This window comes from Mammaliicoccus sciuri (assembly GCF_025561425.1).
Taxonomy (GTDB): domain Bacteria; phylum Bacillota; class Bacilli; order Staphylococcales; family Staphylococcaceae; genus Mammaliicoccus; species Mammaliicoccus sciuri_A.
Window position 1 is genome coordinate 2,131,055 of sequence record NZ_CP094824.1, and the last position, 57,671, is coordinate 2,188,725.

Here is a 57,671-nt window from a genome sequence, read left to right on the forward strand (position 1 = left end):
ACAACGGCTCTATTTATCTTGTTTAGTCAGTCTTGATAAATACAACGCCTCTATTTATCTTGTTTAGTCAATCTTGATATATACAAGTTCTTTTTACCAAATATTTATTGAGTTTTTTATTTACTACATCAATTAGAATAATCATAATGTATAATAAATTGAATCAAAACTATGGAGGTATCACAATGATTAAAATAGCAGAAAGCCAAAAAGATATTCAAGATGGATTAAATATTAGAAAGACTGTCTTCGTTGAGCAACAAGGTGTTTCTATAGATGCAGAGATAGATGAATTTGAAAATGTTTCTAAGCATGTTGTTCTATATCACGATGATAAACCAGCTGCGGTAGGTCGTTTTAGAAATTATAAAGATGGATATGCGAAAGTAGAAAGAGTTGCTGTTTTAAAACCTTATAGAAAATTTGGTTATGGCAAAGATATAATGAATTTTATTAATCAAAAAGCTAGTGAAGATGGATATAAAGGCACTGTACTTAATGTACAATCTCACGCTAAAGGATTCTATGAAAAATTAGGCTATAAAACTGAAGGTGAAGAATTCTTAGAAGAAAACATTCCTCACTATTTTATGAAATTAACTTTTTAATTAAATTATTACTATCTCAAATATTAAAGTTACATTACATTTCATAAAAAGTTCATCTTTTAATATTAAAAAGCCTTATACTGTGTATAAATAAATACCTATACAAAAGGAGATTGTTTATGGATAAAAAATTCTATTACAAAACCCCCGCACTTGTAGCAATGACTTTAGCAGGTACTACGCTCGTATCACATCAAGTTAATGCAGAAGAACAAACAACAAACAAAGAAAATAAAAACATCATTGAACAACACGATAATGCTAGTCAAATTCAAGATGAACAAAAAGAATTAAAAAGCCAATCTTTAAACGTTTCAGGTACGAAAGAATATAAAGATCCTTCTATAATTGATGAACCAAAACAAGAAGTGGAAAATACAGCTGATGAAACACCTCAAATTACTTCTAACGAAGAAGAACAAAACTCTGATGTAGCTACTACTGAAGATAATTCTGAAGTTACAAACAACAAAGAAGTTTCGGATGACTCAGTTCAACCTACTTCTAACAATGAAGAACAAAACTATGAAGTAGCTTCTTCTGAAGATAACTCTGAAGTTACGAATAACGAAGAGGTTTCTGAAGATTCAACTCAACCTACTTCTTATGAAGAAGAACAAAATTCTGATGTAGCTTCTATTGAAGATAATACTGAAGTTACGAACAACCAAGAAATTTCTGTAGACTCAGCTCAACCTACTTCTAACGAAGAAGAGCAAAATTCTGAAGTAGCATCTACTGAAGATAATACTGAAGTTACGAATAACGAAGAGGTTTCTGACGACACTGCTCAACCTACTTCTACTAATGATGCTCAAAATACTGAAGCGGCTACTAGTACTCAAAACGACAAAGTTCAATTAGAAACTGCTAGTGTTCAACCACGAGTTAGCACTTTTGCATTTAGATCTGTAAGTAGTGCGCCTGTTGTTAAAAAAGCAGTAGCTACTACTAGTTCTTATAGTCCTACAGTAAGTTCATCAATAAATAGTCAAATTAGAAATAATAATTATACAGTGCCGACATATGTTGAAGATTTTTCAAGTCATATTCCTAAAATTCCATATCGTAATGGTGTTGGTAAACCTGAAGGAATTGTTGCACATGAAACTGCAAATCCTAATTCAACAATTCAAGGTGAAATTGCATATATGAAAAACAACTATGAAAGTGCTTTTGTACATGCCTTTGTAGATGATAATAATATTATCGAAGTTGCGCCAACTGATTACTTAGCTTGGGGTGCTGGTGGCGTCGCAAATGAACGATTTATACATGTTGAATTAGTTCGTGTTTATGGCGGAGATCGTTTCGCTCGCTCTATTAACAATTATGCAGATTATATCGCAACTAACCTATCATATTATGGCTTACCATTTGATAGTGCTGAAAATGATGGTACTGGTACTTTATGGTCTCATGATGCCGTTTCAAGATATTTAGGTGGCACAGATCATAGTGATCCATATGGTTGGTTTGCTGAAAATAATTATACTTTTAATGAGCTTGTAGATTTAGCGCGTGAAAAATATTTATATAAAACAGGTAGCGCAACTCAACCTACTACACCTGTAACATCTAAACCTAAAACGACTACACCTGTAGTTTCTAAACCAAAGACAACTACACCTGTAACATCTAAACCTAAAACGACTACGCCTGTAGTGTCTAAACCAAAGACAACTACACCTGTAACATCTAAACCTAAAACGACTACGCCTGTAGTGTCTAAACCAAAGACAACTACACCTGTAACATCTAAACCTAAAACAACTACTCCTGTAGTGTCTAAACCTAAAACGACTACGCCTGTAGTTTCTAAGCCTAAAATGACTACTCCTGTAGCGAGTCCTGCTAAAACAGTAGTTGTTAACTATAAAGGTAAAGTTAATACAAATGCATCAGGTGTCTATAGTTCAGTTTATGATACTAAAACTAAATCAGCTGCTAACAAAGTTGGTAAAACATTTAATATCGGTAAACAATCTAACTATAACAACCAAGTATATTATTTATTACAAGATAATAACGGTACACCTTTAGGTTGGGTGAAATCTAGTGACATTCAACTGCAAAATAATACTAAAGCAACTCCTAAACCTGTTGCTTCTAATACAGCGAAACCTAAAGCAACTTCTAAACCTGTTGCTTCTAACACTGTAAAACCTAAAGCAACTCCTAAACCTGTTACTTCTAATACAACAAAGGCAAACGCAGTTGCAAAAACGGTTCGTGTTAACTATTTAGGTAAAGTTAATAAAAATATTTCAGGTGTATATACTTCTGTATATGATCAAAAAACTGTACCTGCAATCAACAAAGCAGGAAAAACATTCAAGATTGGTAAACAATCAACTTATAACAATCAAACATATTATCTACTTCAAGATAATAATGCTATTCCATTAGGATGGGTAAACGCTAAAGACGTTCAATTGCAAAAAGTAACAACACAACCAAAAGTTGTTAATAAACCAACTGTCGCTCAACCTAAAAAGACTAATGCTATAAAATCAAGTACTGTTAACAATCAACCTGTTGTCTTAAAAGAGAACTATCAAAATTACTTAATTTTTGATAACAGTGGATATTTCTATAGTGAACCTACAGTATCTAAAAAAACATTACTCGGTTCATTACAAAACTACCAATATTCATACTTTAAAGTGATTTCTTCTCAAAAAGTTGGTAATGAATTATGGTATAAAGGTTTATTAAATGGTAAAACTGTATGGATTAATGCTAAGTATTTACAACTCGCTACAGAATCAACAAATATTTCAACTAGCCCATACACGTTAGATCAAGCTGTCGATATTCAAATGGCATTAAGAAATGGTTCTGAACCTAAAAAAGTATTAGCAAGTGGTATTAGAAATGCTACGAGAGCTGAAGTTAAAGATGCAATGGATACAAGTAAGTATGTAAACGATCCAGTTCAAAAATATCAATTTTTAGACTTAAACAAATCTCAAAATATTTCAGTAACTAAATTAAATAACTTGTTACGTGGAAAAGGGATTCTTGAAAATCAAGGTAGTGCCTTTAGCCAAGCTGCAAAAGCAGTAGGTATTAATGAAATTTATTTAATTTCACATGCATTATTAGAAACTGGTAACGGTACAAGTGATTTAGCTAACGGTGGAGCAATTGACCAAAATGGTAATGTTGATTTAAATGCACAAACAAAATATTATAATATGTTTGGTGTTGGCGCTATTGACAAAAATGCATTATACGGCGGTATTAAATATGCTCAACAAGCAGGATGGAACACACCTGAAAAAGCAATCCTAGGTGGTGCTCAATTTATAGCTAATAATTACATTAAATCAAGACAAAACACACTTTATAAAATGAGGTTTAATCCACAAAATCCTGGGGTTCATCAATATGCAACAGGCATAGACTTCGCTAAGTCTAATGCAAAACGAATTAGCGACTTCTATCAACTGATTCAAATAGACGGTCAATATTACGATGTCGACCAATATAAAGCATAATATTAAAGTAAAAGCCAATGCCTTTAATAAGGCATTGGTTTGATTTTATAGTGTTAACGAAATAAAATTATTTGTACTTTTGAAAAATTTAATTTATAATCTACATTTCAAGCAAATTGTAGATTATCGTTTTAGGGGAGCACTTTTCATGACAAACGAAAAAGAAAGAGACCATTATTTTGATAACGCACGATTTTTCTTAATTGTGCTAGTTGTATTCGGTCATTTAACAAGATCTTATGTTAATGAAAGTCATATTTTCAAAGCACTATATATGTTTATTTATAGTTTCCATATGCCAGCATTCGTACTGATATCAGGATTCTTTGCTAAAGGTGTAGGAAAACCAGGTTACATAAAAAAAATTACTATCAAACTCTTACTACCTTATTTAATATTCCAATTATTTTATGGTTTATATTACTACTATATTGATAGAGACGATACATTAAATATTAGTCCCTTCGATCCACAATGGGCAATGTGGTTCTTAGTAAGTTTATTCTCATGGCACATTATTTTGCATTTTGTGAGAAACTTCAATCCATATATCACATTTACAGTAGCAATATTATTAGGTTTAATTGTTGGTTATTTTGACTTTATTAATGCAAAACTTAGTCTATCAAGAACATTTGTATTCTTCCCTATTTTCTTACTAGGCTATTACATCAATAAAGAACAGTCATTAATTTTAAGAAATAAAAAGCATATTTGGTTATCTTCCATTAGTTTAATTGTTATTTTCATCGCTTATTTACTTACTGATTATAACTTTGAATGGTTATTTGGTAGCAAACCTTACTCTGCACTTGAAGGCGATGTAGACGTTTATAGTGCATTAAAAAGATTATTCATATATGTGGTCATTTTCGTTTCAACATTTAGTTTCTTAAACTTAATACCAGAACGTAAATTACCATTAACTTATATTGGTTCAAGAACAATGTTTATTTATTTACTACACGGACTTTTCGTAGGTCTATTCCGTTCAAAAAAATGGGATCAAATGTTATTAGACCAACCTTATGTTTGGGTTGCAATCATACTTATAACAATTGCTATTGTCTACTTCTTCAGTAGCGATCTTGTAAGACATTACACAAATCCCGTTGTTAACATTAAAAAGCCACCAAAAAAGAAAAAATAAATATAGAAAAGCCAATCCTTTGAGTACATAACTTAAGGATTGGCTTTTTGTTTATCTAATTAATGTTGCATACGATATCGTTCCGATAAATTTATCTTCACTATTTAATAAATAGGCAGGTATTTGTACATGTTTATGAGTAATAGGCGCTAACTCATGATTGTTATTATAAAGATTTTCTAATACTTCATAGCTCGCACTTAATAAGTATGTTAAATAATCTACCCACTCTTGCGTATACGGTGTATCTGACTGAATAAATAATATTGGATTCTCTTTTTTAGACGTTGGTTGCATAAAATCAGAAACAAATTTTCTTTCGTCTAACGATAGTTCTTCTTTCACTTTAAATTTGATATGGAATTGCGCATTCTTAATAAGTCGATTATCTTGCCCGAAATAATATCGATGAAAATGTGATAATTGAGCTTCCGCTCTACAAATATGTATTGAATCTTCTTCAAATGAAACCATCCATTGTTCATCATTATTTTGTATCAATACAAACGTTGGATGTGGTAACCAATCAAAAATATTTAAAGATAGTAGTAACTTTAATCGCTGATTCATATTAGCTAAATTCACCATATAAACATCCCCTATTATTGTAATGTTTCCCTTATTGTAATACGTTTTCTAAATTTTTGCTATATTCATTTATTTGTATGCTTTTTAAAGTTATAATGAAACTATCGTTTTGAAGAGGTGATAAAAATGCAATTACCATTAAATAAATTTGCATCTCAACTTCAAGTGTCTGGTATTAGAGCGATATCTAACCGCATACCTGAAATTGATGATGTGATTAACTTAACAGTTGGTCAACCTGACTTTCCTGTACCAACAAGTGTTAAAGATGCAATGAAAGATGCAATTGATCATAACTTTACATCTTATTCTCATAATGCTGGGTTACCAGAATTGCGAAAAGTCGTTGCACAATATTATAAAGATCGCTTCAATGCTTCATTTGAAACAGGTGAAATCCTCATCACTAATGGTGCAAGCGAAGCATTAGACACAACTTTAAGAGGAATTCTTGAACATGGCGATGAAGTATTAATTCCTTCACCAGTATATGCTGGGTATGTCCCCCTTATCGAGCTGTTAGGTGCTAAGCCTATATACATAGATACTACACAAACTGGTCTTAAAATAACGCCTGAATTAGTTAAATCTCATATTACTGATAAGACAAAAGCTATCTTGCTGAATTATCCTAATAACCCTACAGGAATTACGTTGAATCAACAAGAAGTAGAAGCTCTTGTTGATGTATTTAAAGATTACCCTATTTATGTAGTCAGCGATGAGATTTATGCTGAGAATACATTTAATCAAACGCATACATCTTTCGCTTCATATGACGCAATCAAAGATCAATGTATTTTATTAGGCGGCTTGAGTAAGTCTCATTCAATGACTGGCCTTAGAATTGGCTTTTTATTAGGACCACAATATGTTATGAAACAATTAACATTTGTACATGCCTATAATTGTATTTGTGCGAATGTACCGAGCCAATATGCTGCAATTGAAGCATTAACAAATGCAATTGATTCACCTAAAGAAATGAATAAAGCATATATAGAACGTAGAGATTATGTCTATAAGCGATTAATTGAAATCGGCTTTAAATTAAATGAAAAACCTCAAGGTGCATTTTATATTTTTCCGCAAATTTCACATTTCGGAATGGATGATTATGAATTCTGTATGAAAGCACTTGAAGATTACCACGTCGCGATTGTACCTGGTTCAGCTTTCACCCATATTGGCAAAGGCTATATTAGAATTTCATATGCTTACAATTTAGAAGCACTTGAAGAAGGACTGAATAGATTAGAAAGAATGATTCAAGAACTATTTTAAAGGGGCTGAAACACAATGGATTTATTATGGCAAACGTTTGAAGATAGAAGCGATTTACTTAAAAGCTTGGTCAGACATCAATCTATAACGCATTCAGAAGGAGAAAAGACTTTTCCTTACTTTTTAAGGGAACAGTACTTAAAGTTAGATTATTTTAAGCGTAATGCTCATCAAGTTATGCTGCAACCGACTGGGGATGGTCGTCATGCAGTTCTTGCATATTACAAAGCACCACAATCTAAAAAAACACTCGTTTGTATAAGTCATTTTGATACGGTCGGTATCGATGATTATAGCGAATATAAAGATGATGCTTTTGATATGGATAAAATCACAGAGAAATTTCGTCAAGATATGAAATACTTAACGCCTGATGCTAAAAAAGATATCCAAACGCACAATTATTTATTCGGACGTGGTTCAATGGATATGAAACCAGGTCTAATGATACATATGTCTCTGATAGAAAAAGCCATCCAAGAATCATGGGATATTAACATAATCGTAGTTTCAGTACCTGATGAAGAAGTTGAGTCTAAAGGTATGCATGCCGCCGTTCAAAGGCTCAATCAAATTCGTAAGGAAGATCATTTAGATATAGCTTTACATTTAAACAGTGAACCTACTTTTTCACAAGCAGAAAATGACCCAAATCATTATGTATATTCAGGAACAATAGGCAAAATTATGCCTTCAGTATTGTGCTATGGTAAAGAAACTCATGTTGGACAACCATTGAATGGTATTAGTTCGAACTACATACAAAGCTTTATTAATAGCAAAATGGAATACTGTACTTTGTTTAAAGAAACATATAAAGATGAAACGACGCCGCTTCCAGTCTCTCTTATGAGTAGAGATATTAAAGATCATTATGACGTTCAAACACCATTTAGAACTGTTTCATTATATAATGTATTCTTATTTAACAGAAATGCAGAACAAGCTTTTAATATATTTAATGATGTTGTTAAAGATGCTATTCACAATTGTGAACAAGCATACCAAGAAACATTAAAATCCGAGGGCTTTGATAAAAAGTTATCCATTAATATCTTAACTTTCAAAGAATTAAAAGCACTTGCAATAAAAGAGTATGGTGAAAGTAAAATTAATCAGATGATTGAACAAATTGTTCATGAAATTCCTGATGAAAGAGCGCAATCTATAGAAATTACGGATCGATTTATGCATATGTTGAAAGGTTTGGGACCAAGTGTTGTGACATTTTTTGCACCACCTTATTACCCTGCTGCGCACTCTTCTGAAGATCCATTTATTGATGAAATCGTCCAAACTGTTAGTGAGACATCTTTAAAACAGTTTGATAGAGTGTCAAAAAGACAATATTTCTTTAATGGTATTAGCGATCTGAGTTATGCCAAATATAGACAAGACGATTTAGGATTTGAAAGCTATATTGAGCAAACACCTGTGTTTAATCAATCATACTTTATACCATTTAAAGATATACAAGAAATAAGTGCACCTGTCATAAATATTGGACCTATCGGTAAAGATGCTCATCAAGTAACAGAACGCATCAACATGAAAAGTGCTTTTGAAGAAATACCTACTATTATTGAGCAAGTTATAAGAAAACATTTATTATAAAAATAAGAGTTTGGGACAGAAATGTTCTAGACTCTTTTTCATATTTTCAGAAATATAGTGCTGAACATTGCAAGTGGAGTGCGACAAGCAATGTTGGAGTTCTGAACATTGCTATTCAAGCGTGACAAGCAATGTTGGAGGGCCTTGTATTTATCTAGACTGACCAAACAAGATAAATAGACGCTCTGTATTTATCAAGACTGGCCAAACAAGATAAAAAAGGCTGAGACATTATAAAATGTCTCAACCTCTTGTTTTTTTCTATCAATATTAAGGAAACTTAGGAAATTGATCGAAGTCTGGTTGACGTTTTTCTTTGAAAGCCTCTCTTCCTTCTTTTGCTTCGTCTGATGTGTAATATAATAATGTAGCATCACCAGCGAATTGTTGTAAACCAGCTAATCCATCAGTGTCAGCGTTCATAGCAGCTTTTAAGAAACGTAATGCAGTTGGTGAATGTTGCATCATTTCTTTACACCATTGAACTGTTTCATCTTCAATTTTATCTAATGGTACAACTGTATTTACAAGACCCATATCAATCGCTTCTTGTGCATCATATTGACGACATAAGAACCAAATTTCACGTGCTTTTTTATGTCCAACAATTCTTGCTAAATAGCCTGAACCATAACCAGCATCGAATGAACCTACTTTAGGTCCAGTTTGACCGAATCTTGCATTTTCAGCGGCAATTGTTAAGTCACATACGATATGAAGCACGTGTCCACCACCAATAGCATATCCTCTAACCATAGCTACTACTGGTTTAGGAATTACACGGATAAGACGTTGTAAATCTAACACATTTAATCTTGGAATTTGATCATCGCCAACGTAACCACCATGTCCACGAACAGACTGGTCTCCACCTGAACAGAATGCTAAGTCGCCTTCACCAGTTAAGATGATAGAACCTACTCTTTCATCATCTCTAGCTCTAGAGAAAGCGTCGATCATTTCTTGAACTGTTAAAGGTGTGAATGCATTACGTACTTCTGGACGGTTGATAGTAATCTTAGCAATACCTTCGAAAAATTCATATTTAATTTCTTTATATTCTTTTATAGTTTCCCATTGTCTTGACATAATTTGCCTCCTAAAATAAATTCTATTATTATTGTATCAAATTTTGAGGGTTGTTCCACATGAATTGTGTGCCCAGCATCTTTAACAATATAAAATTTACTATTTTTTATACTTTCGTTCATTTGTTTACCTATTTGTATAAACTTTTCATCTTTTTGACCGACGATAATACAAGTTGGCACATTCATTGTATTCAAATGATGCCAATTGGATGGTTGTGAACCTGTACCATAATCTTTAAGTGCTTTACTTAAGCTGTTTGGATTTTGAGAAAGTCTCATTTGTTTAATACGTTCTCTTTCTTCAGTAGAAAGTATAGACTGACTATTAAATAATGGAAGTTTAGACCATTCCTCTACAAACTTAGGTAATCCAATTTCATGAATGCGCGCTGCTCTATTATGATCGACTTCAATTCTATTCTGTTTATCTGATGGATCTTTAAGTCCTGGACTAGCACTTTCTAAAATCAAGCCGCTTAATAGCTCTGGGTATTGTACAGCAAAGCTTAACGCAACACGCCCACCCATTGAATATCCATGCAAATAGACCTTTTTTAGCTCTAAATAATCAATGACTTCTTTAATCTTAGAGACAATAAAATCCATTGACCATATATCATCATAACTTGATTCATCATGTCCATGTCCAGGTAAATCAATGGTTATGACATTTAACCCATGCTTACTTAACGTACGCTCAACTAAATGAAATGATGTATGATCACTGATGAAGCCGTGTAATAAAATAATAGACGGTTTATGTTCATCATACGACTTAACGTGGTGATTTAACATATTGGATACCTTTCATTTGTTCAAAAAGTTGTCTATGTGTTGCGGTATTTTCTTCTCTATTCGTTAGAATTTCGTATAAATAAGAACCGAATTGCGGTAAAGTTTGTTTCTTATAATCAGAAACACTTTCGAATTTTTCGTAACCTAACTCATACAGATGCGCAACATGTTGAAAATCTAAATCTAGTGGCGTACCGAATAATTTCTCAAAATGTTCAGGTGCTTCTTCTTTAGGTGCTAAGTAATTGAAGATGCCCCCACCATTATTGTTTAAGCACACAATTGTAATATCTAAATCATGTAGTTTACTCATAATCAAGCCATTCATATCATGGAAGAACGAAACATCACCAATAATAAGTGTGACTTTTTTATATACAGACATACCAAGTGCAGTCGACACGACACCATCTATACCATTTGCACCTCTATTAGCTGCTATTTCAGCTTTTGAGTTTAAATTAAATGTATCGACATCTCTTATTGGCATACTATTACCAACAAATACAGTATCTTTAGAAGTCATTTTTTTCAATAAACTACCAACTGCAGCACCTTCATCTGTTTCTTCTTCGATATATTTTTCAATCAATGTACTTGCTTCTTTGTCCATTGTTATCCATTTTTCTAACCAATTCTTGTTTTGAGTTGGTGATACATCTTGAGCTTGTCTGAAGAAATCATTTGGACTTAATTCCACTGAAATCGTTGGTACTTTAGGATAAGCATCAGGTGTATCATTATTTTGCACAAGAATTTGTGGACATTTAACTTCTTTTAACCAATTGTTTAAATGTTTCGAAACGACTGGTTGCCCCACTCTAATTATAAATTGTGGTTCAATACTTAAACCACCTTTGAATAATGCATCATAAGTAGAAATCACATTTGGATGATTTAATTTTCTCAAATTACTTAATGGATCAGCTAATATAGGAATATTATGAATCGCTGAATAAGTTAATATTTGAGATAAATCTTGACCTTGTGTATCTCCTACTATAACGACTCCTCTTGGTTTTTCGATATATGTTTGTATACTCGTAAAATCAATCGATTTTTGGTATTTTGTTTCTAATTTTCTTTTAGATGACAAATATCTTCTTAATTTCACATTAGGAATTAATGGCTCTCTAAATGGAAAATTAAAATGTACAGGACCTCTTTGTGGACCAACAAAATGTTTCTCAGCTTTAATCATATTCATATTAATTACATTTAATGTACCCTCTGAGTCATCAGCTATAGGCATATCAAATTGAAACTTCGTAAAGTTTTGGAACATATTTACTTGATTGATTGCTTGAGGTGCACCAACATTACGTAGTTCATGTGGTCTATCACTCGTAACAACAACAAGTGGTAATCGACTAATAAACGCTTCAGATACTGCTGGCATATAATTAGATGCAGCTGTTCCTGAAGTACAAATGATTGCAACAGGCTTTTGACTTGCTTTAATTATGCCAAGTGCAAAAAATGCTGCGCTTCTTTCATCTGGATGAACCCATGTTTTTAAATGTGGATGTCGTTCACAAGCTATCGCTAATGGTGTAGATCTTGATCCAGGACTAATAACAACATCATCGACACCATATTCATATAATTTAGAAACAAATGTAAATACTTGTTTAGTAAGACTTTCAGTATGTGTACTCAATTCTACATCACTCCTAGTGCTTTCAACATTGGTTTAAATTTTAAGTCTGTTTCTTCAAACTCAGATATTGCTTCAGAATCTTTTACAATACCACAACCTGAATACAATGTTGCAGTATGATTGTTCACTAACATAGATCGAATAGATACAACAAATTCACCATTATTTTCTAGATCGATATAACCTAATGGTGCACCGTAAAATCCCCTTGTACCAAACTCTTCATGTTCTATAAATTTTATCGCTTCAACTTTAGGAAATCCTCCTAATGCTGGCGTTGGATGCAATTGATTAACAATTTCTAATACATTTTCAGATAGTAAATCTGCTTGTATTTTCGTATATAAATGATATAAATGTTTATTTGTGAGTATGGTTGGCTTTTTATCGTATTCAATGTGTTTCGTAAATGATTGAATATCATGAATAATACTATCCACTACATAACGATGTTCAAATTGATTTTTAAAATCATTTAGAAGCTCAGCCTTTAATTCATCATTCTTTGTTTCATCTTCTGTTCTTAAAATCGTACCAGCAATTGCATTTGTATATAGTTTACCATCTTCTATTTGGCATAATTGTTCAGGTGTTTGTGAAATAAATTGAGATTTACCTGACTCAAATAGTAATAAATAGCTTGATTCATTTGAATCTAATGACCTTTGTAATGCATCTTCAACATTAACATGATCTTCAAATTCAATTTGTCTTCTTCTGGATAGTACGACTTTTTGTAGTGCTACAGATTGATTCATTTGTGAAACAACTTTAGTAACTAACGCTTTCCATTCTTCACTTTGAATATCTTTATTTTCCACTACTACAGGATCAATCGATTCGATTTTTTCATTTTCTGTTTCTAAAATATTAATAACTTCTTGAATGTTGTCGAGATCGAATTTGTTACTATGATCCGTATAAGTAAGATAATAATGACCATTTTCTTTTGTCACCAAATATTTAGGCAATACAAAATGACTCATCCCGTAATCTTTCCATTCATTCGTTAATGAATGCTCTGAAAATTGAAAGCCACCAAAGAATTTTAGATGGTGTTTTTCATCATGTAACTTAATCGTATTTAATTGTTCTTTAATATTTTGCCAGTATTCATATATATCATCATGTTCTAGATGCGAATACCTAGCTTCTAATAAATATCCAATTCCACACATTTCTAATTTAGAATCTTTAGATTTGTAATAAAAATGTTGTCCTGTATAATTGATTTCTTTCCTTAATAAATGGATTAAATCTGGTTGATATTGAAGCTCAATTTCAACTGAAATATAATTTTTATTTCCATCGATTTCAGAAATTATCTGTTGCTTCAAATCCGTCCTCAAGGCCATTTCACTTCCACTTCTTTCCGAAAAATATCTATCTACTTATTTTATCATTTTTTAAGTGAACATGCGTTAATATTGTTCTTTAAATACAGAATATAAATTAAAATTTTACACAATTACAGTGATTGACCAATTGATAGCGAAAGCATATACTAATACTGTCAAAAATATAAATTTAAGAGGTAAATACATGTCACAAAATTTATCACAGCATTCAGGCTTGAAAAAATATTATCATTTGATGAGACCACATACCCTTACAGCATCATTTGTTCCTGTATTATTAGGTACTGCTTCATCAAAGATTTTTTTAACAGGTGCTGAAGCATCCATTAAAATTTCAGTCGTATTAGCAATGTTACTCGCAAGTATTTTAATACAAGCAGCAACTAATATGTTTAATGAATACTTTGATTATAAGCGTGGATTAGATGACCATACTTCTGTTGGTATCGGAGGCGCAATCGTAAGAAATGGTATGTCTCCTAAATCCGTTTATAATTTAGCAATAGCATTCTATGTTATAGCTGTCATATTAGGTATTTACATATGCATGCAAAGTACATGGCTATTAATACCAATAGGATTAGTTTGTATGGCAATCGGTTATTTTTATACAGGTGGTCCAATCCCTATTTCATGGACGCCATTCGGTGAAATATTCGCTGGATTCTTCATGGGATTTGTAATTGTCATGATTTCATTCTATATACAAACAGGTACTTTAAGCTTTTATCCAGCATTATTAAGTATTCCAGTTTCTATTACAATTGGACTTATCAACTTAGCAAATAACATTAGAGACCGCGAAAAAGACAAACAAAGTGGTAGAAAGACTTACGCAATCTTAGTCGGTAAAAGACTTTCCATCATGACTATGGCAATTCTATATATTTTCGCATATGTCTTTGTTATTTACTTAGCATTATTTAAACCATACGGCTCTCTTTTATGGTTGCTCGTCTTAATATCTGCACCATTCCCAATCAAAGCCGTACGTCGATTTAACAAAAATGACACACCACAAACAATGATGCCTGCAATGGCAGCAACAGGTAAAGCAAACACGATCTTCGGATTGTTATTAGCACTTGGTGTATATATTAGTGGTTTATTAGGTGGATTATAATCAATAAGACCACGCCAACAAATGTTGGCGTGGTCTTATTTTTTTAAGAACTCAAGTATATCTTGTTCAATTTGTTCTTTATCGTCACTTCTTGTCATTAAATGTGTTGCATTTTTATAGGCTGTTAATTCTTTATGTTCTGATGCTATATCATGATATATTCTTTCAGCGCTATCTTGATAGAATGTTTGATCTAATTCACCATACTTTATAGAGATAGGTATATTTACTGCGTTTAAATGATTCATAATATCCTCTATAAATGATGTAAAAAGACGTGCACCTTCTTCATAATCATCAATGAGTGCAAATTGGCGTTTACTTTCATCTTCATCTAAACCTTGGATCTGATTAATTCTTTCTCCATAATGATAGAGCCTTCTTTTAATATCTTTATTCGTTCTATTATGAGGTGTAGACATTGCTATACATTTCTTCAAATCAAATGTTTCGACAAGTTTTAAAGACATAAGCGCACCTAATGAAACACCGAGCACATGAATGGTTTCATATCCACTATCCTTTAAATAGTGATAGCTATCTTGTACCTGTTCCCACCAATCATTTGTCGTATAGGCTAATAATCCTTCTAAACTTAATCCATGTCCTTTATAAGCTGGAATATAGCAAGTATATCCCGCTTCGTTTAGAAACTCTGCTAAAGCTTTTACATCTCTTACTGTACCTGTAAATGAATGCAATAATATAACCGCTTCATCTCCACCTTCTAAAAATACATTTTGAGATTCTTTCAATTTCAACAATCAAATCACTCCGATTTCAATTTCGATATCACTATTATAACGCTTTTTCCATATAATAGTTTGTCGTTTCAAATCCCATTTTTTTATATAACTCATATGCAATTTGATTATGACCGAAAACATGGAGTCGAATACTTTTAATGTCCTGTTCCTTGCAATACTCATCTAGAGCTTGCATCGTCATCTTACCTAAACCTTTACCTCTTTCAGATTCGTCAATCTTAATATCATAAATAAAACTCTTTAATACATGGTCTTTCTCGAATACATGTAGCCATAAAATACCAACCTTCTCCCCTTCATTAAAGACATTAAAAATTTTATGACCTTCCGTATGTAAACCATCAGGTAGAAGTTTCTTAAAATATGCTCTACCTCTCTCATCCGCTTCTTCAACAGACCAAGAACCACTTTTCACTTGTTCATCAGCAAATTCTTTCAAAGAAACCTCATAAAAATCATTAAAGTACTGCATTTCCATTAATTTTAATTCAACAGTCATATAATCCCCACCAATCTCTATATTTAGGTTCATTATACACTTCTAAAAATTAGAAACAAAAATACAATTATTTGTTTAACCACTTAATAAACATAATCCCCAAAATTAAAATACTCACAGCAACAAGCGATTCAATCTTCTCCTTCTTCGTCGTTTTACGAATACTTATACTTGCTTTCATATCAAACACACTCCGTCCATAATAAACTCAATAATCATTTCACTAGCATTATTTTGAACGTTTAATCATTCCTGCTATTATCAATACCGTTCCTACAATATTTGTAATAATATTAATAATTGTTAATACTCTTGACCCTTTTTTATATCAAATACACCTCTTAATCATTAATTTTTCACAATAGACAAATACTTCCAAATTGTGTTATAATTTCTTTGAAAAACGACAACGTGCTGTAACACGTTGTCCAATGAGCCCGTTAAAAAGACGGTGACTAATTTTTAATAATTTAATAAATTATCTCAAACTGGTAAAAAGTTGTAAGAGATGGTTTATTTTTTTGGTTCATTTTTACAATTGCGATTACTAAACCTAATAATAGTACGATAAAACTACCGAAACTAAACATTAAGTTTAGCGCATCGCTAATCGGAACCACTATTGCCTTCTCCTTTCTAAAGATTTAGTTGATACTTTCATAAGCATCACCTCACTTTATACTAAGATTGGCCAACATCTATCCAACTTGCTCTGTTATATTATAACAAATTCCCAGTATTTTTTATATACATTTGCGACCATAATAGACAAAATATTCCAAATTATGATATTATAAAAACGAGAAAACAATATACAGCAACACGCTTTCCAATGTGCCCGTTTTAAAGACGGTGACTTTGTTAATTACTAAAAATAGCCATTTAACATGCCAAAGTTAAAAATGGCTATTTTTTATGATTATATCATTACAAGGAGTGAAACTATGAAGCATCCAAAGTACATATTATTATCTTCATTACCTATCTACTTATTATTCTTTATACTAGGATTCTACGCTGTTATTTATAAAGAAAATCCTATCTCTAGAGTAATAGCTGTAATTAGCATGATAATCTTTACAATTATGCTCATACTTCTTGTTTCAAAGGTATTAGATGCTAGCAAACAAAATAAAAATAGAAAAATAACATAGTAAGATTTTTAGAAATAAAAACAAGCTATCACAACACTGTGATAGCTAAAAATTTGTCTAAAAATAGTACCATAACCATTAATTCTTTGTTAGGTGCTTAATTTAAGATTTCAATAGATTTTATTTCACTTTCATCAAAGTCGTATATTTGTATTCCAGTATCTAAATTTATAGAATCTTCTCCACTTTCATTATCCATTTCATCATCATAACTTATAACTTTACCTGTAAATTACTGACCATCATCAGCTTCAATTAATACCATTTTTCCCACATAAGTCCATAATTTCATGTTTTACCCCCATGCTACAAGATCAGTTTCAGGGAACTCATTATTTTATATATATTTCTCGATTCTATAAATCGCATGACCTAAATAGTTACTTGTATCTTGATCATATTCCGATTTTTTTGCATAGAGTATTTCACAATCATCAATTCTTATAGTAACTCTCCCCGACACTTTTTGGTCGTTAGGATAATAATCATAAGTCACACTTTTTTCGTCTTTGCTGACTAACTTCAAATCTAACATTAATCACTACCTCCTTTTTCTAATTAACCCTTCTATTGTTTTAATTCTTTTTCTCTTTTTGTATGTCGTCGTTTTAGTTGTTCTTTTTCTCTTTCAGCTATTCTTTGGAATGCTTTAGCCGCATCTTTAGGTGGCATATAAGCGTCTAGAATCATTTCGTATTTCTTTAACCTTATATCTCACTTATTTTTGATTTTTACTATATTATACAATTTATTCAAAATTCTTACAATAAAGCGAAAAATAATCAAATTTTACGTTAAACATTGAGATCGACATCAATCACGATCTCAAACTAAAAAAGCCCACCTATTTCAATTAGTTGAGCTTTTGAGTATACATATGTAGTGTTGGCTATTTCATTCTTCATAAATTAATTCCGAGTCTATTTTTATTTGGTTAACATATAATAAATTAAGGAAATGCAACAAATAATGATTATTATATTGATAGTAATCATACAAATATCTTTAGCTTTATTTGTCATTGTAATCACCTCATATTATTATAACGCTACACAGAACTTATCCCCATGCAACTAATTGTGTTTTAGGTAACTCTTCTAAATCAACAATGTTTCTCATTCTACTAGCAGCATGTATGAAATATAATGACTTATATTTTTCCATTTCAGTTTTAGTAAAATCTATTATTTCTTTGTCGTGTCTACGCATTGTAATTTGACCAGGCGTTAGTTCTTTATTATCTTCAGGATAATAATTATAAGTCACAATTTCATCATTGAATTCAATTAACTCCATTGTTAACATCTTAATCACTCCATTTAAGACTTAAATGACTATAGTATTTTTGCTATTACGCTTTTATATCAAATATTATAATTATTCATTTAATCATGTTCAAGAGCTTTTTTTAACTAGAATAAATGATCAATTTGGTCACATGATTAAAAATATGATGCTAGTGTGACCATGTTGTGCCCCAAAATAATAAATCCGCCTAAATAAAAAAGAAAAAACCTTGAGTTATCAAGGTTTTTCTTTTCACTATACGTGACTAATTAATCTGAGCGGAGATGGAGGGATTCGAACCCTCGCGCCGCAGAACGACCTACACCCTTAGCAGGGGCGCCTCTTCAGCCAACTTGAGTACATCTCCATGGCTCCACAGGTAGGACTCGAACCTACGACCGATCGGTTAACAGCCGATAGCTCTACCACTGAGCTACTGTGGAATAATTAAATTTTTATCAAGCACAAATACTATTATATCAAGCATCTTAATATTTTCAAGAGGAAACCTAAAAAAAATAACGGAACATTTACACTTTATTTGCACTTGTTCCGTTAATATTTATTTTCGTATGCTAATGTTGATTTTTCAAATACATCTTAATAACATCAAGTACACTATACCCATCTTGAGTTAAATCGATATTTGGTGTATTTAGTTGCTTAATAAAGATATTATTTCGGTGATTTCTATAGTACAAACATAAACAGTTTAAGTATTGGTGATTAATAACGTGGTAGGAAATTGGAAAAACGAGGCTTTGATCTTGCTCTAAAAATATCTTGGTCTTATTGCCATTGTATTCTTTGAAATCTTTAACATAGAGTATATTTATCCATGTGTTGTCTATTGACCTTTCGGAACCTGTGCAGAAAAAATAAGTGGATGTAACTGCGGTACTAAAATCGGGGATTTGCTAGTAATTCTGGTAAGCCTTTTTGTAAAAAGCTTTCTTTCATTGAAGTGCTCGCCATAAAAGCGACATGACTGATTCATAATTTCTTGAGGCTTCTGTTTAACGATGAATGGTTCTCTTCCCGCTTCAGACACCTCAGTATGAATGGTGTGATCGTCTACTTTAACTCCTCTAATGTACATCGTATTTTGTTTAATTACATATTTAGTCATAATATGCTCCTTTCAAATTTTATGTAATTACAACGAATGGATTTACATTTATTGTAATTACACAAAATATAATCTATATTTAAATATAAGTCAATACTTTTTGAAATAAATTCTATTGTTTTTTTATAAATTCTAATCGATTTCCAAAAGGATCTAATAAATGTATTCTATTTGCGCCTGGAAAACGATTATCTGTTTTAAACTCTATTTTTTCATTCGTTAAATGTTCTTTTAAATCTTCTAGATTTTCAACATTAATAGCTAGATGTGCTTTTTTTAATGGTTCAAATCCTTCTTCAATACCAATATGCAAATCAATTTGATTGATATTAAACCAAATGCCTCCATTGCCTCCCAATGACTCAGGCTTTTCTACTTCTTTAAACCCTAATTGTTTACAATAGAAATATCGTGCTTTATCCTCTGACCCTTTAGGTGCTGATAATTGTACATGATCCCACTTTTTTAATTGATACATTATGATTCTCCTTAAGTATTTTTGATATATATGGTTCGACTACTTAAAATTTTCACAACCGTATTCTGAATTGTGAGCAAAATAATTTGAAATTAGATTATAGTAACATATAATGAATTTATAGAGTAAGTTTATCACTGATTTCGGATTATAAATTTACTTTTTAAAATTTCTGAATATTCATTGCATTTAGAAAATAAATACGCTATAATTTTAACAAATAAAGTCAAGGGGTTGTTTAAAATGAAACAATATTCTCAAGTTAAGCACCAGAGTTTAGAAACTTTTGTTAATAACTTAAATGATTTATCAGTTGAGCTTGTGATTGACTCTGCTTTACGCGAAAATCGTAAAAGAGAATTAATGGTTTTAATTGATGAAGCACTTGCGAATCGTAATAATACTTTATTTGAACAATACAGTGAAGAATTAATTCAGTTGGAGGATTTACAATCGTGAGTTGTCATTTAAAATTTAACACATAATAAGAGACTACTTTTGAAAACATTCAAAAATAGTCTCTTTTATTTGTTTATAGCATTAAATTAATAATTTCTTCTTTAGCGATATCTCCAAAATAGTGATAAACATCAATATCTTTTAATGCTTCTTGAATAGATGATTTTTGATGTTGAACACCTATTAATGCTTCTTCAATATCTTTTACATCACCGACACCAAAGAAATCACCGAATATTGCTGCGTGTTCTATTTTACCTTTTTTAACATCTAATTTAATTTGGACAAGTCCTCTATCAAATTTATGACTTCTTTCAAAGTTGTATTTAGGATTCTTGCCATAATTCCATTCCCATTTTTGGTATTTATTTTTACTTAGTTCATTAATGTTATCCCAATCTTCATCTGTTAAATGGTATTCTTCAACATCTTCACTACCTTGTTGTTTAAAGATCGATGTAAGTATACGTTGTTTAAATGTTTCAATATCCATTGGCTCTTCTAAGAACTCTTGTATGTTTGCGACACGTGATCTTATAGATTTAATACCTTTAGATTTTATTTTTGCTTCGTTAACGCGAAGTGCATTTACAACCTCTTCGATTTCACTATTTAACATTAATGTTCCATGTGAGAACATGCGATCTTTTTGTTTAACCATTGCATTACCTGATATTTTTCTTTCCCCGACTTGAATATCATTTCTACCAGATAATTCTGCTTTAACACCCATTTCATTTAAAGCATCAACGATTGGTTGTGTAAATTTCGCAAAGTTATGGAAACTGTCTTCGTCATCTTTTGTAACAAAGCTAAAGTTAAGATTACCTAAATCGTGATATACAGCTCCACCACCAGAAATTCTTCTTACAACTTTGATGTTGTGTTTCTCAACATACTCTTGGTTAACTTCTTCAATCGTATTTTGATTTTTCCCTACAATAATGGATGGTTGATTAATATAGAATAGGAAATAACTATCATCTTTAGGAAGAGAAGTTAAGACATATTCCTCCATAGCTAAATTAATCATTGGATCGTTAATACCATTATTACTTACAAATTTCATTATATTTCCTCCTTCTTTTCTCCCCAAATAGCCTCAAGTATATAGTACCATATGTTTGATTAATCATATGTATGATATGTTTATGTTAAAATAGAGTATATTTGTTAATACTTTATAAACTGAGCATTATTTAGTATAATGTTTCATAGTATTATTTAGGAGGAATAAGATGACAATCGCAGAAGTTGGAAATATCATAGAGTTTCAAGATGGATTAAGAGGTAGAGTTGAAAAAATTAATGAAAACTCAGTTATCGTAGATATCACAATTATGGATAACTTTGAAAGTTTAGAGTTACCTGAAAAAACTGTAGTAAATCATAAGCGTTATACAATAATTTCTGAAGAGGGATAATAGTGAAAAGACAAATTAATCCTCAATTAATATGGTTCATATCTAGTTTCATTATTTTTCACATTATTTTATTCATTATGCAAGGTGAAAAAGAAGTATTCTGGTACTTATATACTGGTATTATGCTGATTGCGGGCATTAGCTATGTCTTTTATCAACGTGACATCAAATCTAAACGATTACTTCAATCAATTGGATATGGTCTCATTGGTGCCATTATATTAGTTCTACTTCAGCTATTATTATCACAAATTTATAATGGCTTGTCATATGCATCCTTATTTAAAGAATTAATGCATGCTGGCGTATTTTATAAGTGGCAAATGCTTGTAACAATTGTAATTGCTATACCTTGTCATGAGTTATATATTAGAACAATTTTACAAAATCAGTTGCAACTGAAATTTTCACAACCTATTATTGCAATCGTTGTGAGTGCCCTTGCATCTAGTTCACTATTTTTATATTTAGATAATTTAGCTATATTTATGTTTATATTTTTAGCACAACTCATATTATCTACATTGTATTTCTATACGAAAAGAATCGTAACATCTTATGTAGCTCAAATTGCAGCAATCATCATACTCGTTATAATTTTCAGCTAATACATTTAATAAAAACACCCCCCAAAATTTTAGCAATTATGCTAACTTTTTAGGGGTTTTTTATATTACAATACTTCAAAATGATGTTCTAAATCATATTTGCCCTTTGATTCTGTCAGTTCTTCAATCATATATTCTATGACGGTCTTCTTCGCTCTCTCATACGTTGATTCAGAAATAATCTTATTAACATGTCTAAATAAATAATCCGTCATAATAACTGAATAGGAAGCTTCTAAATCAATATTCTCTAAGTTAACTCTACTACCAACAGGTTTACTCAAATCAATCGTATATTCGAAACCTTTCCATACAGTCATAAGTGTCGGTTCTAAAATATGGTCATTATATTGAACCGTATCCCCTTCTTTATACAGTGCTGTAGCAGTTCTTTCTATAATTCGCTTTATTTCAGCACCAGATAAATTAATTTTGACTGGTTTATCAGTATGTACATATGATTGATAGACATCTTTAACTTGTAACTCGCCACGTAAACCGTTACCAGTCAGGTTCCCAATTTGTGCACAAACAAAATCAGTTTCTTTAAATGCTCTCGTCATACTTTGTTGAATACATTCCATGAACTTATGCGGTTTTATAAATAAGTCTGTTAATTGTTTATAATCTAACACGACAGGTACGTCAACAACGCTCTGTTCAGACCAATGTTGGACAGCTTTTTGGTCGAAATACGTTAGTTCCAATAAATCTCTATCTTCAGGATAACTTGAAATTTCTACGTGCTTAATAGACGTATCAATAATTTCTACTGAGTTTGCTCTTTTCTTGAATTGAATAGACATATCTACAATATTCGTAGCATCTTTACCTGGTTGTATAAACTGTGTTTCTTCGACTTTTAGATCAACGATATGTTCTTGATGACCTGTAATAATGACATTAACGCCTTCCGTACTATTCGTCATACTTTCAGCGTTGTTACTGTAATATGATCTATAATTATTTTTATCTGTGTAAGTGTTTAAGCCACCATGGTATAACATAATCAAAAAGTCAGGGCTTTCTTTTTCATGTAAATATCTCACCCATTTTTTTGCTGTAGTCATAGACTCACCAACAAGCACCTCGTCTTCAAACTCAACGTTTTTATTTTCCATAAGACCACTAGATGTGAAACCTATGATGCCTATTTTTATACCTTCTACATATTTAATCGTATAAGGTGTTGTAAAATATGGTTCACGAGTCTTACTATGTTCAATATTTGCTGCTAACCAAGGAAATCTGCTTAATGCAATAGATTTATTTAAAAAGTCTAAGCCAAAGTTGAATTCGTCAGGGCTCACACCACTTGCATCAAATTGCATTTCATTCATCACTTTAATCATTGGATTTCTCTTATATGGGGCAATTTGAGCGTAATAAAAAGCAAACATTGAACCTGACAACATGCCACCATTATCTAACAATAAGACGTGGTTATTGGTTTTGCGTTTATGTTTAACGTAAGTGGCCATCTTTAGAATGTTACCACTAATACCACTTTTTCCTATTTGTCCATGTAAGTCAGAAGTAGCTAATAAATCAATTGTTATGGTTTCATTCGTATTCAATGCTATCCCCACCTTTTTTATTTATTTTACCATTTTTAAATACTGTTAGGGCAGTTTACGACCATTTGGATAGAAAATTTATTTAATATGTATTGGCAATAATTGTTAATCATAATATACTCTATTAGTAAACAATAAACTTGGAGGCAATAATGAAATCATTTAATAAATTAATCATCATTAATTTTGCTATCGCTTTAGTTATTTCATTAACTATCGGTTTTATTATAAATAAAAATTATACTAATAGAGTGAATCAAAGATTAGAAACGACAAAAGAAATTGTAAACTTAAAAATTAATACATTTATAAACGAATCAAATAGCATCTCTGAATCTTTAACGACTATTTTATCTAACAGCCGCAATGAAAAATTTATTAATCAATTTTTAAAAGATAATCACATTAGATATACTTGGATTGATCATATTTATATTTTGAATGATCAAAAACAAATTGTCTATGACTCTAAAGGCACTGATTATACCTCTCTTAAAGATTTTAACAAATATAAGTTTCATTTTCCTTTTACAGCCAATTCAAGTTTAAGTAGTGAAAATATTTCATTAAAAAATGCGAATACATTATTATTAACGAATCATTTAAAAGTTCAAAACAAAGACTACACTGTTGCTTCAGAAATCAATATGTCTTCATTCAAAAATGAAATTAATTTAATCTCTAAAAGATATCATATTCAAGTCAATGGTATCGATGGTACAAAAATTTATCAAGTTGGAAAAGAATATAAACACTCTAAATCCTTAACTTATTTATATGATCAATTACCTATCTCATTAACAATTAGCGGACAGTATAATTTTATAACGCGTATTATTTTACCGATTCTCTTAATATTTTTAGTGGTATTTTTATTATTATCTATTGTGACACTTATATTTAAAAATAGATCCGAACGATTAGAACATGAAAAAGTAATCGAACAAGCTAATAATGAAAAGCTTAGATTAATTGGTACACTCGCTGCTAATACAGCACACGAAATTAAAAATCCACTTACAAGCATTAATGGATTTATTGAACTAACGAGAATGAAATATGATAAAGATAAACAAGATCATCACTTTAATATCATTTCAGAAGAACTAGATAGAATTAACAATATCGTTACTCAATTTTTATTTTTAGGAAAGCCAACTAACCTTGCCTATTCAAATGTCGACATTAATCAATCTATCAAAGAAGTTTCTCAGTTTTTGAAATATGAACTTGAACAACATAACATAAATATTGCTTTAACATTACCTGATAGCCCTATCTATGCATTTATATCAGAAGATCAATTAAAACAAATTCTCATCAATCTTATTCAAAAGGCTAAAGATGCCTTATTAGACGTTGAACAACCAGAAATTGAAATTCAATTACAGCATACACATGCAAACCAAGCGACGATTATATTTAAAGATAACGGTGCCGGTATGTCTAAAGAGACACAACAAAAGATATTTGATCCTTTCTTTACAACGAAAGAATCTGGAAGTGGACTCGGTTTATATTTAAGTAAGAAACTCATAGAAGATTGGGAAGGTGAAATTAGCGTATTTACAAATATGACTAAAGGTACTACGTTTATGATCACCATACCTACTATAAAGCCATAATAAAAAGCAAGCGGCCCAGTCGCTTGCTTTTTATTTAACCAATTTGTATACGTTCTTTAGGATAATGGAATTTATCAGGTGTTGATTTTCCACCTAACATGACAACGAAACATAATAGTCCTACTCGACCTATAAACATCAACATCATGATGACGATTTTAGATCCTAATTGTAAGCCATCTGTAATACCCATTGATAATCCACATGTCCCAAATGCTGACATCGTTTCAAAGAATATTGATAACAAATCATGTTTCCCATCTTCAAATCGAACGACAGATAACACACCTACAAACGTAATCGCTAATGCCAGTGAAATAACTGCAAATGATCTTTGTATATCAATTGGATGTATTTCTCTATTGAAAGCTTTTATAGTTGTTCGACCATTACTAAAGTTCACTAAGTATAAGACAAGTATCGTAAATGTTGTTGTTCTTATACCACCGCCGACTGAACTAGGTGAAGATCCTATAAACATTAATCCACCTAAGAAAAAGTTGGTCGCTTCAGTAAAATGGCTAAAATCTATAGTTGATAGTCCAGCACTTCTTGTAGATGATGATTGGAACATTGCATAGAATAAAGCTTTATGCCACGAAATATCTTTAAATGCATTTGAAAATTCAAATAAATAAATGACGATTGTACCGAGTAAAAATAAAAATAAATAAGTCGCACTCGCAATTTTAGTGAATAGCGAGAATCTAAAGTTAGGGATTGTATTTTTCATGTATGTTTTGACTTCAATCAATACAGGGAAACCAATTGCACCTAACATAATAAGTAACATAATGATTGTTTGAACGAAATAATCATTCGCATATGGTGCTAATGAATCACCTGTAATATCTAATCCACCGTTAGTAGTTGCTGAAATAGATGCAAATATACCGTGATGTATTGCTTCTTTTACCGATCCAATATCTTTATAGAAATAAAATGATAACAATATCGCACCAATAACTTCAATCATTAAAATTGTTCTCACAATATCTAATATTAACTTAACGACACCATTCATAGCGTTTGAATTACTATCTAACATAATTAATTGGCGTTCACGTAAACCGATATGTTTACCTAAAATGACCCAAAGTAAAGTACCAATAGCCATTACACCTATACCACCGATATTAAGTATAATCAGGATGATAGCTTGTCCAAATATGGTAAATGTATCTTCAATCGTAACAGGGGTTAAACCCGTTACGCTGACACCTGATACAGCAACAAATAATGTATCGACTGGTGCGATTTTAACACCAGGTTTAACAACATAAGGTAAATTTAATAATAAAAAGGCGACAATAATTGCGCCCAAATAATATAATACGATACCCTGTTGTGGAGTCATTTTTTGAAAAAAGTATTTTATAATGGACACAAATTGTCACCTCTATCTTATTTCAATGTTAATTTTTTCGTAATTTCTTTTCCATCTCGGATAAGCTTCAAGTTAACACTGTCGCCTTTTTTATGATTATTATATAATTCTTTTCTAAATTCAAGATTATTTTCAATTTTTGTATCGTTAATACCAACGATTACATCATTAAGTTTAACGCCAGCTTTGTCAGCATTACCATCTTTTGTAACACCTGTAATTGCCATTCCTGATTTATATTTATCAGGTAAAGATATTTGTGACTTTTCGCTATCACTCATTTTAGAATAGTTTTGAGCCATAATACCTAATTCCGGACGTTCAATTTTACCATTTTTCTCTAATTTATTAATGTAGTCAGTAGCGTCATTTGATGGAATTGCAAAAGCCATACCTTCTACATTAGGCATATCAATTTTCAACGATACAATACCAATCAAATTACCTTGTGAGTCTAATATAGGACCGCCTGAGTTACCAGGATTGACTGCAGCATCTGTTTGAATAGCTTTAATTTCCCAATCATACTCGTCATCGCCATTAAAATCAACAGGAACTTTTCTATCTAGTCCAGAAACTACACCTGAAGAAATACTATTTTGGAATTCAGCGCCTAACGGACTTCCTATTACAATAGCTGTTTCACCTAAAATTAAATTGTCTGAGTCCACAAATTTAATAGGTTTAAAATCTTCAGTTTTTTCAATTGGAATTGTTAAGACTGCTATATCAGACCATTGATCTGATCCTAATACTTTACCATCATACTTTTTACCATTTGCTGTTGTAATAATTGGTTTCTTATCACTTGATACAACATGTGCATTTGTTACTATGTATGCTTTTTTATTTTCAACTTTGTATACGACGCCTGAACCGACGCCGCTATTTTCTTCTTTTTCCTTCGCTGAAGATTCTTTCTTACTAGATACATCTGAATCTTCATGAGATACACCTACGACTGAGTTTTTAGATTTCTCTACAGCTTCCATAACATTCGTAATAGGCTTTTGAAATCCTTTTTGAGATTGTTTTTCTTCAATCGATTTTCTACTTTCGTTAGGAGGATTTACATTTTGGAATATACTCCATACTAAAATAAATATTAATATGATTGCTAAAATAATCGCAATGATTGGCCAATGCTTTTCTATTTTAGTTAAAAATTTATTAAGAAAACTATTTTTATTTTGAGATTTTTGTTCTACTTTTTCATCATGTCTTGCACCGAGCTGCTTATTTATTTCAAAGTCATTATCTTTAGAAAAAGCTTTTTCTGTTTCTGCCTGTTTTTGTTCACTTACTTTTTCATATTTAATCTCTTCAGGTTCTTCCTCTGAGTTTATTATGCTATCTTTATTGTTTGTTTGAACTTCATCATTATGTAATACTTCATCTTGTGCACTATGTTCTTGATGTGTTTCAGCAAGTCGGTCATCATCTAAATCAATTGTTGGATGTGATTTTGATTCTTCTTCCTGTTTTTTAATTTCTTCTTTCGTTAATTTTTCAATACGTGCTTTTTGCATATTTTCTTTAACACGTAATTCATTTTTCTTTTGAAGTTCTCGTTCATTAGCTTTTTTTATTTCATATTCTTTTTTCTCTTGTTCGATTCTTTTTTCACGTTCTTCGTTATGAAAAAATTCACGTCGCTGTCTCTTATATTCATTTCTAGGAATGACATGCTTTTTTCGTGACATTTATTGCCCTCCTCAATCTAAACACTTAATGTATCTATTATGCCATATAATACTAAATTTATTAACATAAAACCATTGTAATTCTCAATATTATACACCTATTTTTACATATATTTACGAATTCATTCAATATGGTTTGTTCAATTAAAAAAAGATAAAAAAACACTCACAAAGTCAACAATAAACTTTGTGAGTGTTTTGCTTAATAAATATTAATTTGATGTCTTTTTATTATTACGTACTGAAGTGATCCAACCAATAATAACGAGTAATAATAAAACTGACCAGAATATAGATTGCCATAGTATGCCATGAGGGAAATCATGTGGTAATACACCAATTTCATCATGTGCCAATACGATAACAAACAGTTTAATACCTACCCAACCTACAATACCAAATGCTGCTGCTTCTAAGTTTGGATATTTATTTAATAATTCTACAAAGTATGTTGCTGCGAATCTCATAATAATAACACCAATCATACCACCGACAAACATAACACCGAATTGACCAGCATCCATACCACCAAAGTGGATACCCATTGCCGGCAATGTTACTGCGATAGCAAATGCTGCTAACATTGAATCAATTGCAAATGCGATATCTGCAAATTCTACTTTGAGTACAGTCAACCAGAAATTCTTTTTCAATTTATGATGACCATGTCCATCTGAAGGAAATTCTGATTCAGGGAAATCATCTTTAGCTTCTACGTCATCTGGCGTCTTGAGCTCTTCACCTTTATGCTTTTTAAAGTCTATCAAGTTCTTAATGGACATATAAATTAAGTACAATGCCCCTGCCGCTTGAATTGGCCAGAAGTTTGCTAAGAAACTAATTAAGAATAATGATAAGAAACGAAATACAAAGGCACCTAATAATCCATAGAATAATGCTTTTTTCCTTAAATCTTCTGGTAAATGTTTGACCATTACGGCCATAACAACAGCATTATCTGCTGCTAATAATCCTTCAAGAAAAATTAAAACAATTAATACCCAGCCGTAACTGATTAACAAACTCGGATCCATCTATTCACACTCCATTCTTTTTATAAAAAACAAAAGAGACCATGCCTAATAAAAGGCAAAGGTCTCACTTAACATTTATGTGATGTCCATATTACCGGAAACTTGCGCTTCGTAATGACGATAATATGCTAGAATTTTTAAGTTCTAAAGTTACTCCCCTTCGACAAAGTCGTAGGTCTATTTAGTTTTACTTAATTATTATACAATGTTTTGTTCATTATAACAAACTAAATAATTTAATTTCTGGGAATTTATCTTCAAACCATCTTGTAGCAAATTCATTTTCAAATAAAAATACATATTGATCATAGCGGTCTTTAACTAAAATAGATCGACTTGAATTCATATTGTCCGTAATATCTTTTTCATTTTCAATCCATCTTGCTATTTTCTTACCGACTTGTTCCATAACAACATCAACATTATATTCATTTTTCATACGATGCTCGAATACTTCAAATTGTAATTGTCCAACTGCACCTAATATGATTTGATTCGTGTGCAACGTCTTATAAAGTTGAATTGCACCTTCTTGAACTAATTGTTCAATCCCTTTATGGAAATGTTTCTGTTTCATAACGTTTTTAGCGCTAACTTTCATAAATATTTCAGGTGTAAATTGTGGTAATGATTCAAAATGGAATTTCTGGTTACCGCCGACAAGCGTGTCACCAATTTGGTAATTTCCAGTGTCATATAACCCAATAATATCACCACTAACAGCATGGTTTACAGTTTGCGTATCATCTGCCATAAATGAAGTTGAACGCGTAATTTTTTGTTTTTTCTTATTGCGTTGAAGTGTCACATCCATACCTCTTTCGAATGCGCCACTTACGACTCTCATAAATGCGATTCTATCTCTATGTCTTGGATCCATATTTGCTTGTATCTTAAAGATAAATCCTGAGAAGTCTGGATCGAACGGATCCACAACATCACCTTCTTCAGTCTTGCGTCCACTAGGCATTGGTGCATAATCAACATACGCATTAAGGAAGTTTTGTACACCGAAATTCGCTAATGCTGAACCGAAGAATACTGGTGTTAACTCTCCAGCTAGCAATAATTCTTCATCAAATTGTTCACCGACTTCATCAACAAGCATTAACTCATCAATTGCTTGAGCAAATTGTGAATCATTTTTGATAGGATGATCTTCTTCTAATTCATAGTCATCATTTAAATGTAAAACATTCTCTTCATCTCTAAATGGCTCAATTGTTTTATCGGATCTATCAATAATTCCGAAGAAATTTTGTCCCATTCCAATTGGCCAGTTCATAGGATAAGTTTCTATTTCTAATGTTTTCTCAATTTCTTCTAAAAGTTCAAAAGGTTCTTTACCCATTCTGTCTAATTTGTTGATAAATGTAAAAATAGGAATACCTCTCATTTTACATACTTTAAACAATTTCAACGTTTGTGGTTCGATACCTTTCGCACAGTCAATAACCATTACGGCACTGTCTACAGCCATTAATGTTCTATACGTATCTTCAGAAAAGTCTTCGTGTCCTGGTGTATCTAATATATTAATGTTGTAATGATCATAATCAAATTGCATAACTGAACTTGTAACAGAAATACCACGTTCTTGTTCCACTTTCATCCAGTCACTTGTCGCAAACTCCCCTGTCTTTTTACCTTTAACGGTACCTGCTTGTCTAATCGCACCACCAAAAAGTAATAATTTTTCAGTTAATGTTGTTTTACCAGCATCTGGGTGGGATATAATCGCAAATGTCTTTCTACTTTCTACTTCTTGTTTAATCGTCACAATTCATTTCTCCTTATAATTCGGATGTCCATTGGCTAATTCTATTTGCTAATTCATTTGCTTCATCTTCATCAAGTACATTAAACAAATGCAAGTATAAATGCTCAATTAAAGATTCTCCGTATAAATCGTAATCTACTTCAATAGACCAAAATAAATCCGGAATTGAAATCACAAAATATTCTTCTTTTTTATTTTCATATATATACACTTTACAATTTAAGTTTTGCGAATGACTTTCTCTAATCTTCACTTGGCTTTCCTCCATACTTTTCATATGCTGCCTCTAAACCGATTAAATCATCTCTATGAGGCACTTTGATATGTCCAGGCATGATTTGATATGGTTCTCTCCCTTTAGATGCGAGTATAACTGTATCACCTGGCTCAGAAATTTCTATTGCATGTTTAATGCCTTCTGCTCTATCTTCAAATTCTACATAATTATTATGTGTCGCTCCTTTAGCTAATTCTGCTGTTAACATTTTCGGATCATCATTTGCAGGATTATCTGGTGTGAATATCACATAATCTGCTCGACAACTTATTTTACCCATTTCTGGTGTTTTTGTTAAGTCTCTTTCTCCTGCCATACCAACTAAGAATATTAATTTTTGTTTTACAAATGGTTTCACTGCATCTATTAATTTATCCATTCCATCTGGTGTATGTGCATAATCAATAATTAAATCTATTGGTAAGTTTCTATCTAATACCTCTAAACGTCCTTCAACTGCAGGCATATTTTCAACAGCTTCAGTTATGTCGTTTAATTCATAACCTTGTGCCCACAAACTTATAATGCTCGCTAATAAATTAAGGACATTAAATTTACCTAAATAAGGTGATTGTACTTTGTAAGAACCAAACGGTGTTTCAAGTGTAAAACGCACACCGCTGATAGATTCTTCTATATCTTTAGCCATAAAGTCTGCTTCGTGATCTATACCATATGTAAATATTTCGAATGGTGATACAGGTATTAATTCTTTTATATATGGATCATCTGCATTCAATATGACATATTTGTCTTTTCTGTAGTCTTGACCTAATTGACTAAATAATAATGACTTAGCATGTCCATAAGCTTCCATCGTACCATGAAAATCTAAATGATCTTGTGTTAAATTTGAAAAAATAGCGATATCAAATTCTAAACCTCGAAGTCTGCCGATAACTAACCCGTGACTTGAGACTTCAAATGTCATACTCTCACATTCTTTATCAACCGCTTCAACAATATGTTTCGTTAAAGTAACGGTTTCTGGAGTCGTATTAACACCTTTTGTAACTGTTTCATTAATTTGAAAACCGTTTGTACCTAAATAAGCACTATTTTTTCCTAAACCTCTCGTTAAATGATGAATCATTGTCGCAATTGTCGTCTTACCATTTGTACCCGTTACACCAATCGTCGTTAATTTTTGACTTGGAAAATCAAACAATACATGACTAAAGATACTTGCCACTTTCAATGTATCCTTAACCACAATTAATAATACATCCTCATTTAATTCTACGTAACGGTCACTCACAATGACGCTACATCCTTGCTCTATTACGTTCGGTATAAATTTATGACTATCTACTGTATAACCTTTTGATGCCACAAATATAGAGCCTTCTTGAGCATTTCTTGAATCCGTCGTAATATCATGAACTTCTTGGTCAATTTGACCGTAAGTTTGTTTAATTTTTATTTTATTTAATAACGTTTTAACATTCATCGTTATTGCTCCTTTATTTTCAATAGGTCTATTATACACTTTCTTAAGTTGATTTTATAGCTTAGACTATAAGTATAAACAATTATAAAATGAGTGAGCGTTTACTTTAACATAAAGGGGTGCTTTTATGATTAATATTCAATCCATTACAAAATCTTATGGAAAAGCAGTTATTTTAAAAGATGTAACAACTCAATTTGAACCTGGTTTAATAACAGGTTTAATTGGCCCATCAGGTGCAGACAAGACGACTTTGATCAAATGTATTTTAGGCATGACAACTATGAATTCTGGTACAATTTCGATTAATGGAAATCGTATACCTAACAGAGAAATTTTAAGGTCTATTGGTTATATGTCTCAAAGTGATGCATTATTCGATGATTTAACCGCTGTTGAAAATTTAAAATTCTTTGCGAAATTATATATTCATAAAGCACATAAATTGGATATCAACGAACAAATAAAACGAACACTGGAAATTGTTAACTTAACACACGAAAAACATAAAAAAGTTAAGGCATTTTCCGGAGGTATGAAACGTAGATTATCACTTGCAATTAGTATGATTCAAAATCCAGACATATTGATTTTAGATGAGCCAACAGTTGGCATCGACCCTAGATTAAGAAAATCAATATGGAATGATTTGTTTCAATTTAGAGATGAGGGCAAGACCATTCTTATCACAACACATGTATTAGATGAAGCTGATAAATGTGATCGTTTATTACTAATGAGAGAAGGACAAATTATTTCATATGGTACGCCTAATGAAATTAAATCATCGTTTAATGTAAATACGATTGAAGATGTCTTCTTAGCGTTAGGAGATGGTACACATGATTAATATTGCCACGCGTATTTTAAAACAAGTTATAAGAGATAAACGGACCCTTATGCTCTTACTCGTTGCACCGTTATTAATAATGACGTTGATTTATTTTTTATTTAATTATTCTGATGAGTCAACTGATTTAAAAGTGGGTACTTATCAAGTAAACGATCAAATCATTTCAAGCCTCAAAAAACAAGATATTAATATTCAAAAGTATTCAAACCAACAAGATTTAAAACATAAATTTAAAGAGGATCATTTAGATGGTTTTCTATCATTAAACGATAACAAACTAGATGTAACCTACGAAAATACTGACCCAAGCAAAACGAGTCAATTAAAGTTAACCATCAATAAATTAGTCATTATGCAAAGTACAAAGCAGTTGTCATCTGTCGTTAATCAACAAGGAAAAATCATTCAGTCCATAACTCAACAACTGCCAGCAGCCGAAAAGTCTCAAGTTTCGGCTAAATACCCAACTCATATAACAAAATTAGATGCCAAAGAACATTATTTACATGGTGATAAAGATACAAATTATTTTGATACAATAACCCCTATTTTAATCGCATTTTTCGTATTCTTCTTTACATTCTTAATTTCAGGTATTTCATTACTTAAAGAAAGAACATCTGGAACTTTAGAAAGAACATTATCATCACCTATTAAAAAATATGAAATTATTTTAGGTTATATAATAGGTTATGGTACATTTGCCATCATACAAACAACTTTGATTGTTTTATATGCTATTTATGTATTACAAATGGTTTCAGAAGGCAACATATTATTAGTATTTGTTACGAATGTACTCGTATCATTTATAGCACTTACGCTAGGTTTATTGTTATCGACATTCGCATCATCAGAATTTCAAATGATTCAATTTATTCCTTTAGTTGTGATTCCTCAAGTATTTTTTGCAGGTATCATTCCAGTGGAAAGCATGCATAAAGTACTCGTATATATCGCACATATCATGCCGTTATACTATGCTGGTGATACTATTCAAAATGTTATGCTAAGAGGTTATCACTTATCAGATATTTATATAAATTGGCTTATACTATTAGGTATATTCTTATTACTGTTAGTATTAAATATGATTGGTATGAATCGATACAGAAAAGTTTAACTAAATCCCATGCATAATGACGTATAATTTGTTAAATATCTCCAACTAAAACATTGATATAGTATAAAGTTTTTATATTATTTTCGTAATTATAGGCAATATCTTTTCACAAAATAGTGAAAATGCGTTAAACTATCATAGAAATTAAATACAAATACGGAGTGTGGCTAATGGTTTCTCAAAACAAAAAATTATTGATTATTACAGGTTCTTTCGGTAATGGTCATTTACAAGTTACGAATAGTATTGTGAAACAATTTAGTGAAATGAATTTAAATCATTTAACTGTTATTGAGCATGATTTATTTTTGGAAGCACACCCTATTATGACTTCAATTGCGAAACAATGGTATATAAACAGCTTTAAGTATTTCAGAAATATGTATAAGTTCTTCTACTATAGTAGACCTGAACAAATTGATAAATGTTTCTATAAATACTATGGATTAAATAAATTATTAAATTTACTTATAAAAGAAAAGCCTGATTTGATTTTGTTAACTTTTCCGACACCAGTCGTATCTGTGTTAACGGAACAATTCAATTTAAATATACCTATCGCTACAGTTATGACGGACTATCGTTTACACAAGAACTGGGTAACACCACACTCAAATAGATACTATGTTGCTACGAAAGATTTGAAAAATGAAATTGAATCTATCGGAGTAGAAAGCGATGCAATCAAAGTAACAGGCATACCTATTTCGAAACAATTTGAGCAACCAATCGACCGATATCATTGGTTAACGAAACATAAATTAGATCCAGACAAGAAGGTTATTTTAATGTCTGCTGGTGCTTTCGGTGTATCAACAGGTTTTTCAACGATGATTAGTAAAATAGATATGTACGCTAAAGATGCTCAAGTTGTCATGATTTGTGGTAACAGTAAAAGCTTAAAAAATGAACTTAGATATCATTTTAAAGATAATGATAATGTGTTGATACTCGGTTATACGAAACATATGAATGAATGGATGGCATCTAGCCAACTCATGATTACTAAACCAGGTGGTATCACTATTTCTGAAGCATTCTCAAGACATTTACCTCTGATATTCTTAAATCCAGCACCTGGACAAGAATTAGAAAATGCTGAGTATTTCGCACGAAAAGGATACGGTAAAATAGCACACACACCAGAAGAAGCGACTAAACTGGTTATTTCACTTATGAACCAACCATCTAGACTAAAAGAAATGACACAATTACTTGAAGAAAACTATATTGAAAAATCAACAGAAAATATTTGCAAAGACTTACTTTCATTATTAAGTGATTCACTTTCTTATAATGAAGTTTATGGAAAGGTTCCTATGTATGCCAAATACTTCATCAGATAAAACATTTCATAAAAAAGATTTTCGGTTAATGCTCATCATATTATTTATGATGGAATTTGCGAGAGGAATGTACATTTTAAGTTATTTACCAATTCTACCAACAACCACTGCTAAAGTGACTGTTGGTATTACTTCTTTAGCGATTTCTTTACATTTCATCAGTGATGCATTAACCAATTTCGTAATAGGTTTTCTTCTAAAACGATTTTGTCCAACTGTTATATTAACGTGTGGATTTATATTAGCTTTTTCAAGTTTAGCACTCATTATTTTCATACCGTCACCTATCGTATTTATTTTAAGTGCCATATTGTTAGGTATCGCGGTCAGTCCAATTTGGGTCATTATGTTATCTAGTGTGAATGAAGCATCTAGAGGTAAACAAATGGGATATGTTTATTTCAGTTGGTTAGTTGGTTTATTATCAGGTATGATCTTCATGAACTTACTATTTAAACTACATCCTACTCGATTTACATTTATGATGGCGCTATGTGTACTCATTGCATGGATATTATTCTATTTCGTTAAAGTACAATTAACAAATTATGAAAGTAAATCAGTTAAAAAACAACTACGCGAAATCGTACAAGTGACAAGAAGACATTTATTGCTATTTCCAGGTATCTTTTTACAAGGTTCTGCAATCGGCATGCTTGTCCCTATATTGCCAACATACGCAACAAAGCATATGGGTGTTACGACATTAGAATATACACTTTTACTCATTGTCGGCGGTATTGGATGTACCATTTCGATGTTATTCTTTTCTAAATTGATGGACAAACATTCTAAAGCATTTACACATCTTGTCATTTTTGTAGGATTTTTAGCATATAGCTCATTTATATTTGGCTTAACGGTCTTAACACAATTATTTATTGTTCTATTGATTGCTCTACTTATTGGTACAATTTATGGATTACTCTTACCAGCATGGAATACATTTATGGCTGGTCACATTCATAACAAAGTACAAGAAGAAACATGGGGTGTATTCAATAGCGTTCAAGGATTTGGAACAATGATTGGCCCAGTATTAGGAGGCTTAATATCTGAAGTATTTAGAGATGTGTATTATACAATTTATGCATCAAGTATTATGTTCTTATTCTTAGCATTATTCTATGGCACATTCTTTATCATTAATTATAGAAAAAGAAAATCAGCATAAAATAAATAAGGAAGCAGAAGGTATTAAATCCATACCTTCTGCTTCCTTATTTATATGAGATAAATGTCGATTTATCCTAGTGTATATGAAGCTTCTTCAGACCATGTTTTGTCGTCATTTTGCTTCATAAGTTTAATTGTATCAATTGTTTCTGAATGATCTATACCAGCCATTCTTACTTGACCATAAATATCTTCAAATTCTTGGCTTGAAAGACCTTGTGCAATTGTAAAGTGTGGTACGAATGGATGTGTACTCTCACCATAGAATGCTTCATTATTAAATTTACTAAATAAAGATTCTAATTCATCCGTTTTAGTCACTTTAAAATAAATAACATTTTTAGTAGGTGCAAAGCTAGATGCTTTAGACACTTGAATATTTATTGGTTCAAATTCTTTAGCTGTTTCCTCTAATTGTGATTTCACTTCATTTAGTTTACTATCTTCAATTTCAAATTTCTCTTTAATTGTAATATGTGGTGCAATTAACGCATAGTGTTTGTCATATCTTTTACGATAAGCATTCACTTGTTCTTGGAATGGTTTAGACGGAATAAGTACGATGCCTAATTTCATAATGATACTTCCTCCTTTGTTTTTCTACATTATTATTATATCAAATTTTTTTGATTTTGATGACTTAAAAAGTAACTTAACATATTTGGTAATTCAGGCTTCCATGTTTTCCATGTATGTCCACCATCTAATTCAGTGTATTCATAAGTTAAATCTTCTTGTTTAACGCGTTCACTGAATGCTCGATTCGGTGTTAAAAAGTCTGCCATATCTCCACTTATAAGTTTGAAAGAATCTTCTTCTTTACCTATATAATGTTTGATTGTTAATAGATGTTTAGACGAGCAATTGTTAAATACTTCTATAACTGTATCGTTGATCATTGGACTGAACAGACCTGCTTGACTAAAATGATGTGGGTATTCTAAACATGTCATTAAAGCGATACTTGCTGCTAGACTATCGCCTAGTAACATTCTTGCATTACCTACTTTCAAAGTTGAGAATGTTTTATCAATATAAGGACATAGCTCTTTCACCACAAATTGTGACGTTTCTTTTCGGTATTCTCCATCGGGATGGAATTCTGTTCTTCTCTTATCTACATCTTCATAGTGAACACCGACAATGATTGCCCTTTCTATTTCATCATTTGTTCTTAATTTCTCGTATGCGCGATGAATTTGACCAAATTGGAAAAAGTCCCTACCGTCAAACGTAATGATCACATGATGTTTATATAGATCTGTATAGTCTTTAGGTAAGTAAATTGAGATTGTCACTTCCCTTTTTAAAAATTTACTTTCGAGTTTAATTTGGTCAACAAGACCTATTTTTTTATCCATAAAGAACACTCCCAACTGTACATATAATATTATTGTACAGTAGAGAGCGTATATTTGAAAGCGTTTGATATTGTTTAATTATTTATCATCTAAGTTAAACTCTTTTAAACGTTTAGGATAATCTTCATGCCAGAATTTTGCTGTTGGCACTTCATCTGGGCCTGGTTTAAAAATTGCATAATAACCAGATCCTTTTTGTTTTTTCTGAATTTCAAAGTCTCGTAATGCTCTTAAGGCCGGTTTATGGAGTATCCAAATTGCAATGATATTTAACCATGCCATCATACCTACACCTAAGTCACCCATCGCCCATGCAACATCAGCTGTTTTAACACATCCGTATATTGTGGCACCGATGAGGATTAACCGTACTAATATAATCCATATCTTCTGTTTATCGGACGGTATGATATAACTTACGTTAGTCTCTGCAATATAATAGTACGCCAGTATCGTTGTAAATGCGAAGAAGAATAATGCTATGGCAATAAAGTAAGAACCGAAACCTGAGTACACTGGATCAAACGTGTAGTTATCTCCAGAAAATGCTTTGTCAATCCCTGCTTGAACATACATCGCTGTACCTGATACGTCTTTACTACCATCTGGGCCTTGTACATAAATACCATTGTCATGAATTAAATGAGGTGAACCATCTTTATTTGTTCCACCGTCTGTTGTATTAAATGTACCTGACATTAAAATCATTAATGCTGTAGCTGTACATACTAATAAAGTATCTACATAAACTGAGAATGCTTGTACAAGTCCTTGTTTAGCTGGATGTGATACTTCTGCAGCGGCAGCAGCATGTGGTCCAGTACCTTGACCTGCTTCGTTTGAATAAAGTCCACGTTTAACACCAATTTCAATCATCGCACCGAATATACCACCAAATGCAGCTTCAACACCAAATGCAGATTTGAAAATTAAACCAATTAAAGCTGGAACTTCTTGAATATTTAATATAATGATAACAACTGCTAAACCTATGTAAACAATAGCCATAAAAGGTACAACGGCTGTCGCAACATTTGCAATTGCTTTAATACCACCGAAAATGATAAGTACTAATAATACAGCTAATACTATAGCAATAATCCAAGGATTTAATCCAAATGCATTTTTCATTGAAGAAGCAATGGCATTTGATTGAACACCTGGAAGTAATAGACCTACAGATAGTACTGTTACAAGTGCAAATATAATTGCATATATTTTACCAGCTTTACCTTTTATACCTGATTCTATGTAGTATGCTGGTCCACCACGATATTGACCATTAATTTCTCTTTTATAAATTTGACCAAGTGTTGATTCGATAAATGCCGAACTCGCACCTAGAAACGCTGTAGCCCACATCCAGAATACTGCACCAGGACCACCGATAAAGATTGCTGTTGAAACACCAACAATATTACCTGTACCAACACGACCTGCTAATGATACTGCGATTGCTTGGAAAGAAGAAATACCCGTTGGTGATTTTTCCCCTTGAAACATTAATCGTATCATTTCTTTAAAGTGCCTGACTTGGAAGAACCTCATCATAAATGAAAATAAAACACCAGTCAGTAAAAGACCATATACTAACGCTTTACTCCATACAATCTCATTCGCAAAGCTAACAATAGATTCCATAATTAATCTCCCCTTTGTTGTAAGCCTTAAGATAACCCCATGTTCAGAAAATTTCGAAATTACCTTGTTATGATTATACCATGTATAAATACACAATCAATATTTTTTTGAAATGAACATAACATTAATTGTAAGCGCTTACTATATTGTTAAAAAGCTTTCTCGAAATAATAAGTGTAAAATCTTACAGACGCTTATATTCACAATTACTTAATAATTATTCTAATCCGTACAACTTAAAATAATATATAAAAATATAAACTTTCAAACAATACACGAATTCTAGAAACTATTTTATTTATCATTGTTAATTCTGTAATTTCGCTTATAATATAAAAGTATGAGAAAGTTTGATAAGGAGGAATTCTATTGTTAAATAAAGCATGGTTTCGTACAGGAATAGCTATTCTCCTTACGTTTCTAATTATTAAAATATTTATGGAAATCAATGAAATATTTTATCCGATTATCATTATCGTAAAATCCATATTACTACCATTATTATTAGGTGGATTCTTATTCTATATTTGTTTACCTTTTCAGAAGATGTTAGAAAAAAGGAAAGTACCAAGATGGGGAAGTATTTCGATTATCATCGTAGCTTTAATACTAATTGTTGTATTATTTATCTCTATCATTGCTCCTGTATTAACAAATCAAATTAATAATTTAATCAAGAACATTCCATATATCCAACGTGAAATTCAGCATGTTGTTGATTATGCATTACAACAAAGAGATCGATTACCAGATAATATATCGCAAAAGATTAATGATTCAATCGAAAGTATAAGCGGTATCGTAACAGATATGTTAACAAACCTATTTAGTTATATATCATCATTTGTTTCAACAATGTTCTTATTAATCTTAGTGCCTTTCTTCTTAATATATATGTTAAAAGATCACGAAAGATTTATACCGTTTATTGCGAGACCATTTAAAGGACGTACGAAATGGTTTGTCGTGAATTTAAGTAAAGACATTAATCAAACTTTACAATCATATATACAAGGTCAAGTTACAGTCAGTGTTATATTAGGTGTCTTATTGTACCTTGGTTATACATTTGTAGGGTTAGATTATGCATTACTTTTAGCGTTATTAGCTCTGATTACAAATATGATTCCTTTCTTAGGACCATGGTTAGCATTTATACCAGCAGCAACAATCGCGCTTATACAAGATCCTATGATGCTCGTTTGGGTAAGTATTATCACTTTAATTTGTCAGCAACTCGAAGGTAACGTAATAACACCAAACATTATGGGTAAATCATTAAACATTCACCCACTTACAATCATTACTGTAATATTAGCTGCAGGTAATTTAGGCGGTTTCGTAGCTATCTTAATAGCTGTACCAACATACGCAGTACTTAAGACAATCGTTCGAAATGTATACACACATAGACAATCTATTAGTTCAAGTGCGAACCGTACAGTTGAAGACGACCCAATACATGATAATAACTTAAAATAACAAAAAACTGAAACCAATGCGGTTTCAGTTTTTTGTTTGGTGTGGAAGATGTTATTGTGAGCGCCTTAGTTACACTTCCGCCGACTTTTGTTACTACATATACAAAAAAACCAACAAAATCATAAATTTTGTTGGTTCACTATATTATCTTACAACGTGGTAACCTGAGTCTACGTGAATATTCTCACCTGTTACACCGCTTGAGTAGTCACTTAATAAATAAGCTGCTGTTTTACCTACTTCGATAATATCTACATTACGTTTCAATGGTGAGCGTTCTTCAATTTCTTTAAGGATAGCATTGAATCCACCTACACCTTTTGCACTTAATGTACGGATTGGACCTGCAGAGATTGCATTTACTCGAATGTTATCTTCGCCTAAGTCACGTGCTAAATATTTAACGTTTGCTTCTAAGCTTGCTTTAGCCACACCCATTACATTATAGTTAGGAACTGCAAATTCTCCGCCTAAATAAGTAGTAGCAACGATGCTTCCACCTTCTGGCATTAATTTTTTAGCTTCTCTTGCAACGATTGTTAATGAATAAGAACTAATATCTTGTGTTAATAAGAATCCTTCACGAGATGTATCTGTAAATCTTCCTCTTAAGTCTTCCATGTTAGCAAAAGCGATTGAATGGTAAACACCATCAATATGACCAAATTTTTCTCCAATTTGTTCAAAAGCATTTACAACGTGATCGTCTTTTTGAACATCACACTCATAGATGTGTTGTTCACTTTGATTTTTTAATTCTTCAAATAATTTAACAAGTTGATCTTTACTACGTTCTTTTCTGTATGTGAATACTAAGTTAGCACCTAGTTCGTCTAACACTTTAGCTACACCAAAGCCAATACTTCTTTTGTTTGCAATACCCATGATTACATATGTTTTACCTTCTAAATTAAACATTCACTATACTCCTTTAATATGTATATTATACTAAACATTCACTCGTTATAATAACACTGGTCAGACCACCTGACAAGCATTATACTTCTATTTTATATTGAATAAAAAGTAAAAATGAGGTCTATAGTACAACCTCATTTTTACAAAGTTTATTAAATAAATTCCATATCTTGTTTTAATTGTGAAACATATTCTTTTGATCCTGTCACAATCAACTTATCTCCGTATTGTAATTCAGTATCACCATGAGGTACGATTGAATCTTTTCCTCTAATAATACGTACGAAGATTACGTCCCCAGCAAATGGAAATGATTTTAACAGAACATTATGGTAGCTAAGGTTCTTCATCTCTATTTCATATAGAGAAGTTTCCACGTTACTTAATAAGTTCAGCATGTTTGGAGATTCAATTAATCCTTTAAGTAAAATTTTATTACTTAAGAAACTACTAAAGAATTCAATGTTCTTACCTTCAAATGCTTCATCTTCACTACCATTTTCTTGTTTACAAATAATTCTTTTAACGCCATGATCATGTGCCATTAAAGCGACTTGTTTATTGATATGATCATCGTTTGCTGAACATACAATGATATCTGAATCAAATAAGCCTAATTCTAATAACTCATCTTCAATATAATCATCCAACTCATATGTTTGAATGCTTTCATCTAACTTTCTATTATCTGAAAGGTCTTTTCTAAAGAACATTGAAGTTTGATAAATGTGAGAATGAATACTTTGAGCAACTGGAATCGATAATTGGTTCTTACCAATAAAGCTCACTTTTACAATTCTCTTAGTTTCTTCAGGCATTGGGAACATCTTCTTAAATACAATCGGTACAAAGACACACGTGATAACCGCACTTAGAATAAGTATGCCAGATATTTCTGAGCTGATTGTTCCAAGTTCTTCCGCGATTTTTGCTGCTGCGATTACAAGTGACAATGTTGACGTTAATAGGAATGCCGAAGATATTGTCGTTTTACGGTCATACCATTTACCTATTAATGCAACTGGAATTAACTTAGAAATTAAGAAGGCAATAAACAGTAAAGGTATGATAATGAGTAAACCTGGCTCTTGCACTAGTGATGGTATGTTTAAATTCACACCTACCATAATGAAGAATATCGGAATAAAGAAACCATATCCAAATGAGTCTAATTTCTCTACCATATCTTGGTCAGGTCCTAATAACGATACGATAACACCTGCTAAGAAGGCCCCTAATATATTTTCAGCACCCACACCTTCAGCTAAACCAACAAGTAGAATAATAAGTGCAAATACAGCACGAATACCTATTTGAGTCGTACCTGAAGTTAATTTTTTTAAGAATGGTGATTTTTTAAATAAACCACCCATAATATAAAAGATAAAACTAAAGACGATTAGAATACCTATAAGCCATAATGGTGAATCACCTTTAGCATTTATTGTTCCGTAAACTGTTAACAGTAACATTGTTGCTAAATCTGCTACAACTGCAACTAACAAGATAAATTGTCCGATGCTTGTATGCATAATATTCATTTCTTTTATTGTTGGTACAACTACACCTAAACTAATTGTCGAAATGATGATGACCATCAATAATACGTCGTCTATTAAACCAGTCCATTTAAATATAAAGGCTAATAAAATAGATAAAACCATAATTAATGAAAATACGACAGCCGTTAAATATAAATTACTTGGAATATTATTTCCTTCTTGATCATCTGAAGTTTGTTTCGTCTTAAACGCGTTAAAATCAATTTCTAAACCACTTAAGAACATTAAAAATATAAAACCTAACGTCGACAAGATAGATAACCATGCATCTTCTTTTACTAATCCAAATAAAGAGTCACCTATGATTATCCCCATTAAGATTTCAGCAACGACAACAGGTAAGAAAGAAATTTTCAACCTATTTACAAGTATAGGTGTTAAAAATGCAGCAATAACAACAATAACGAGAGATGTAAAACTAGAATGCTCCATATTATTCTCCTTATATTAGATAAGACATAAATGCTGTTGCTAAACCAAAGTAGATCAACATACTGACAATGTCGTTTATTGTCGTAATGAATGGTCCACTTGCAACTGCAGGGTCAATATTCATTTTATTCATAAACATCGGTATAATTGCACCCATTAAAGTACCTACAGTCATCGCAATTGTTAAACTAACTGAAACGATGAGTGCCAATACAGGTTCGCGATATAATAAGACAATTATAATAAATAAACTTATTGCACAGAAGAAACCAGTCATTAATCCTGAACCTGATTCACGAAGTGCGAGCTTAAATTTGCTTTGTTCATTTATTTCACCTGTTGAAATATTACGTACAGATACGGCAAGAGATTGTGTACCTGAGTTACCACTCATACCACTAATGATAGGTATAAATGCTGCAAGAAGTGCAACTTGTGAAAGTGTATCTTCAAATTGGCCTAATATGGATGCTGTAATCATACCTAAAACCGTTAATATTAATAACCAAGGTAACCGTTTCATAGCTGTTTGGAAGACAGAATCATTTGTAGAGTCGATGTCAGATACACCGGCTAATTTAGAGTAGTCTTCACTTGCTTCTTCATCCATAACGTCCAAGATATCATCGATTGTAATGATACCTAGTAAATGATCTTGATAGTCTATTACAGGTAACGCAATCAAGTCATAATCACGCATTGTTTGTGCTACGTCTTCTTGGTCATCAGCTACATTAGAACTGATAACACGTTCACTCATAATTTCTTCAATATATGCATCATTTTCTGCAACGATTAAGTCTCTTAATGAGATAACGCCTGCTAACTTTTTATTTTCGTCTACAACGAAAATAACGTATATTGTTTCCGCTTCAGGTGCTTGTTCTTTAACATAGAACATCGCTTCTTTAACAGACATTGTTGAATATACTGAAATAAACTCAGTGGTCATAATACCACCGGCAGTGTCTTCTTCATAATGAAGTAATGCTTTAATTTCTCTAGCATCTTCACGATTCATGAGTGTGAGTAAAGTGGCTATTTTACTTTTAGATAATACATTCAAAATATCAACTGCGTTATCGTATGACATGTCACTTAACATTTGACTTGCATAATTAGCATTCATATTTTGAAAAATTTCTTCATATTCTTCATCATCTAACTCAGTCGTTTCAAAGAAGTCAGCTACTTCTAACGGAGAAAGGAATTGATATATTTTTTGTTTAAGCTCATTATCACATATTTCAAAGTATTCACCTTGGTCATATGTATGCATATTTAAAAATTCTTCTCTAAATTGGTCTATTTCATCATTTGCTAATAATTCGTCTAACTTTTCTTTATCAAAAGCTTCGTCTTCGATGTAAATTTCATTATTTTCATTAACCAACTTTGCCACCTCCTCATAAAAATACAATTTATTATATCATACCTACACCGCATAGGTTATAGTGCATTTCATCAACAATATGCAATTGTTTCAAAGTAATAGGATGTTCAAATTCTATATGATAGCACTGCAGTAATTGATGCTCATATTGACCATCTTCAAATCCATATAAACTATCCCCTATAATAGGATATCCAATATGTGCGAGATGCACTCTTATTTGATGTGTTCTACCTGTAAACAACTGTAATTTAAGCATGCTATTTTCAGCATCACCATCTAAATATTCATATTCTGTAAGTGCAAACTTACCTTCTTCAGAAACTTCTCTTTCTATAATAGAATGTTTAGCACGTGCGATTGGTGCTTTAATAACACCTTTCTTCGGTTCAACAGCCCCGTGAACAAGTGCAACATAGTATTTACTAATTGTTGTATTTGAAACCATATGATGTAATAATTGATGCTTCGCAAATATAACTATACCACTTGTACCGCGATCTAAACGTGTCACAATATGTGGAATCGTTCGCTCACCATTCATTATCATATGGCTTAACACCGCTTCAACTAAACTATGATGAGGATGTTCTCTAGAAGGTGCAGTATTCATCATGGCAGGTTTAGAAACGATAATAAACCATTCATCTTCAAATAAAATTTTTAAATCAAATGTAAATGGTTCTAAATTATGACTAGGAGTTTCATTTGGTAAATGAACATCAATTTCATCACCTTCATGAATTTCTTTTCTAACGGTAACGTGTTTTTTGTTCACTAATAAAGCGCCATTCTGCTTAATGGCGCTTAAACTCTTTTTAGAAATGCCTTTATCATATAAGAATGTCTTCAAAGTCATTGAAGAAGTTGCTCTATATTGTAATACTTTCATATTTAATCCTCATTCGAAATAAATGAATCATGCACTCTTTTCCAGAAAGGAAATGGTCTAAATCTCGCAAAGCGGACTTTTTCATTTGCTACTCTATATTGAATCGATTCAATATTTTTATGTTTAACATTTACATGATCAATCGTAACTTGTAATGTATCGCTATTTACAGGATGTATATGACAAACGTGATGTTTAGGTAGTACAAGCGGAGAACCGACTGTTCTAAAGACACGGTTATTAATAGAAGCTATTTCAGCTATTTGCATAGCTTCTAGTGATGGATGTATAAGTGCTCCACCTAAAGCTTTATTATAAGCTGTTGAACCAGATGGTGTTGATACACATAAACCATCACCTCTAAATCTTTCAAACTGCTCGCCTCTTAATACTAGATCTACGACTAGTGTTGCACCATTATCTGTTTTAATTGTCGCTTCATTTAAAGCTAAATATCTCGTTTCATATCCGCCTTTTTTATAACGAATAATCACTTCTAATAATGGATATTCTATAACTTGATAAGTTGAATTGTTAATTTCAATAATGAGTTTTTCAACTTCATGTGGCAACCAATCAGCATAGAAACCTAAATGCCCAGTATGTACACCTACGAAACTGACATCACCTAACATATGACTATATTGGTGAAATGCTTGTAATAAAGTACCATCTCCACCAACAGAAATTACGATATCGGGTGATTCTTTGTCTTCAACCATATTAAAGTCATTCATATGATTTTTCATCTTATACATTAAAGCATTCGATTTTGAATCACCTTTTGATAATATATTATACTTCAAAGCATTCACCCCTAATCGTGTTTATGTTTATTACTTTTCTGTCTGGAATAATATTTCTGTGCTTCTTGAATTTCTTCACGTATTTCAGACATTTCTTCATCTAATAAAAATGCTGCCTCAGCTGCTCTCTCTAGTCTATTTCTTATTTCAGGAGGATAATCACCATCGTACTTATATCTTAAAGTGTGTTCAATCGTCGCCCAGAAATTCATCGCTAATGTTCTAATTTGAATTTCTGCCAAAATATTTGTTTGACCATGTAACGTTTCAATTGGATAACTAATAATGACATGATACGAGCGATATCCACTTTCTTTTGTATATTCGATATAATTTCGTTCTTCTACAACTTCAAAATCTTGTCGTTGTCTTAATAGTTCTACAACGATATCTATATCATCAACAAACTGACACATCATTCTTAAACCTGCAATATCATACATTTCCTCTCTTAATCGATCAAAAGGAATATTACGTTGATTTGCTTTATCTATAATACTTGAGATAGGTTTAACACGACCTGTAACAAACTCAATTGGCGAAGGTTTATCTAAAGATTCATATTGCTTACGTAACCCCTTCAATTTAATCTTTAATTCGTCAATTGCTTGCTTATATGGTGCCAAAAATTCTTCCCATTGATTCATAACCATCACTCCGCTTTGTTTAATTCAAATGCTTCCTCTACCGAAGCTACAAACGCTTTACCATAGTTGTGATTATCTGCGATGTTATCTAATAAAAATTCCATTTCTTCTTTAAATGAAGTTAATACTAAATGATCATTGACGATGACCTCTTTGTCGAAGTGTTCATGAATCATTGACCATGTTTCCTCTACAAATAATAAATAATGGTATTGTTCACCACTATCAAGCATATATACAAATGCATGATTATCGCTATCTACAATCATATGCTCTGCTGGTTCTAATCCCTCAGTTGGTTGGTCTGTATAACATTTGATTTGATTATCATTTATTTTAATTTCATTTACATAAATACGCATTGTTGTTCCTCCTTATTCCAATCTATTTTAACACATTTTAATTTAAACATTCATATCATCAAGTCAATTTTGTATAATTACTTGTTTATCCGTAAATCTTCTATAATAATAGTGTAAAAGGAAGTGTATATCAAAATGGGACAAGAACTCGAAATTGAATTCAAGAATATGCTCACGCTTGAAGATTATGAATTAATCAAACAATATTATTTTAAACAAAGTGAGCCTTTTAAACAAACAAATTACTATATAGATACAAATAATCATGATATTATGTCACAAAAAATGGCACTACGAATACGTGAAAAGAATCATAATTATGAAATGACATTAAAAGTCCCACAAGAAGTTGGTCTTCTAGAATATAACGAAATCGTTGAGGAAGTTCCTAAACAAGGTGAACGATTAGACAAACAATATCTTCCAGAAAACATTACTGAAATATTAAATAAGTTCAATATTCCATTGAATGACCTAAGACAACTTGGTGATTTAACGACTTATAGATTAGAAAAAGATATAGGCACTGGACTTTTAGTATTAGATCATAGTATTTATTTAGGTATTGAAGATTACGAATTAGAATTCGAAGTTAAAGACTATGCTAAAGGCGAAATTGCTTTTAATAAAATTTTGAATGACATGAATATAAAAAGAAATATTCCAAATAATAAAGTGGTGCGCTTTTTCAATGCAGATCGCAAAAGAACATGAATTTACTTTCGTTACAAGTCGAAATACTTTTAAAAATTTAAGAACATGTTATATTAATATTATCGATAATGAAATAAGCAAGAAAAGGTGAAATTATGACCCCATATGAAGTAATCGACCCCCAAGATTTGTACGACATGATTGATCACTTTTATTATCTCGTTGAACGCGATAATCGTATTAATCATCTTTTCCCTGGTGACTTTGCAGAAACGAGTCGTAAACAGAAACAGTTTTTAACTCAGTTTTTGGGTGGTCCAGCATTATATACAGAAGAACATGGTCATCCGATGTTACGACAACGTCATTTACCTTTCAGAATTACGAATAAAGAAAGAGATGCTTGGCTAGAGAATATGCTTGAAGCCCTTACCCAATCTCGATTAAATAAAGATATACAAGAATATTTATATGAAAGACTCAAGCTAACTGCAAACCACATGGTTAACGCTTAATATAGTTGAAGGTGGATAATATGGCCGAAGAATTAAGAATAATCCATGCTAATGAACAAAATAATATAGATTTAACACCTGTAAGCAAAATCGAAATTTATTCATTTTTCGATCCATTTTGCGAAGATTGTTTTAATCTATCAGCTACATTAGCAAAGTTAAAAATTGAATATCAAAAATATGTTAAAATTCGTCAGATTTTGAACCCATCTCTAAAAGTTTTGACTAAATGTCAGGCTCAAAGCACATGTGAATTTGATAATGTAGCTTTAGCATTTAAAGCAGCAGAATTACAAGGACATAATAGAGCGAGCAGATTTCTAAACTTAATTCAGAATGAAATTATACCTCATGAAAAAATCATTACAACTGAGTTAATTAGAAAATGTGCGTACAAATCTGGAATTGATTTATCTGTATTTATTAAAGACTTAAAAGAGCAGTCATTGACTGAAAGTTTACAAACAGATTTGCACATTGCGCGTGAAATGGATATCAATATGACACCATCACTTGTGTTCTTTAATGAAGATGTACATTCTGAAGGACTTAAAGTAGAAGGTTTATACCCATATCATATTTATACGTATATCATTCAAGAACTTATTGGAACTGAAGTTGAGAAACAACTCCCTCCAAAATTACTTGACTATATACAGTCGCAATCCATTATTTCTGAACAAGAAATTGCGACAATATATGAATGGCCAGAGAAAATCGTTAAACGCGAATTAAAAAAATTACAACTCCAAAATTATATAGAACAACAAGATTCTGTACACGGAGATTTTTGGAAATTCAAGAAAAGTAAATAATAAGTATAGGATCCGTATCCTTGCTTAAATTAAATAACATCTCATTTCACTTGTTCATTCAATTAGAAATGAGATGTTATTTTTTATATTTTAGATTAAAGGTATAAATAAAAAACACCGTGTCTGATTACACGGTGCTTAAACAAAGGGGATGGGAGAAATTTTTCACTTCAAACAAAGGGGTATGTTTGTTATGTGATTAATTTCATGTATGTAATATAACATGGTCTGTACACTAAATTCAACAAAAAACATCGTTTTTTTTAATTTGTCACACAGTTGTCATATTGGAAACGTCTACATACATTTATTTCTCTTTTACAAGCTTTTCAAAGGCATTGAGTTTCTGTTCAAATACTTCCATTGCCTCTTCTATTGGTTGTTTAGATGTCATATCTACACCAGCTTTTTTCAATACTTCAATCGGATAATCTGAGCTACCTGCTTTTAAGAATTCATTAATATATCTCTCAACTGCTGGTTCCCCTTCTTCTAATATTTGTTTGCTCAATGCTTGTGCCGCACTATAACCTGTAGCATATTGATAAACATAGAAATTATAATAGAAATGAGGTATACGTGACCATTCTTTGGCAATGTTCTCATCTGTCACAACAGCATCTCCGAAATATTTTTTATTAAGTTCTGCATACTCAGAATTTAAACGATCAGCAGTTAATGGTTCACCATCTTCTACAATTTTATGAATAAGATATTCAAACTCAGCGAACATTGTTTGTCTAAATAATGTTGCTCTAAATCTTTCTAACTCTTGGTTTAATAAATATTTACGCTTTTCAGGATCTTCTAAGTTCTTATCCATATATTCACTTAATAACGCTTCGTTAGTTGTTGAAGCAACTTCCGCTACAAAGATTGAATAATCACTTTCATTTGATTGTTGATGTTTTCTACTGAAATAACTATGTGCAGAATGTCCAAATTCATGAATTAACGTAAACAAGTCAGAAATAGAGTCTGTCCAGTTAAGTAAAATAAATGGATTTGTTAAGTGAGCGCCTGAAGAATAACCACCAGAGCGTTTACCTTTATTCTCATAAACATCTACCCATCTATTATTTAAACCTTCTTCAACTACATCTATGTACGTTTGACCCATAGGTTGTAACGCTTTAACCATCCAGTCTTTAGCTTCTTCATATGGCATCTCAAATGAAGAGTTTTTAACGAGTGGTGTATACATATCATACATATGCATTTCATCTAAACCGAGTAACTCTTTTCTTAAAGCAGTATAACGATGTAACAATGGTAAATGCTTATGTACAGTCGCAATTAAATTATCGTACACTTCTTCTGGAATAAAGTTATTTGATAATGCTTGTTCACGTGCTGAGTTGTACTTGCGAACTTTTGAACTAAATATTGCAGTCTTAACTTTCCCACTTAACGTTGCTGTTAATGTATTGTTATGACTTCCATAAGCTTCATATACATTATCATAAGCAGATTTTCTTAACACACGGTCTTCAGATTCTAACAATTTAGTATATGTACCTTGTGTCAGTTCGTGTTCATTTCCATCTTTATCAACTGCTGGTTTAAATGTTAAGTCAGCATTATTGAACATACCAAATACATTGCTAGGTGTTTGTAATGCTTCCCCCGCTTCAGCTAAAATCTTTTCTTCTTTATCACTTAATATATGAGGTCTTTTCTTATTAAGTTTCTCAATATCAAATTGATATCTTTTTAAATCATCGTTTGATTCAACAAATTCATTTAATGTTGCTTCATCAATAGACATTAATTCAGGTAAAATAAAGCTCCATGCACTCGCAAATTTATTAGCAAGTGTTGCTGCCTTCCCTTCATATCCAGCGTATTTATCATTTGCTGTGTCTTGATCATGTTTCAAATGAGCATAAACATAAACTTTACCTAATTTCTCATCAATTTCACTATCAAGTAATAACGCTTTATACAATGTTTCTGCACTATCTTTCAAGCGACCTTTGAATTGTTCTTCTTTACCTAAATAGCCTTCTAACTCTTTAAAAGCTTCTTCATATGCTTCGTCAGAAGAAAAGATAGTTGTTAAGTCCCATGTATATTGTTCTTGTTGTTCTTCCCTTGTAATTAACTTCGCCATCTTAATAGCCTCCTTAATATTTCATATTTATAATTTTCTCATTAATTAGTCCATTTTGCACGTGAAATAGCCTTTCGTTTTACAATTGAAATATATGAGTAAAAGGCGTTTAAAAGGATTTCTTTCTTAGAATAATGACAATCATAAAATGATCTAAATTCTATGAACTGATAAAATTTCCCAAAAGTAAATGTCTTATTTTTCATTTCTAAAAATAAGTATGTTTGCCATGTAATACTATGTGTTAAAAAATATATTTGTTCTGGTACAATAATGCCAATAATCGGTTGTCTCTTCTTATGTATTAAGCGTGCATTATATAATAACGATAGCGTCGGTTCTAATACATTCTTCTGTTTTCTACATTTAGTTAAATATTCTTGATAAGCTCTATCCGTTAACGCTAAATTTGGTATTTGCTTTAACGGGTAATCTTCTAATAAATGATCCCATTGAATTTCCCTTCTATAACCGATAAATCTATGTTTATCAATTGATTGTAAACATTCATATCTTATTAACAATTGTTCTTCAGGATTATAAGTTATAAGTGTTCTTTCTCTATGATTAATGAGTGATGATTCAAAATAACTGAGTGTTAATATACCATTCTGATATTTAATTTCTTTACCAATCCAAATTACTTTCATATTCATTACTCGAAATCCTTCACTTCTATCCATTAATAAATCAAAGCTTATAGGTGAATATTGAAATTCGACAACAAGATTTTTATTAATCAATATGTCAGGAATTTGTTCAATCTCTGAAATATAATATTCCATATCTATGTTAACTTTCCCATTTAAGCTTGCATAAATATGATGCTTAGATGATATGTGATCAAGAGATTCTTTCTTATAACTATTTCTTAAACAATAACTATCTACTTTATGAGCAAAGTGTGCAACAGTATGTTTCCCTTTCTTGATAATAAGTTCATGTAAACAATCCGGGCACCTATAAATTTCATTTGCCTTAGCGTGTTGTGCATATATTAACTGATTATGTTGATTAAGTCCCATTAACATAAAAAAACACCTCTTTACTATATAAAACGTAAAGAGGTGTTAAAATTACTTATTTAATTTTTAGGTTCAAAATATCTTCTCACTTGACCCATAACATTATAACTCATGACAACTTTCGCATAATCATCTAGATATAATTTAGACACTTGAGTTGGATTAGCATATTCAAGTAATTGTCCGTAGAAGTCATTAATAATGTCTTCACTATCTATTTGATCAAATTGTACATAATAATAATATTTGTTATCTAACATGTATAATAAGTCTGTAAATACAATATCTTTATGTTCATTATAATGTGCATATTCAATAATATCTTCTAAATCTTCGAATCTTACAAGTAAGCCTATGTCTTTAGGGACAAAATGTTTTTCAGCTTCTTTCTCTTCATTCAAGAGATCTCCGATATTCTGATCAGAATCGAGTGCTTGAGATAAGAAATCATTGACTTGATACTCTAATTGTTCATTAGATTCTTCGTCAGTCATATTTAACAGTTCGTCACCTTTAGATTTAGAAACGGTTACTTCAACACCCTTTTCAAATGCATGCACTTGGATCCACAATGGTCCTTCAACGACAAATTCTTCCTCATCATTGATTTCATCCATCATAGACCAGAAAAATTCTTCGCCACGTTTACGATTTGTCCATAAATCTTCACGTTTGAAACCTCTTGCTTCGATATCTTGATAAGTTATAAATAATTTTACCGTTGTTTCATCAATTCGTTCTATTCTCATAATGTCACACTCCCTTACTCTAGGAATAGTACATTCATTGTATTATAAACAAGTACATTTTAACAGTAATTTGTTCGAACTATTCACATTTAATTTTTTATACAAAAATAACCCCTGTAAACAGGAGCTATAATGTTAATATTAGACTAAATTAGTCAACCATACGTTGTGCTTCCATTAATTGGAATGTACGCACTTTTCTTGGTAAGAAACGACGAATTTCATCTTCGTTATAACCAACTTGTAAACGTTTATCATCTAAAATAATAGGTCGACGTAATAAACCTGGGTTGTCTTGTATAATTGTATATAATTCTTGTAGAGGTAATGCATCGATATCTACATTTAATTTTTGATATGTTTTAGAACGAGTTGAAATAATTTCGTCTGTTCCATCTTCTGTCATCTTTAAGATTGATTTAATTTCATCTAATGTTAAGTGTTCTGAAAAAATATTACGCTCCGTATACGGAATGTCATGTTCTTGTAACCATGCTTTCGCTTTACGGCAAGATGTGCAACTTGGTGAAGTAAATAATGTTACCATACATCTCACTCTCCTAATTGAATATTATTTATGTTAAACGTCAGTGAACTTATAAGATAAAATACACTTAATTATATATATCCTATATATTACTAGGTTAAACATATATTGCTCACTTGGTTTAATCTTTATCTAATTGCTATAAATATATTATATAACTCAAAGATTAAAATTAAATGAGAAACTGCTAATAATTCATTAAAAAGCACATAAATTATAGATGAATATGTTTATGACGACATATTTATCTAATTACAAGAATAACACAACTTACAAATGAATAAAATACTGTTATAATGATATAAAGAAATTTTGTAGAAAAGAGGCAACTTTAATGGAAACTTTATTTTCAGGTATCCAACCAAGTGGTATCCCTACTTTAGGTAACTACATTGGTGCATTAAAACAATTTAATGAGATTCAACACGACTATGACTGCTTTTTTTGCATTGTAGATCAGCATGCAATTACAGTACCTCAAGATAGACTTAAATTAAGAGAAAACACACGTAAATTAGCTGCGATTTACTTAGCATCTGGACTAGACCCAGAAAAAGTAACGCTATTCATCCAATCAGAAGTACCAGCACATATTCAAGCCGGTTGGATATTAACAACAATCAGTTCAATTGGTGAACTTGAAAGAATGACGCAATATAAAGATAAAGCACAAAAACAATCTCAAGGTATTCCAGCAGGTCTATTAACTTATCCACCATTAATGGCAGCAGATATTGTACTTTATAATACAAATATCGTACCTGTCGGCGATGACCAAAAACAACATATTGAATTAACACGTAATGTTGTTGATCGCTTTAATACGAAATATAATGATATTTTAATTAAGCCAGAAATTCACATGCCAAAACTTGGTGCTAGAATTATGAGCTTACAAGATCCATCTAAGAAAATGAGTAAGAGTGATGATAATCAAAAGAACTTCATCTCATTATTAGATGAGCCAAACGTTGCAGCTAAGAAAATTAAAAGTGCTGTTACAGATTCTGATGCCATCGTTAAATATGATAAAGAAAACAAACCAGGAATCAGTAATTTACTCGTTATATACTCTAGCCTATCAGGTCAATCAATTGAAGAATTAGAAGCACAATATGCTGATAAAGGATATGGTGATTTCAAAGGAGACTTAGCTGAAGAAGTTAAGAAATTCCTTGTAGAATTCCAAGAAAAATTCAATTATTATTATGAAAACAAAGAAGTATTAGATGAAATACTTGATAAAGGTAGAGATAAAGCAAGTTTCGTAGCAAATAAAACATTGAAAAAGATGGAAAACGCTATAGGATTAGGTAGAAAAAGAAAATAATTATAAAAAGAGATGGTCTTGACCATCTCTTTTTTATGCTAGATTATGTTTGATTATTATAACGCACGATATCTATCAGTCTTCGTGCGTGCTCACCCCTTTTTTGTACCTTAGCGCACGATATCTCTCAGTGAACATAACCCTGTCAAGTAGACACTAAAAAAGTAATCAATATGTTGGCTGTGCTTTTATAAGCGCAGCCATTTTTAATGAAATTCTTTTAGAATTATAAAATTTTATATATTCATTTATTTGCTTTGTGGCGTGTTTTATATCATTGAATGTTTGAGATTTGTCTTTGAATACCTCTGATTTGAGTAACCCCCAAAAGCCTTCCATAGGACCATTATCAATACATCTACCTACACGAGACATGCTTTGCTTCATAGAAGCATTTTTAATCATCTCTCTAAATAGAACACTCGTATATTGGAATCCTCTGTCGCTATGAAATATAATGCCTTCGGTATTTCTTTTAATTATGGCTTTGTTAAAGGTATCGTATACAAGCTTATTA

The 57,671-nt window shown here is 31.4% G+C and carries 55 protein-coding genes, 2 tRNA genes and 2 pseudogenes (1 of these 59 cut by a window edge); 20 read left to right on the top strand and 39 right to left on the bottom strand.

What is annotated here, in order from left to right:
* Positions 1-185: 185 nt before the first annotated feature.
* From MUA60_RS11085 to MUA60_RS11095, 3 genes are all read left to right on the top strand, one after another.
* Positions 186-608 carry a GNAT family N-acetyltransferase gene (locus tag MUA60_RS11085; RefSeq protein WP_262648283.1) on the top strand — a complete coding sequence of 141 codons (423 nt, stop codon included), beginning with the start codon at positions 186-188 and terminating at the stop codon, positions 606-608.
* Between the two features lie 119 nt (positions 609-727).
* Positions 728-4,111: an N-acetylmuramoyl-L-alanine amidase gene (locus tag MUA60_RS11090; protein WP_262648284.1), complete on the top strand. Its 3,384-nt coding sequence runs from the start codon at positions 728-730 to the stop codon at positions 4,109-4,111.
* Between the two features lie 148 nt (positions 4,112-4,259).
* Positions 4,260-5,261: an acyltransferase family protein gene (locus MUA60_RS11095; protein ID WP_262648285.1), complete on the top strand. Its 1,002-nt coding sequence runs from the start codon at positions 4,260-4,262 to the stop codon at positions 5,259-5,261.
* Between the two features lie 51 nt (positions 5,262-5,312).
* Here MUA60_RS11095 and MUA60_RS11100 read toward each other — a convergent pair whose 3' ends face one another.
* On the bottom strand, positions 5,313-5,849 hold the full coding sequence (locus MUA60_RS11100; RefSeq protein ID WP_262648286.1) for a hypothetical protein: 537 nt from the start codon (positions 5,847-5,849) through the stop codon (positions 5,313-5,315).
* Between the two features lie 126 nt (positions 5,850-5,975).
* Here MUA60_RS11100 and MUA60_RS11105 point away from each other — a divergent pair, with 126 nt between their 5' ends.
* Both MUA60_RS11105 and MUA60_RS11110 read left to right on the top strand, forming a co-directional pair.
* Positions 5,976-7,133, top strand: coding sequence for an aminotransferase class I/II-fold pyridoxal phosphate-dependent enzyme (locus MUA60_RS11105; RefSeq protein ID WP_262648287.1), 1,158 nt, complete (start codon positions 5,976-5,978; stop codon positions 7,131-7,133).
* Positions 7,134-7,148: 15 nt separating this feature from the next.
* Complete coding sequence (locus tag MUA60_RS11110; RefSeq protein ID WP_262648288.1) at positions 7,149-8,747, top strand: M20/M25/M40 family metallo-hydrolase; 1,599 nt, start codon at positions 7,149-7,151, stop codon at positions 8,745-8,747.
* A 270-nt stretch (positions 8,748-9,017) separates the two neighbouring features.
* Here MUA60_RS11110 and menB read toward each other — a convergent pair whose 3' ends face one another.
* The 4 genes from menB to MUA60_RS11130 are packed head-to-tail and all read right to left on the bottom strand — an operon-like array spanning position 9,018 to position 13,630.
* Positions 9,018-9,839, bottom strand: a complete 822-nt coding sequence (gene menB, locus MUA60_RS11115; protein WP_262650618.1) for a 1,4-dihydroxy-2-naphthoyl-CoA synthase — start codon at positions 9,837-9,839, stop codon at positions 9,018-9,020.
* Entirely contained in the window at positions 9,812-10,633 is an 822-nt protein-coding gene (gene menH / locus MUA60_RS11120) for a 2-succinyl-6-hydroxy-2,4-cyclohexadiene-1-carboxylate synthase (RefSeq protein ID WP_262648289.1), read from the bottom strand. The genes menB and menH overlap by 28 nt, the downstream gene beginning before the upstream one ends.
* The gene (gene menD, locus MUA60_RS11125; RefSeq protein WP_262648290.1) at positions 10,614-12,293 is read right to left on the bottom strand and encodes a 2-succinyl-5-enolpyruvyl-6-hydroxy-3-cyclohexene-1-carboxylic-acid synthase; all 1,680 of its coding nucleotides are present in this window, start codon (positions 12,291-12,293) and stop codon (positions 10,614-10,616) included. The genes menH and menD overlap by 20 nt, the downstream gene beginning before the upstream one ends.
* 2 nt (positions 12,294-12,295) lie before the next feature.
* Positions 12,296-13,630, bottom strand: a complete 1,335-nt coding sequence (locus MUA60_RS11130; RefSeq protein ID WP_262648291.1) for an isochorismate synthase — start codon at positions 13,628-13,630, stop codon at positions 12,296-12,298.
* A gap of 205 nt (positions 13,631-13,835) precedes the next feature.
* On the opposite strand from MUA60_RS11130, the gene MUA60_RS11135 reads away from it, so the two are divergent.
* Positions 13,836-14,774, top strand: a complete 939-nt coding sequence (locus tag MUA60_RS11135) for a 1,4-dihydroxy-2-naphthoate polyprenyltransferase (protein ID WP_025905471.1) — start codon at positions 13,836-13,838, stop codon at positions 14,772-14,774.
* Between the two features lie 35 nt (positions 14,775-14,809).
* Here MUA60_RS11135 and MUA60_RS11140 read toward each other — a convergent pair whose 3' ends face one another.
* From MUA60_RS11140 to MUA60_RS11150, 3 genes are all read right to left on the bottom strand, one after another.
* Positions 14,810-15,538: an alpha/beta hydrolase gene (locus MUA60_RS11140; RefSeq protein WP_262648292.1), complete on the bottom strand. Its 729-nt coding sequence runs from the start codon at positions 15,536-15,538 to the stop codon at positions 14,810-14,812.
* Positions 15,539-15,572: 34 nt separating this feature from the next.
* Positions 15,573-16,040 carry a GNAT family N-acetyltransferase gene (locus MUA60_RS11145; RefSeq protein WP_262648293.1) on the bottom strand — a complete coding sequence of 156 codons (468 nt, stop codon included), beginning with the start codon at positions 16,038-16,040 and terminating at the stop codon, positions 15,573-15,575.
* Between the two features lie 470 nt (positions 16,041-16,510).
* Positions 16,511-16,660: a putative holin-like toxin gene (locus MUA60_RS11150; RefSeq protein WP_262648294.1), complete on the bottom strand. Its 150-nt coding sequence runs from the start codon at positions 16,658-16,660 to the stop codon at positions 16,511-16,513.
* A 324-nt stretch (positions 16,661-16,984) separates the two neighbouring features.
* Between MUA60_RS11150 and MUA60_RS11155 the strand changes: the two genes are divergently transcribed.
* Positions 16,985-17,194 carry a hypothetical protein gene (locus MUA60_RS11155; protein WP_262648295.1) on the top strand — a complete coding sequence of 70 codons (210 nt, stop codon included), beginning with the start codon at positions 16,985-16,987 and terminating at the stop codon, positions 17,192-17,194.
* 97 nt (positions 17,195-17,291) lie between these two features.
* On the opposite strand, the pseudogene MUA60_RS11160 reads toward MUA60_RS11155, so the two are convergent.
* The 8 genes and pseudogenes from MUA60_RS11160 to MUA60_RS11200 form a co-directional block, all read right to left on the bottom strand.
* Positions 17,292-17,486, bottom strand: a pseudogene (locus MUA60_RS11160) (LSM domain protein).
* Between the two features lie 45 nt (positions 17,487-17,531).
* On the bottom strand, positions 17,532-17,729 hold the full coding sequence (locus tag MUA60_RS11165; protein ID WP_262648296.1) for a hypothetical protein: 198 nt from the start codon (positions 17,727-17,729) through the stop codon (positions 17,532-17,534).
* Positions 17,730-17,761: 32 nt separating this feature from the next.
* Positions 17,762-17,884, bottom strand: a complete 123-nt coding sequence (locus tag MUA60_RS11170) for a hypothetical protein (protein WP_262648297.1) — start codon at positions 17,882-17,884, stop codon at positions 17,762-17,764.
* A gap of 369 nt (positions 17,885-18,253) precedes the next feature.
* Entirely contained in the window at positions 18,254-18,499 is a 246-nt protein-coding gene (locus MUA60_RS11175; protein WP_262648298.1) for a hypothetical protein, read from the bottom strand.
* Positions 18,500-18,760: 261 nt separating this feature from the next.
* Positions 18,761-18,848, bottom strand: a tRNA-Ser gene (locus tag MUA60_RS11180).
* Between the two features lies 1 nt (position 18,849).
* A tRNA-Asn gene (locus MUA60_RS11185) sits at positions 18,850-18,924 on the bottom strand.
* 132 nt (positions 18,925-19,056) lie between these two features.
* Positions 19,057-19,610 (bottom strand): annotated as a pseudogene (locus tag MUA60_RS15565) (competence protein ComK).
* A gap of 112 nt (positions 19,611-19,722) precedes the next feature.
* A complete protein-coding gene (locus MUA60_RS11200) occupies positions 19,723-20,088 on the bottom strand; it encodes a VOC family protein (protein WP_262648300.1) in 366 nt (121 codons plus the stop codon).
* A 243-nt stretch (positions 20,089-20,331) separates the two neighbouring features.
* Here MUA60_RS11200 and MUA60_RS11205 point away from each other — a divergent pair, with 243 nt between their 5' ends.
* The gene (locus MUA60_RS11205; protein ID WP_016911637.1) at positions 20,332-20,547 is read left to right on the top strand and encodes an IDEAL domain-containing protein; all 216 of its coding nucleotides are present in this window, start codon (positions 20,332-20,334) and stop codon (positions 20,545-20,547) included.
* Between the two features lie 73 nt (positions 20,548-20,620).
* Here MUA60_RS11205 and MUA60_RS11210 read toward each other — a convergent pair whose 3' ends face one another.
* Complete coding sequence (locus MUA60_RS11210) at positions 20,621-21,616, bottom strand: lipoate--protein ligase (RefSeq protein ID WP_025905641.1); 996 nt, start codon at positions 21,614-21,616, stop codon at positions 20,621-20,623.
* Positions 21,617-21,785: 169 nt separating this feature from the next.
* Here MUA60_RS11210 and MUA60_RS11215 point away from each other — a divergent pair, with 169 nt between their 5' ends.
* Together MUA60_RS11215 and MUA60_RS11220 are read left to right on the top strand one after the other, a co-directional pair.
* Entirely contained in the window at positions 21,786-21,971 is a 186-nt protein-coding gene (locus tag MUA60_RS11215; RefSeq protein ID WP_025905642.1) for a YkvS family protein, read from the top strand.
* A 2-nt stretch (positions 21,972-21,973) separates the two neighbouring features.
* Complete coding sequence (locus MUA60_RS11220; RefSeq protein WP_262648301.1) at positions 21,974-22,579, top strand: CPBP family glutamic-type intramembrane protease; 606 nt, start codon at positions 21,974-21,976, stop codon at positions 22,577-22,579.
* 65 nt (positions 22,580-22,644) lie between these two features.
* Here the strand turns inward: MUA60_RS11220 and MUA60_RS11225 are convergent, their stop codons facing one another.
* Positions 22,645-24,156 (bottom strand): bifunctional metallophosphatase/5'-nucleotidase, encoded by a 1,512-nt coding sequence (locus MUA60_RS11225; RefSeq protein WP_262648302.1) that lies wholly within the window; start codon positions 24,154-24,156, stop codon positions 22,645-22,647.
* 152 nt (positions 24,157-24,308) lie between these two features.
* Here MUA60_RS11225 and MUA60_RS11230 point away from each other — a divergent pair, with 152 nt between their 5' ends.
* Positions 24,309-25,781: an ATP-binding protein gene (locus MUA60_RS11230; protein WP_262648303.1), complete on the top strand. Its 1,473-nt coding sequence runs from the start codon at positions 24,309-24,311 to the stop codon at positions 25,779-25,781.
* Between the two features lie 34 nt (positions 25,782-25,815).
* On the opposite strand, the gene MUA60_RS11235 is transcribed toward MUA60_RS11230, so the two are convergent.
* From MUA60_RS11235 to MUA60_RS11260, 6 genes are all read right to left on the bottom strand, one after another.
* Positions 25,816-27,168: a TrkH family potassium uptake protein gene (locus MUA60_RS11235; RefSeq protein ID WP_262648304.1), complete on the bottom strand. Its 1,353-nt coding sequence runs from the start codon at positions 27,166-27,168 to the stop codon at positions 25,816-25,818.
* Positions 27,169-27,185: 17 nt separating this feature from the next.
* On the bottom strand, positions 27,186-28,871 hold the full coding sequence (locus MUA60_RS11240) for a S1C family serine protease (RefSeq protein WP_262648305.1): 1,686 nt from the start codon (positions 28,869-28,871) through the stop codon (positions 27,186-27,188).
* 212 nt (positions 28,872-29,083) lie between these two features.
* Positions 29,084-29,905 carry a TerC family protein gene (locus MUA60_RS11245; protein WP_262648306.1) on the bottom strand — a complete coding sequence of 274 codons (822 nt, stop codon included), beginning with the start codon at positions 29,903-29,905 and terminating at the stop codon, positions 29,084-29,086.
* 217 nt (positions 29,906-30,122) lie between these two features.
* The gene (locus tag MUA60_RS11250) at positions 30,123-31,685 is read right to left on the bottom strand and encodes a peptide chain release factor 3 (protein ID WP_262648307.1); all 1,563 of its coding nucleotides are present in this window, start codon (positions 31,683-31,685) and stop codon (positions 30,123-30,125) included.
* Positions 31,686-31,698: 13 nt separating this feature from the next.
* Positions 31,699-31,938 carry a YueH family protein gene (locus tag MUA60_RS11255; RefSeq protein WP_025905650.1) on the bottom strand — a complete coding sequence of 80 codons (240 nt, stop codon included), beginning with the start codon at positions 31,936-31,938 and terminating at the stop codon, positions 31,699-31,701.
* The gene (locus MUA60_RS11260) at positions 31,928-33,412 is read right to left on the bottom strand and encodes a UDP-N-acetylmuramoyl-L-alanyl-D-glutamate--L-lysine ligase (RefSeq protein ID WP_262648308.1); all 1,485 of its coding nucleotides are present in this window, start codon (positions 33,410-33,412) and stop codon (positions 31,928-31,930) included. The genes MUA60_RS11255 and MUA60_RS11260 overlap by 11 nt, the downstream gene beginning before the upstream one ends.
* 127 nt (positions 33,413-33,539) lie before the next feature.
* Between MUA60_RS11260 and MUA60_RS11265 the strand changes: the two genes are divergently transcribed.
* The 4 genes from MUA60_RS11265 (at position 33,540) to ltaA (ending at position 37,908) form a co-directional block, all read left to right on the top strand.
* Complete coding sequence (locus MUA60_RS11265) at positions 33,540-34,262, top strand: ABC transporter ATP-binding protein (protein ID WP_262648309.1); 723 nt, start codon at positions 33,540-33,542, stop codon at positions 34,260-34,262.
* Positions 34,255-35,388 carry an ABC transporter permease gene (locus MUA60_RS11270; protein WP_262648310.1) on the top strand — a complete coding sequence of 378 codons (1,134 nt, stop codon included), beginning with the start codon at positions 34,255-34,257 and terminating at the stop codon, positions 35,386-35,388. The genes MUA60_RS11265 and MUA60_RS11270 overlap by 8 nt, the downstream gene beginning before the upstream one ends.
* A gap of 170 nt (positions 35,389-35,558) precedes the next feature.
* Positions 35,559-36,734, top strand: a complete 1,176-nt coding sequence (locus MUA60_RS11275; protein ID WP_262648311.1) for a diglucosyl diacylglycerol synthase — start codon at positions 35,559-35,561, stop codon at positions 36,732-36,734.
* Entirely contained in the window at positions 36,712-37,908 is a 1,197-nt protein-coding gene (gene ltaA, locus MUA60_RS11280; RefSeq protein ID WP_262648312.1) for a lipoteichoic acid biosynthesis MFS flippase LtaA, read from the top strand. The genes MUA60_RS11275 and ltaA overlap by 23 nt, the downstream gene beginning before the upstream one ends.
* Positions 37,909-37,979: 71 nt before the next feature.
* On the opposite strand, the gene MUA60_RS11285 is transcribed toward ltaA, so the two are convergent.
* From MUA60_RS11285 to MUA60_RS11295, 3 genes are all read right to left on the bottom strand, one after another.
* Positions 37,980-38,486, bottom strand: coding sequence for a YjcG family protein (locus tag MUA60_RS11285; RefSeq protein ID WP_262648313.1), 507 nt, complete (start codon positions 38,484-38,486; stop codon positions 37,980-37,982).
* Between the two features lie 35 nt (positions 38,487-38,521).
* Positions 38,522-39,271, bottom strand: coding sequence for an alpha/beta hydrolase-fold protein (locus tag MUA60_RS11290; protein ID WP_262648314.1), 750 nt, complete (start codon positions 39,269-39,271; stop codon positions 38,522-38,524).
* Positions 39,272-39,349: 78 nt separating this feature from the next.
* Positions 39,350-40,915, bottom strand: coding sequence for an alanine/glycine:cation symporter family protein (locus MUA60_RS11295; protein WP_262650620.1), 1,566 nt, complete (start codon positions 40,913-40,915; stop codon positions 39,350-39,352).
* 366 nt (positions 40,916-41,281) lie between these two features.
* Between MUA60_RS11295 and MUA60_RS11300 the strand changes: the two genes are divergently transcribed.
* Positions 41,282-42,394: an AI-2E family transporter gene (locus tag MUA60_RS11300; protein ID WP_037588889.1), complete on the top strand. Its 1,113-nt coding sequence runs from the start codon at positions 41,282-41,284 to the stop codon at positions 42,392-42,394.
* Between the two features lie 144 nt (positions 42,395-42,538).
* On the opposite strand, the gene fabI is transcribed toward MUA60_RS11300, so the two are convergent.
* The 7 genes from fabI to MUA60_RS11335 form a co-directional block, all read right to left on the bottom strand.
* On the bottom strand, positions 42,539-43,312 hold the full coding sequence (fabI, locus tag MUA60_RS11305; RefSeq protein ID WP_262648315.1) for an enoyl-ACP reductase FabI: 774 nt from the start codon (positions 43,310-43,312) through the stop codon (positions 42,539-42,541).
* Positions 43,313-43,464: 152 nt separating this feature from the next.
* Positions 43,465-45,306 (bottom strand): cation:proton antiporter family protein, encoded by a 1,842-nt coding sequence (locus MUA60_RS11310; protein ID WP_262648316.1) that lies wholly within the window; start codon positions 45,304-45,306, stop codon positions 43,465-43,467.
* Positions 45,307-45,316: 10 nt separating this feature from the next.
* Positions 45,317-46,699: a magnesium transporter gene (mgtE, locus tag MUA60_RS11315; protein ID WP_262648317.1), complete on the bottom strand. Its 1,383-nt coding sequence runs from the start codon at positions 46,697-46,699 to the stop codon at positions 45,317-45,319.
* Positions 46,700-46,730: 31 nt separating this feature from the next.
* Complete coding sequence (locus MUA60_RS11320) at positions 46,731-47,591, bottom strand: RluA family pseudouridine synthase (protein WP_262648318.1); 861 nt, start codon at positions 47,589-47,591, stop codon at positions 46,731-46,733.
* Between the two features lie 2 nt (positions 47,592-47,593).
* Positions 47,594-48,397 (bottom strand): NAD kinase, encoded by an 804-nt coding sequence (locus MUA60_RS11325; protein ID WP_262648319.1) that lies wholly within the window; start codon positions 48,395-48,397, stop codon positions 47,594-47,596.
* An 11-nt stretch (positions 48,398-48,408) separates the two neighbouring features.
* A complete protein-coding gene (locus MUA60_RS11330; protein ID WP_025905665.1) occupies positions 48,409-49,044 on the bottom strand; it encodes a GTP diphosphokinase in 636 nt (211 codons plus the stop codon).
* A 5-nt stretch (positions 49,045-49,049) separates the two neighbouring features.
* Positions 49,050-49,406, bottom strand: coding sequence for a UPF0738 family protein (locus MUA60_RS11335; RefSeq protein WP_025905666.1), 357 nt, complete (start codon positions 49,404-49,406; stop codon positions 49,050-49,052).
* Between the two features lie 135 nt (positions 49,407-49,541).
* Here MUA60_RS11335 and MUA60_RS11340 point away from each other — a divergent pair, with 135 nt between their 5' ends.
* From MUA60_RS11340 to MUA60_RS11350, 3 genes are all read left to right on the top strand, one after another.
* Entirely contained in the window at positions 49,542-50,120 is a 579-nt protein-coding gene (locus MUA60_RS11340) for a CYTH domain-containing protein (protein ID WP_103361598.1), read from the top strand.
* A gap of 95 nt (positions 50,121-50,215) precedes the next feature.
* Positions 50,216-50,575, top strand: coding sequence for a globin domain-containing protein (locus tag MUA60_RS11345; RefSeq protein ID WP_049319860.1), 360 nt, complete (start codon positions 50,216-50,218; stop codon positions 50,573-50,575).
* A 20-nt stretch (positions 50,576-50,595) separates the two neighbouring features.
* Positions 50,596-51,390, top strand: a complete 795-nt coding sequence (locus MUA60_RS11350; RefSeq protein ID WP_262648320.1) for a DsbA family protein — start codon at positions 50,596-50,598, stop codon at positions 51,388-51,390.
* Positions 51,391-51,697: 307 nt separating this feature from the next.
* Here the strand turns inward: MUA60_RS11350 and pepF are convergent, their stop codons facing one another.
* From pepF to spxA, 4 genes are all read right to left on the bottom strand, one after another.
* The gene (gene pepF, locus MUA60_RS11355) at positions 51,698-53,503 is read right to left on the bottom strand and encodes an oligoendopeptidase F (RefSeq protein ID WP_262648321.1); all 1,806 of its coding nucleotides are present in this window, start codon (positions 53,501-53,503) and stop codon (positions 51,698-51,700) included.
* Between the two features lie 41 nt (positions 53,504-53,544).
* Entirely contained in the window at positions 53,545-54,534 is a 990-nt protein-coding gene (locus MUA60_RS11360; protein WP_262648322.1) for a competence protein CoiA, read from the bottom strand.
* A 53-nt stretch (positions 54,535-54,587) separates the two neighbouring features.
* Positions 54,588-55,277: an adaptor protein MecA gene (gene mecA, locus MUA60_RS11365; protein WP_262648323.1), complete on the bottom strand. Its 690-nt coding sequence runs from the start codon at positions 55,275-55,277 to the stop codon at positions 54,588-54,590.
* 151 nt (positions 55,278-55,428) lie between these two features.
* On the bottom strand, positions 55,429-55,824 hold the full coding sequence (gene spxA, locus MUA60_RS11370; RefSeq protein ID WP_025905673.1) for a transcriptional regulator SpxA: 396 nt from the start codon (positions 55,822-55,824) through the stop codon (positions 55,429-55,431).
* Positions 55,825-56,158: 334 nt separating this feature from the next.
* Between spxA and trpS the strand changes: the two genes are divergently transcribed.
* Positions 56,159-57,154: a tryptophan--tRNA ligase gene (gene trpS, locus MUA60_RS11375; RefSeq protein WP_262648324.1), complete on the top strand. Its 996-nt coding sequence runs from the start codon at positions 56,159-56,161 to the stop codon at positions 57,152-57,154.
* Between the two features lie 168 nt (positions 57,155-57,322).
* On the opposite strand, the gene MUA60_RS11380 is transcribed toward trpS, so the two are convergent.
* Positions 57,323-57,671, bottom strand: a protein-coding gene (locus MUA60_RS11380) for an IS3 family transposase (protein WP_262648325.1) (it continues 1,204 nt past the right edge of the window). Within the gene, positions 57,323-57,671 belong to an annotated coding region that runs on past the window's edge; the region does not span the whole gene.

Excerpts from the sequence above, each read along its gene's own strand:
- MUA60_RS11135 (WP_025905471.1), top strand. The coding sequence starts at position 13,836 with ATGTCACAAAATTTATCACAGCATTCAGGCTTGAAAAAATATTATCAT.
- MUA60_RS11350 (WP_262648320.1), top strand. The coding sequence starts at position 50,596 with ATGGCCGAAGAATTAAGAATAATCCATGCTAATGAACAAAATAATATA.
- MUA60_RS11345 (WP_049319860.1), top strand. The coding sequence starts at position 50,216 with ATGACCCCATATGAAGTAATCGACCCCCAAGATTTGTACGACATGATT.
- menH (WP_262648289.1), bottom strand. The coding sequence starts at position 10,633 with ATGTTAAATCACCACGTTAAGTCGTATGATGAACATAAACCGTCTATT.
- MUA60_RS11145 (WP_262648293.1), bottom strand. The coding sequence starts at position 16,040 with ATGACTGTTGAATTAAAATTAATGGAAATGCAGTACTTTAATGATTTT.
- MUA60_RS11175 (WP_262648298.1), bottom strand. The coding sequence starts at position 18,499 with ATGTTAACAATGGAGTTAATTGAATTCAATGATGAAATTGTGACTTAT.
- MUA60_RS11210 (WP_025905641.1), bottom strand. The coding sequence starts at position 21,616 with ATGAAATTTGTAAGTAATAATGGTATTAACGATCCAATGATTAATTTA.
- MUA60_RS11095 (WP_262648285.1), top strand. The coding sequence starts at position 4,260 with ATGACAAACGAAAAAGAAAGAGACCATTATTTTGATAACGCACGATTT.
- MUA60_RS11085 (WP_262648283.1), top strand. The coding sequence starts at position 186 with ATGATTAAAATAGCAGAAAGCCAAAAAGATATTCAAGATGGATTAAAT.
- MUA60_RS11245 (WP_262648306.1), bottom strand. The coding sequence starts at position 29,905 with ATGGATCCGAGTTTGTTAATCAGTTACGGCTGGGTATTAATTGTTTTA.
- MUA60_RS11200 (WP_262648300.1), bottom strand. The coding sequence starts at position 20,088 with ATGTATCAATTAAAAAAGTGGGATCATGTACAATTATCAGCACCTAAA.
- MUA60_RS11110 (WP_262648288.1), top strand. The coding sequence starts at position 7,149 with ATGGATTTATTATGGCAAACGTTTGAAGATAGAAGCGATTTACTTAAA.
- spxA (WP_025905673.1), bottom strand. The coding sequence starts at position 55,824 with ATGGTAACATTATTTACTTCACCAAGTTGCACATCTTGCCGTAAAGCG.
- MUA60_RS11340 (WP_103361598.1), top strand. The coding sequence starts at position 49,542 with ATGGGACAAGAACTCGAAATTGAATTCAAGAATATGCTCACGCTTGAA.
- MUA60_RS11105 (WP_262648287.1), top strand. The coding sequence starts at position 5,976 with ATGCAATTACCATTAAATAAATTTGCATCTCAACTTCAAGTGTCTGGT.
- MUA60_RS11100 (WP_262648286.1), bottom strand. The coding sequence starts at position 5,849 with ATGGTGAATTTAGCTAATATGAATCAGCGATTAAAGTTACTACTATCT.
- MUA60_RS11265 (WP_262648309.1), top strand. The coding sequence starts at position 33,540 with ATGATTAATATTCAATCCATTACAAAATCTTATGGAAAAGCAGTTATT.
- MUA60_RS11310 (WP_262648316.1), bottom strand. The coding sequence starts at position 45,306 with ATGGAGCATTCTAGTTTTACATCTCTCGTTATTGTTGTTATTGCTGCA.
- MUA60_RS11275 (WP_262648311.1), top strand. The coding sequence starts at position 35,559 with ATGGTTTCTCAAAACAAAAAATTATTGATTATTACAGGTTCTTTCGGT.
- mecA (WP_262648323.1), bottom strand. The coding sequence starts at position 55,277 with ATGAGAATAGAACGAATTGATGAAACAACGGTAAAATTATTTATAACT.
- trpS (WP_262648324.1), top strand. The coding sequence starts at position 56,159 with ATGGAAACTTTATTTTCAGGTATCCAACCAAGTGGTATCCCTACTTTA.
- MUA60_RS11155 (WP_262648295.1), top strand. The coding sequence starts at position 16,985 with ATGAAGCATCCAAAGTACATATTATTATCTTCATTACCTATCTACTTA.
- MUA60_RS11170 (WP_262648297.1), bottom strand. The coding sequence starts at position 17,884 with ATGATTCTAGACGCTTATATGCCACCTAAAGATGCGGCTAAAGCATTC.
- MUA60_RS11090 (WP_262648284.1), top strand. The coding sequence starts at position 728 with ATGGATAAAAAATTCTATTACAAAACCCCCGCACTTGTAGCAATGACT.
- MUA60_RS11290 (WP_262648314.1), bottom strand. The coding sequence starts at position 39,271 with ATGGATAAAAAAATAGGTCTTGTTGACCAAATTAAACTCGAAAGTAAA.
- MUA60_RS11330 (WP_025905665.1), bottom strand. The coding sequence starts at position 49,044 with ATGAATCAATGGGAAGAATTTTTGGCACCATATAAGCAAGCAATTGAC.
- MUA60_RS11215 (WP_025905642.1), top strand. The coding sequence starts at position 21,786 with ATGACAATCGCAGAAGTTGGAAATATCATAGAGTTTCAAGATGGATTA.
- MUA60_RS11165 (WP_262648296.1), bottom strand. The coding sequence starts at position 17,729 with ATGTTAGATTTGAAGTTAGTCAGCAAAGACGAAAAAAGTGTGACTTAT.
- ltaA (WP_262648312.1), top strand. The coding sequence starts at position 36,712 with ATGCCAAATACTTCATCAGATAAAACATTTCATAAAAAAGATTTTCGG.
- MUA60_RS11320 (WP_262648318.1), bottom strand. The coding sequence starts at position 47,591 with ATGAAAGTATTACAATATAGAGCAACTTCTTCAATGACTTTGAAGACA.
- MUA60_RS11335 (WP_025905666.1), bottom strand. The coding sequence starts at position 49,406 with ATGCGTATTTATGTAAATGAAATTAAAATAAATGATAATCAAATCAAA.
- MUA60_RS11205 (WP_016911637.1), top strand. The coding sequence starts at position 20,332 with ATGAAACAATATTCTCAAGTTAAGCACCAGAGTTTAGAAACTTTTGTT.
- MUA60_RS11240 (WP_262648305.1), bottom strand. The coding sequence starts at position 28,871 with ATGTCACGAAAAAAGCATGTCATTCCTAGAAATGAATATAAGAGACAG.
- MUA60_RS11270 (WP_262648310.1), top strand. The coding sequence starts at position 34,255 with ATGATTAATATTGCCACGCGTATTTTAAAACAAGTTATAAGAGATAAA.
- MUA60_RS11230 (WP_262648303.1), top strand. The coding sequence starts at position 24,309 with ATGAAATCATTTAATAAATTAATCATCATTAATTTTGCTATCGCTTTA.
- fabI (WP_262648315.1), bottom strand. The coding sequence starts at position 43,312 with ATGTTTAATTTAGAAGGTAAAACATATGTAATCATGGGTATTGCAAAC.
- pepF (WP_262648321.1), bottom strand. The coding sequence starts at position 53,503 with ATGGCGAAGTTAATTACAAGGGAAGAACAACAAGAACAATATACATGG.
- MUA60_RS11285 (WP_262648313.1), bottom strand. The coding sequence starts at position 38,486 with ATGAAATTAGGCATCGTACTTATTCCGTCTAAACCATTCCAAGAACAA.
- MUA60_RS11360 (WP_262648322.1), bottom strand. The coding sequence starts at position 54,534 with ATGTTAATGGGACTTAATCAACATAATCAGTTAATATATGCACAACAC.
- MUA60_RS11260 (WP_262648308.1), bottom strand. The coding sequence starts at position 33,412 with ATGAATGTTAAAACGTTATTAAATAAAATAAAAATTAAACAAACTTAC.